This window comes from Acerihabitans arboris (assembly GCF_010131535.1).
Taxonomy (GTDB): domain Bacteria; phylum Pseudomonadota; class Gammaproteobacteria; order Enterobacterales; family Enterobacteriaceae; genus Acerihabitans; species Acerihabitans arboris.
The window spans coordinates 228,975-285,235 of the sequence record NZ_WUBS01000006.1 but is presented as its reverse complement, the minus strand read 5'-3'; the positions used below and the strand labels follow the sequence as shown (position 1 = coordinate 285,235).

At 60.9% G+C, this 56,261-nt stretch carries 55 protein-coding genes, 2 pseudogenes and 1 riboswitch (2 of these 58 cut by a window edge); of the genes and pseudogenes, 30 read left to right on the top strand and 27 right to left on the bottom strand.

Going from position 1 to position 56,261, the window contains the following annotated elements; genetic code table 11:
• From GRH90_RS10650 to pduA (GRH90_RS10580), 15 genes are all read right to left on the bottom strand, one after another.
• On the bottom strand, nt 1-201 hold the 5' end (the start) of the coding sequence (locus GRH90_RS10650) for a 1-propanol dehydrogenase PduQ (RefSeq protein WP_162365912.1). It extends 909 nt beyond the left edge of the window; the window shows 201 of its 1,110 coding nt (coding positions 1-201); it begins with the start codon at nt 199-201; its stop codon lies off the left edge, out of view.
• 28 nt (nt 202-229) lie between these two features.
• Nucleotides 230-1,618, bottom strand: coding sequence for an aldehyde dehydrogenase family protein (locus tag GRH90_RS10645; RefSeq protein ID WP_162365911.1), 1,389 nt, complete (start codon nt 1,616-1,618; stop codon nt 230-232).
• Nucleotides 1,615-2,703: a cob(I)yrinic acid a,c-diamide adenosyltransferase gene (locus tag GRH90_RS10640; protein WP_162365910.1), complete on the bottom strand. Its 1,089-nt coding sequence runs from the start codon at nt 2,701-2,703 to the stop codon at nt 1,615-1,617. The genes GRH90_RS10645 and GRH90_RS10640 overlap by 4 nt, the downstream gene beginning before the upstream one ends.
• Nucleotides 2,704-2,726: 23 nt before the next feature.
• Nucleotides 2,727-2,999, bottom strand: coding sequence for a EutN/CcmL family microcompartment protein (locus GRH90_RS10635; RefSeq protein ID WP_162365909.1), 273 nt, complete (start codon nt 2,997-2,999; stop codon nt 2,727-2,729).
• Between the two features lie 3 nt (nt 3,000-3,002).
• Nucleotides 3,003-3,509, bottom strand: coding sequence for a PduM family microcompartment protein (gene pduM, locus GRH90_RS10630; protein WP_162365908.1), 507 nt, complete (start codon nt 3,507-3,509; stop codon nt 3,003-3,005).
• Nucleotides 3,506-4,141 carry a phosphate propanoyltransferase gene (locus tag GRH90_RS10625; protein ID WP_162365907.1) on the bottom strand — a complete coding sequence of 212 codons (636 nt, stop codon included), beginning with the start codon at nt 4,139-4,141 and terminating at the stop codon, nt 3,506-3,508. The genes pduM and GRH90_RS10625 overlap by 4 nt, the downstream gene beginning before the upstream one ends.
• A 5-nt stretch (nt 4,142-4,146) precedes the next feature.
• A complete protein-coding gene (locus GRH90_RS26515; RefSeq protein WP_162365906.1) occupies nt 4,147-4,737 on the bottom strand; it encodes a BMC domain-containing protein in 591 nt (196 codons plus the stop codon).
• Between the two features lie 15 nt (nt 4,738-4,752).
• A complete protein-coding gene (pduA, locus tag GRH90_RS10615; RefSeq protein WP_162365905.1) occupies nt 4,753-5,043 on the bottom strand; it encodes a propanediol utilization microcompartment protein PduA in 291 nt (96 codons plus the stop codon).
• 47 nt (nt 5,044-5,090) lie between these two features.
• Nucleotides 5,091-5,447 (bottom strand): glycerol dehydratase reactivase beta/small subunit family protein, encoded by a 357-nt coding sequence (locus tag GRH90_RS10610; RefSeq protein ID WP_162365904.1) that lies wholly within the window; start codon nt 5,445-5,447, stop codon nt 5,091-5,093.
• Nucleotides 5,434-7,269, bottom strand: coding sequence for a diol dehydratase reactivase subunit alpha (locus GRH90_RS10605; RefSeq protein WP_162365903.1), 1,836 nt, complete (start codon nt 7,267-7,269; stop codon nt 5,434-5,436). Before GRH90_RS10605 ends, GRH90_RS10610 begins: the two co-directional genes overlap by 14 nt.
• Before the next feature lie 27 nt (nt 7,270-7,296).
• On the bottom strand, nt 7,297-7,818 hold the full coding sequence (gene pduE / locus GRH90_RS10600; RefSeq protein ID WP_162365902.1) for a propanediol dehydratase small subunit PduE: 522 nt from the start codon (nt 7,816-7,818) through the stop codon (nt 7,297-7,299).
• 69 nt (nt 7,819-7,887) lie between these two features.
• A complete protein-coding gene (locus GRH90_RS10595) occupies nt 7,888-8,568 on the bottom strand; it encodes a propanediol/glycerol family dehydratase medium subunit (protein ID WP_162365901.1) in 681 nt (226 codons plus the stop codon).
• A gap of 14 nt (nt 8,569-8,582) precedes the next feature.
• Nucleotides 8,583-10,247 carry a propanediol dehydratase large subunit PduC gene (pduC, locus tag GRH90_RS10590; protein ID WP_162365900.1) on the bottom strand — a complete coding sequence of 555 codons (1,665 nt, stop codon included), beginning with the start codon at nt 10,245-10,247 and terminating at the stop codon, nt 8,583-8,585.
• Nucleotides 10,248-10,265: 18 nt separating this feature from the next.
• On the bottom strand, nt 10,266-11,078 hold the full coding sequence (gene pduB / locus GRH90_RS10585) for a propanediol utilization microcompartment protein PduB (protein WP_162365899.1): 813 nt from the start codon (nt 11,076-11,078) through the stop codon (nt 10,266-10,268).
• On the bottom strand, nt 11,075-11,359 hold the full coding sequence (gene pduA / locus GRH90_RS10580; RefSeq protein ID WP_162365898.1) for a propanediol utilization microcompartment protein PduA: 285 nt from the start codon (nt 11,357-11,359) through the stop codon (nt 11,075-11,077). Before pduA (GRH90_RS10580) ends, pduB begins: the two co-directional genes overlap by 4 nt.
• Nucleotides 11,360-11,984: 625 nt before the next feature.
• Here pduA (GRH90_RS10580) and GRH90_RS10575 point away from each other — a divergent pair.
• From GRH90_RS10575 to GRH90_RS10455, 25 genes and pseudogenes are all read left to right on the top strand, one after another.
• Nucleotides 11,985-12,812, top strand: coding sequence for an MIP/aquaporin family protein (locus GRH90_RS10575; RefSeq protein WP_162365897.1), 828 nt, complete (start codon nt 11,985-11,987; stop codon nt 12,810-12,812).
• 300 nt (nt 12,813-13,112) lie between these two features.
• Nucleotides 13,113-14,048: a transcriptional regulator PocR gene (pocR, locus tag GRH90_RS10570; RefSeq protein ID WP_162365896.1), complete on the top strand. Its 936-nt coding sequence runs from the start codon at nt 13,113-13,115 to the stop codon at nt 14,046-14,048.
• A gap of 311 nt (nt 14,049-14,359) precedes the next feature.
• Nucleotides 14,360-14,542: riboswitch (cobalamin riboswitch) on the top strand.
• A 125-nt stretch (nt 14,543-14,667) separates the two neighbouring features.
• Entirely contained in the window at nt 14,668-16,032 is a 1,365-nt protein-coding gene (locus GRH90_RS10565; RefSeq protein WP_162365895.1) for a cobyrinic acid a,c-diamide synthase CobB, read from the top strand.
• Complete coding sequence (gene cbiB, locus GRH90_RS10560; RefSeq protein ID WP_162365894.1) at nt 16,029-16,985, top strand: adenosylcobinamide-phosphate synthase CbiB; 957 nt, start codon at nt 16,029-16,031, stop codon at nt 16,983-16,985. The genes GRH90_RS10565 and cbiB overlap by 4 nt, the downstream gene beginning before the upstream one ends.
• 55 nt (nt 16,986-17,040) lie before the next feature.
• Entirely contained in the window at nt 17,041-17,694 is a 654-nt protein-coding gene (locus GRH90_RS10555) for a cobalt-precorrin-8 methylmutase (RefSeq protein WP_162365893.1), read from the top strand.
• Nucleotides 17,694-18,815 (top strand): cobalt-precorrin-5B (C(1))-methyltransferase CbiD, encoded by a 1,122-nt coding sequence (gene cbiD / locus GRH90_RS10550; RefSeq protein ID WP_162365892.1) that lies wholly within the window; start codon nt 17,694-17,696, stop codon nt 18,813-18,815. The genes GRH90_RS10555 and cbiD overlap by 1 nt, the downstream gene beginning before the upstream one ends.
• A gap of 5 nt (nt 18,816-18,820) precedes the next feature.
• Nucleotides 18,821-19,465, top strand: coding sequence for a cobalt-precorrin-7 (C(5))-methyltransferase (locus tag GRH90_RS10545; protein ID WP_178113115.1), 645 nt, complete (start codon nt 18,821-18,823; stop codon nt 19,463-19,465).
• On the top strand, nt 19,455-20,030 hold the full coding sequence (locus GRH90_RS10540; RefSeq protein ID WP_162365891.1) for a decarboxylating cobalt-precorrin-6B (C(15))-methyltransferase: 576 nt from the start codon (nt 19,455-19,457) through the stop codon (nt 20,028-20,030). The genes GRH90_RS10545 and GRH90_RS10540 overlap by 11 nt, the downstream gene beginning before the upstream one ends.
• Nucleotides 20,014-20,787 (top strand): cobalt-precorrin-4 methyltransferase, encoded by a 774-nt coding sequence (locus tag GRH90_RS10535; protein ID WP_162365890.1) that lies wholly within the window; start codon nt 20,014-20,016, stop codon nt 20,785-20,787. The genes GRH90_RS10540 and GRH90_RS10535 overlap by 17 nt, the downstream gene beginning before the upstream one ends.
• Complete coding sequence (gene cbiG / locus GRH90_RS10530; RefSeq protein ID WP_162365889.1) at nt 20,768-21,841, top strand: cobalt-precorrin 5A hydrolase; 1,074 nt, start codon at nt 20,768-20,770, stop codon at nt 21,839-21,841. Before GRH90_RS10535 ends, cbiG begins: the two co-directional genes overlap by 20 nt.
• Nucleotides 21,841-22,584, top strand: a complete 744-nt coding sequence (locus tag GRH90_RS10525; protein WP_162365888.1) for a precorrin-3B C(17)-methyltransferase — start codon at nt 21,841-21,843, stop codon at nt 22,582-22,584. The genes cbiG and GRH90_RS10525 overlap by 1 nt, the downstream gene beginning before the upstream one ends.
• On the top strand, nt 22,581-23,390 hold the full coding sequence (gene cobK / locus GRH90_RS10520) for a precorrin-6A reductase (protein ID WP_162365887.1): 810 nt from the start codon (nt 22,581-22,583) through the stop codon (nt 23,388-23,390). The genes GRH90_RS10525 and cobK overlap by 4 nt, the downstream gene beginning before the upstream one ends.
• Nucleotides 23,391-23,393: 3 nt before the next feature.
• Nucleotides 23,394-24,182, top strand: coding sequence for a sirohydrochlorin cobaltochelatase (gene cbiK / locus GRH90_RS10515; RefSeq protein WP_162365886.1), 789 nt, complete (start codon nt 23,394-23,396; stop codon nt 24,180-24,182).
• Nucleotides 24,179-24,898 carry a cobalt-factor II C(20)-methyltransferase gene (locus tag GRH90_RS10510; RefSeq protein WP_162365885.1) on the top strand — a complete coding sequence of 240 codons (720 nt, stop codon included), beginning with the start codon at nt 24,179-24,181 and terminating at the stop codon, nt 24,896-24,898. The genes cbiK and GRH90_RS10510 overlap by 4 nt, the downstream gene beginning before the upstream one ends.
• 35 nt (nt 24,899-24,933) lie before the next feature.
• The gene (gene cbiM, locus GRH90_RS10505) at nt 24,934-25,668 is read left to right on the top strand and encodes a cobalt ECF transporter S component CbiM (RefSeq protein WP_162365884.1); all 735 of its coding nucleotides are present in this window, start codon (nt 24,934-24,936) and stop codon (nt 25,666-25,668) included.
• A 1-nt stretch (nt 25,669) separates the two neighbouring features.
• A pseudogene (locus GRH90_RS10500) lies at nt 25,670-25,948 on the top strand (energy-coupling factor ABC transporter substrate-binding protein); the annotation flags it as partial.
• Nucleotides 25,949-26,057: 109 nt separating this feature from the next.
• Entirely contained in the window at nt 26,058-26,735 is a 678-nt protein-coding gene (locus GRH90_RS10495; protein ID WP_162365940.1) for an energy-coupling factor ABC transporter transmembrane protein, read from the top strand.
• A gap of 9 nt (nt 26,736-26,744) precedes the next feature.
• Entirely contained in the window at nt 26,745-27,557 is an 813-nt protein-coding gene (locus GRH90_RS10490) for an energy-coupling factor ABC transporter ATP-binding protein, CbiO family (protein ID WP_162365939.1), read from the top strand.
• On the top strand, nt 27,557-29,098 hold the full coding sequence (locus GRH90_RS10485; protein ID WP_162365882.1) for a cobyric acid synthase: 1,542 nt from the start codon (nt 27,557-27,559) through the stop codon (nt 29,096-29,098). Before GRH90_RS10490 ends, GRH90_RS10485 begins: the two co-directional genes overlap by 1 nt.
• 19 nt (nt 29,099-29,117) lie before the next feature.
• On the top strand, nt 29,118-29,720 hold the full coding sequence (gene cobU / locus GRH90_RS10480; RefSeq protein WP_162365881.1) for a bifunctional adenosylcobinamide kinase/adenosylcobinamide-phosphate guanylyltransferase: 603 nt from the start codon (nt 29,118-29,120) through the stop codon (nt 29,718-29,720).
• On the top strand, nt 29,717-30,466 hold the full coding sequence (gene cobS, locus GRH90_RS10475) for an adenosylcobinamide-GDP ribazoletransferase (RefSeq protein ID WP_162365880.1): 750 nt from the start codon (nt 29,717-29,719) through the stop codon (nt 30,464-30,466). Before cobU ends, cobS begins: the two co-directional genes overlap by 4 nt.
• Nucleotides 30,463-31,071 carry a histidine phosphatase family protein gene (locus GRH90_RS10470; RefSeq protein WP_162365879.1) on the top strand — a complete coding sequence of 203 codons (609 nt, stop codon included), beginning with the start codon at nt 30,463-30,465 and terminating at the stop codon, nt 31,069-31,071. The genes cobS and GRH90_RS10470 overlap by 4 nt, the downstream gene beginning before the upstream one ends.
• Nucleotides 31,072-31,100: 29 nt before the next feature.
• Nucleotides 31,101-32,156, top strand: coding sequence for a nicotinate-nucleotide--dimethylbenzimidazole phosphoribosyltransferase (cobT, locus tag GRH90_RS10465; protein ID WP_162365878.1), 1,056 nt, complete (start codon nt 31,101-31,103; stop codon nt 32,154-32,156).
• Between the two features lie 403 nt (nt 32,157-32,559).
• Nucleotides 32,560-33,144, top strand: coding sequence for a TetR/AcrR family transcriptional regulator (locus GRH90_RS10460; RefSeq protein ID WP_162365877.1), 585 nt, complete (start codon nt 32,560-32,562; stop codon nt 33,142-33,144).
• Between the two features lie 424 nt (nt 33,145-33,568).
• Nucleotides 33,569-33,880: pseudogene (locus GRH90_RS10455) on the top strand (helix-turn-helix domain-containing protein); the annotation flags it as partial.
• A 175-nt stretch (nt 33,881-34,055) separates the two neighbouring features.
• On the opposite strand, the gene GRH90_RS10450 reads toward GRH90_RS10455, so the two are convergent.
• The 8 genes from GRH90_RS10450 to GRH90_RS10415 all read right to left on the bottom strand — a co-directional run bounded on the left by GRH90_RS10450 (nt 34,056) and on the right by GRH90_RS10415 (nt 45,721).
• On the bottom strand, nt 34,056-36,578 hold the full coding sequence (locus GRH90_RS10450; protein WP_312857179.1) for a virulence factor SrfC family protein: 2,523 nt from the start codon (nt 36,576-36,578) through the stop codon (nt 34,056-34,058).
• Between the two features lie 8 nt (nt 36,579-36,586).
• Complete coding sequence (locus tag GRH90_RS10445) at nt 36,587-39,571, bottom strand: virulence factor SrfB (RefSeq protein WP_162365875.1); 2,985 nt, start codon at nt 39,569-39,571, stop codon at nt 36,587-36,589.
• A complete protein-coding gene (locus tag GRH90_RS10440) occupies nt 39,572-41,107 on the bottom strand; it encodes an SrfA family protein (protein ID WP_162365874.1) in 1,536 nt (511 codons plus the stop codon).
• A gap of 172 nt (nt 41,108-41,279) precedes the next feature.
• Nucleotides 41,280-42,137 (bottom strand): transporter substrate-binding domain-containing protein, encoded by an 858-nt coding sequence (locus GRH90_RS10435; protein ID WP_162365873.1) that lies wholly within the window; start codon nt 42,135-42,137, stop codon nt 41,280-41,282.
• A 63-nt stretch (nt 42,138-42,200) separates the two neighbouring features.
• Entirely contained in the window at nt 42,201-42,926 is a 726-nt protein-coding gene (locus GRH90_RS10430; protein WP_162365872.1) for an ABC transporter permease, read from the bottom strand.
• Nucleotides 42,926-43,642, bottom strand: a complete 717-nt coding sequence (locus GRH90_RS10425; RefSeq protein ID WP_162365871.1) for an ABC transporter permease — start codon at nt 43,640-43,642, stop codon at nt 42,926-42,928. Before GRH90_RS10425 ends, GRH90_RS10430 begins: the two co-directional genes overlap by 1 nt.
• 49 nt (nt 43,643-43,691) lie before the next feature.
• The gene (locus tag GRH90_RS10420) at nt 43,692-45,152 is read right to left on the bottom strand and encodes a M20 family metallopeptidase (protein WP_162365870.1); all 1,461 of its coding nucleotides are present in this window, start codon (nt 45,150-45,152) and stop codon (nt 43,692-43,694) included.
• 239 nt (nt 45,153-45,391) lie between these two features.
• Nucleotides 45,392-45,721 (bottom strand): winged helix-turn-helix transcriptional regulator, encoded by a 330-nt coding sequence (locus tag GRH90_RS10415; protein ID WP_162365869.1) that lies wholly within the window; start codon nt 45,719-45,721, stop codon nt 45,392-45,394.
• A 155-nt stretch (nt 45,722-45,876) separates the two neighbouring features.
• Between GRH90_RS10415 and GRH90_RS10410 the strand changes: the two genes are divergently transcribed.
• The 3 genes from GRH90_RS10410 to GRH90_RS10400 all read left to right on the top strand — a co-directional run bounded on the left by GRH90_RS10410 (nt 45,877) and on the right by GRH90_RS10400 (nt 48,780).
• Nucleotides 45,877-46,653: an SDR family oxidoreductase gene (locus GRH90_RS10410; RefSeq protein ID WP_376766068.1), complete on the top strand. Its 777-nt coding sequence runs from the start codon at nt 45,877-45,879 to the stop codon at nt 46,651-46,653.
• Between the two features lie 190 nt (nt 46,654-46,843).
• Nucleotides 46,844-47,956 carry an endonuclease/exonuclease/phosphatase family protein gene (locus GRH90_RS10405; RefSeq protein ID WP_162365868.1) on the top strand — a complete coding sequence of 371 codons (1,113 nt, stop codon included), beginning with the start codon at nt 46,844-46,846 and terminating at the stop codon, nt 47,954-47,956.
• 50 nt (nt 47,957-48,006) lie between these two features.
• Nucleotides 48,007-48,780, top strand: a complete 774-nt coding sequence (locus GRH90_RS10400; protein WP_162365867.1) for a DUF3750 domain-containing protein — start codon at nt 48,007-48,009, stop codon at nt 48,778-48,780.
• Here GRH90_RS10400 and GRH90_RS10395 read toward each other — a convergent pair.
• Entirely contained in the window at nt 48,750-49,385 is a 636-nt protein-coding gene (locus GRH90_RS10395) for a YceI family protein (protein ID WP_162365866.1), read from the bottom strand. The two genes, GRH90_RS10400 and GRH90_RS10395, sit on opposite strands and share 31 nt — an antisense overlap.
• 322 nt (nt 49,386-49,707) lie before the next feature.
• Between GRH90_RS10395 and GRH90_RS10390 the strand changes: the two genes are divergently transcribed.
• Nucleotides 49,708-50,730, top strand: a complete 1,023-nt coding sequence (locus tag GRH90_RS10390; protein WP_162365865.1) for a sugar kinase — start codon at nt 49,708-49,710, stop codon at nt 50,728-50,730.
• Nucleotides 50,731-50,806: 76 nt separating this feature from the next.
• Here the strand turns inward: GRH90_RS10390 and gap are convergent, their stop codons facing one another.
• Complete coding sequence (gene gap, locus GRH90_RS10385; RefSeq protein WP_162365864.1) at nt 50,807-51,808, bottom strand: type I glyceraldehyde-3-phosphate dehydrogenase; 1,002 nt, start codon at nt 51,806-51,808, stop codon at nt 50,807-50,809.
• Nucleotides 51,809-52,567: 759 nt separating this feature from the next.
• Here gap and GRH90_RS10380 point away from each other — a divergent pair.
• Nucleotides 52,568-52,840: a YjbD family protein gene (locus GRH90_RS10380; protein WP_162365863.1), complete on the top strand. Its 273-nt coding sequence runs from the start codon at nt 52,568-52,570 to the stop codon at nt 52,838-52,840.
• A gap of 65 nt (nt 52,841-52,905) precedes the next feature.
• Here the strand turns inward: GRH90_RS10380 and dcp are convergent, their stop codons facing one another.
• Together dcp and GRH90_RS10370 are read right to left on the bottom strand one after the other, a co-directional pair.
• Nucleotides 52,906-54,966 carry a peptidyl-dipeptidase Dcp gene (gene dcp, locus GRH90_RS10375; protein WP_162365862.1) on the bottom strand — a complete coding sequence of 687 codons (2,061 nt, stop codon included), beginning with the start codon at nt 54,964-54,966 and terminating at the stop codon, nt 52,906-52,908.
• Nucleotides 54,967-55,269: 303 nt separating this feature from the next.
• Nucleotides 55,270-56,261, bottom strand: partial view of an NAD(P)-dependent alcohol dehydrogenase gene (locus GRH90_RS10370; RefSeq protein WP_162365861.1) — the 3' portion only. 49 nt of this gene lie beyond the right edge of the window; 992 of the gene's 1,041 nt are visible here — the last part of the coding sequence; its start codon lies beyond the right edge, outside the window; its stop codon occupies nt 55,270-55,272.

Sequence of the window (56,261 nt, the reverse complement as noted above, 5' to 3'; positions counted from 1 at the left end):
GGCGATGGGTGGATCCGGCATGATATCGCTGAACAGGGTGACCCGATCGGCATCCAGGTGTTCCAGCAGGCGCGCGATAGCGCCGCCCTTGGCCAGGAAACCGTCGCACACCACCCAGGTTTTTTTATCCCGGTAGCGCTCGAGTCGCCGCAGGCTGTCGGTGCCGCTGTAGACGCGGGTCGGGATGACAAAACGTTTCATCGTCTTTCCTCTATTCAACGAAACCGGCTCAACGGATGGAAAACGCGTTGGTCAACACGCAGCGGCGATGGCGGGCGAAGGTGCGCGCCGAGGTGGTGCCTTCACCGGTCGGGGTGGCGATGGTAAAGGTGGCAAACCCTTCGGCGCCCACGCCGATGCCGGCGTAGGACGGGCCGTTTTTGACAAAAATCGAGGTTTGCAGCAGCCTGGCCGCCTTATTGAGCCGCGAGACGTTTTGCGAATGCATGGTGGCGGTATGGTGCAGCCCGCCTTCCACCTTGAGCGCCAGACGCAGCCCGCTGTCGAAATCACGGACCCGCACCACCGGCAGGATCGGCATCAACTGCTCCACCGACACCAACAGATCATCGGCGTCCACCTCGACCAACAGCAGGCGCGGCGCTTTATCCGGCGCCGGCAGGCCGGCGGCTTTCAGCAGCTCCAGCGGGCTTTTGCCCACCAGCGCCTTATTGGCGTGGCCGTCGATAATGGCTATCTGGCGCAGCTTGGCGATATTGGCGTCTCCCGACACCATCAGCGCGCCGCATTTTTGCATTTCGGCCAGCAGGGCGTCCGCCACGCTTTCCACCACTATCAGGCTTTTTTCGGCGGTGCAGGGCAGGTTGTAGTCAAACGACGCCCCGCTGACGATATCCTGCGCCGCTTTATCCAGCACGGCGGTTTCATCCACCAGGCTCGGCGGGTTGCCGGCGCCGGCGCCGATGGTCTTTTTGCCGCTTTTCAGCGCCATATTGACGATGCCGGGACCGCCGGTAATCGCCAGCAGGGCTATCTGCGGGTGCTTCATCATCTGTTGGGTGGAATCGAAGCTCGGTTCGCGCAGGCAGGTCACCAGGTTATGGATGCCGCAGGCGGTGAAAATAATCGATTCGATTTGCTCAATCAGCCATAGCGATACATTTTTGGCGCCCGGATGCGGGCTGAAAAAGACGGCGTTGCCGGCGGCCAGCATGCTGATGCAGTTGTTGATAATGGTCTCGGTGGGGTTGGTGCTGGGCGCCACCGAGCCGATTACGCCGAACGGCGAGTACTCGAACAGCACCATGCCTTCGTCGCCGGTAATCGCCTCGGTAACCAGGTCTTCCACGCCGGGGGTTTTCTCCAGCGCCACGCGGTTTTTCAGCAGCTTATCCTCGACCTTGCCCATGCCGGTTTCCTCGGCGCCGCGCTCGGCCAGCGCCTGCAAATGCGGCACCAGCTCACGGCGGATGGCGGAAATCGTCGCGCTGCGCGTTTTCAGCGGGCACTGTTGATAGGCCAGGAACGCCTTATGGGCGGCGCCGACCGCCTGGTCGACATCGTCGAACAGGGCCGTGGTGGTATTCTCGCGGCGGGCCGGTTCGAGTTTTTCGCTAAGGATGGTGCGGATCAGCGTTTCCAGTTCGTTATTGTTCATGACTCTTTCCCTACATTACATTGTGTGATTGCCCATTGGGCGATGTGCCGGTCCTGGTCGACGGTGCCGCCGCTGATGCCCAGCCCGCCGATCAAAAGGCCTGCGCGGTAGAGCGGATACCCGCCGCCAAAGGTGACAATCCTGCCGCCCGACGAGGCTTCCAGTTGATAAAGGTCGGCGCCGGGCTGGACCGCCGGGCCAAGATTGTGCGTGGCGGTTTTCAGCGCCACGGCGGTAAACGCTTTTTTGGGCGCCAGATCGAGCGAGACCAGCAGCGCGCCGGCCATACGGTAGGTGATGACCGGATTGCCGTGGCGGTCGACCATGGCCATTACCACCGGCACCCCCAGCTCATCGGCCGCCGCCATCGCCGCCCGCAGCAGGCGATGGACCAGCATAAAATCCGGTTCATCCGGAGCCTGGGGGGACGCCGTGCCATTATCAACGACCTTGTGACCGCCGGCGCTTCGGTCCGCGTTGTCGCCGGCGCAAGCCCTGGTTTGGCCAGCGGCAGATCCTTCACTCGCCCGGTAGCGTCGTAATACCTCGCCGACGACGGCATCGGTTTCGGCACACCGATCCTCAACGCGGGCCAAGGCATATAGACAGTCCGACAGCCGGTTGAGGTAACGCAGCAGTTCCGCGCGCACGGGAATCTCATCCGCCAGTTGCACCAGCAGCCGCTCGGCGCGCCGCGCCACGGTGCGCGCCAGATGCAGCTGGCTGCCGGCGGCGCTGTCGCCGGGCAGGACAAAACCTGTCACCGGCGGCAGCGCCGCCATGCAGCGGTCGATGGCCCGCTCCAGCTGGGTTATCTGTACGTCGCCCAGGCGCTGGACGCTGTCGTCCCTTAGTTCGGGCCGGTCGTCCGCCAGTTCCGCACCGAGCCAGAACAGCTGATGCTGGATATCGAGCAGCAACTGGCGGTTATGCGCATCGCGCACCTGGTGGGTGGCTACCGCCAGGCAGGCGTTAAGCTCATCCACCGTGCCGTAGGCGGCGACGCGCGGATGGTATTTTTTGATGCGTTGCCCGCCGATAAGCGACGTGGTGCCCTTATCGCCGGTTTTGGTATAGATGCCCATGCGCGCTCCTTACCCGTCCGCCGTTAGGGAACAATAGTGTCGACGATGCCGACGATCGCCAGGTCGATGGCCTGGTTGGGCTCGGCGAACACCCAGCGCGCCGACGCGCCCCGCGCCAGCAGCACTATCTCGCCCTCGCCGGCGCCGACCGAATCCACCGCCACTTCCTGCTGCGTGAATCCGTTGGAGGGAGAGCCGTCGATATTGACCGGTTCGACCACCATCAATTTTTTACCCAGCAGCGAGGGCGCCTTCTGCGTCGACACCACCGAACCGATTACGCGAGCCAGTTGCATGTTCTAGTCCTGCCTGTAAAGTTGAAGACGACGTTTAGCGATTTCATCGCGGGCCAGCGCGGTCAGCAGCACGTGGCGCGCCACCACCAGATAGCCGGCCGGCAGCGGACGGATATCGGCGTAGCCGGCCACCGCGCGCGCCAGCAGGTGAACCGGGCTGTTGTCCGGGGTGCATAAGCGCAGCGGCAGCCGAAGCAGGCCGGCCACCGGCAGCAGGCCGAAGCAGCCGCGATCGATTTCAAGCCGTACCCGCATACCGTCGCGCCAGGCCTGCCGGATCGCGTTAAGCGCCGCATCCTCCTGCCGGCCGTCGGCCAACCGGCGCAAAAAAGCCGACGTGGTGTCCGTCACCCGAAGGCGGGCGTGGCGCAGGGCGGCGTCCGCCGGCCAGCCGCTGGTTAACTGCGGCAGCGACAACACCAGTTCGGCCTGCTGACGCTGTTGCAACCGCAGCAATACCTGCTCTACACATTGCGTTATCCATTGTTCCCGCAACCGCCCCTGACTCATGCCCAGCGCCCCATTAATACCGCGGTGGCGCCTTTGTCGCCGGCGTCCGCCGCATTGGCCTCGTCGGTATCAATATGCATTTCCAGGCGCATATGCTCGCCCACCCGTATCACCACATCGTCGAAGATAAGCCTGCGGCCGGTGCCGTTGAGGGCAACGCGCACCAAATCGCCCTGTTTCACGCCGAACAGCAGCGCGTCCAGCGGCGACATATGGATATGCCGCTGCGCCACGATCACGCCGTGGGGCAATTCCAGCTCGCCGTTGTTGCTGACCAGCCGGACGCCGGGGGTGTCGTCCAGGTTGCCGGACAGGCGCAGCGGCGCGTTGATGCCAAGCAGCCGGGCGTCGGTGCGGGAGATTTCCACCTGCGACTGTCCGCGCAGCGGGCCGAGTATGCGCACGTTTTTCAGGACGCCTTTCGGACCGACCAGGTTGACCACCTGTTCGGAGGCGAACTGTCCCGGCTGATACAGATCTTTTTTGAAGATCAGCGGCCGGCCTGGAAACAGATGTTCATAATCCTCGAGGGACAGGTGCAAATGCCGGTTCGATATGCCAAGCGGCACGGGCCGCCGCCGCATATCGAGCAGTACGTTTTCCACCAGGGACTTCAACGCCAAAGTTTCCATCTGACTTAGCCTCTTTCTCCGTCATGAATGCATGTCGCGCGTGGTTCGCCTTTACGGCGCGGACAGGCCGGGTCGTGGCATAAATTACACTCGCCCGGCACCGGCCCGGGCAGGTCCGGCAATGTTGCCGGTTCGCCGCTTATCCCGGTCGGGGGCATATCCCCAGGCTGGTCCACGCTTTCCTTCGCCAGCGCAGACTTTGCCTCCCCCACCGGTTCAACGGCGGAAACCGAGGCCTGCGTCGGTTTTAGCGACGTCGTCGCTTCAGGCGCGGATGCCGCCGACAGCGCCGTCCTATCAGGCGCCGCCGGCAGGACCGGCTTATCGACGCCCGGCCAGCCGTCCAGTCCATCGGCGGGGCGGGCGATTACCCGCTCGGCCACCCAGCCGTTTTCCAGGCGCGCCAGCGTCGCGCCGTTGGCTATGGCTGAATTAACCGCCGCCACGTCGCCGGTAATGGTTATCAGCATCCAGCCGGAACCGTTGGTTTTTTCAATGCCGGTGATGGCAACGCTCGCCGCCTTGGCCATGGTGTCCGCCGCCTTGACGGCTAGCGCCAGACCGGCGACTTCAAGTAAACCCAGTGAGGTTTTCACACGGCCGCCCTCGGGTTATTCACCCAGTACCGGGGTTGATTTAGGCAAAAAGCCCTCGACGTCCGAGTGCGGACGAGGAATAACGTGGGTGGACACCACGTTGCCGACGCCCTGGGCCGCCGCCGCGCCGGCGTCGACCGCGGCCTTGACCGCGCCCACGTCGCCGCGCACCATCACCGTCACCAGCCCGGAGCCAATCTTTTCATAGCCCACCAGTTGGACATTGGCCGATTTGACCATGGCGTCCGCCGCGATAATGGCGCCCACCAATCCTTTGGTTTCGATTAATCCCAATGCGTTGTTCATTCTTTCTCTCCTGTTGAGGGCGACTTAAAATAGTTGATTGCCCGGCATTATTTAAAAGGTAACCCTTTGACCAGCCTTGCCGCGTTGCAGCCCAGCCGGCGGATTTCTTGCGCCGGCAGCCGCGCGTAGTCCCGTAGGACAAACAGCGGCCGATCGACGGGTAAATGGGGATCGTGCACCACCAGGTCCCGCGCGCCGACCGCCACGCCCACCGCCAGCGGCGAGGCGTTGGCGGCCTGGTGCGCCAGGGTGGCCGGCGAGGCGTCATCATCGCCGGCGTCGTACAGGTGAAACGGAATGCCTTCTTCTTCCATGCCCAGCAGCAGCTGTCGCCAGCCGTCGCGTCCGGCGCGCCCGCATAGCGTGACGATGATGGCCGGATGGCTGATATCAGGCAGGCCCATGTTCGGCCTCCAGCGACCATGACAGCACCAATCCGGTGGCGACGGCGTTGCGCGGGCCTTCACGGCCGCGCACGTTACCCTGGCCGGCCACCAGGCGGTAGTGGGCCAGCGCGTCGGTCACCAACTGCGGGATCTCGAAGTCCAGCGCGGAGCCGCCCACCAGCACCACGAAGGGAATATCGCGAATGCTGCCGGTAGGGCTGACCTGGGCCAGCGCGCGCAGGGCATTGGTCACGAACACCCGCTGCTTGGCGCTGCGCCGCACCACGCGCACTTTCTCCAGGGCCAGGGAGCCGGGCAGCGGCACCAGGCCGTCCTCCTTTACCACCACCACCCGGGCAAACACTTCGGCCGGCAGGGGCTTTTCGAAGAACTGCACGCTACCGTCCTCATGGCGGACATGGAACAGGCTTTCCACCTTGGCCAGGGGATATTTTTTGATGTCTTCCGCCAACTGGCGCTGCTCCAGCCCCAGTTCCGAATTGATCAGCAGCGTCACCATATCGCCGGCGCCGGCCAGGTGGGTGGCGACGATCCTGCCGTTGCCGCCGATGATCGAGGCGTCGGTGGAGCCGGCGCCCAAGTCCAGGATCGCCAGCGGCCGGCGGGTGCCCGGCGTGGTCAGCGCGCCGAGGATGGCCGCCTCCGCCTCCGCGCCGCCGATGGTGACCCTGACGCCGGTCTGCTGTTGCAGCGCGTCGGCAATGTCCATCATCTGCAGGCGATCGGATTTCACCATCGCGGCGATGCCCACCGCCTGCTCCATAAAGAATTCGCCGGCCAGGCCGCCCTTGACGTTCACCGGCACGAAGGTATCCACCGCCAGCAGATCCTGGATGGCGATGGCGGCCGGATCCTTGCCGGTCAGTTCCGCCATGGTCTGGCGCACCTGCTCCAGCATGCCGCCGATGTGGGTGCCAGACTCTCCGCCGGCGTTGTCGAGCCTGCCGAGCGCGGTGACCGCCGCCATGATCTTGTCCGCCCCCTGGTGCACGTCGATGCGCGTTACCCGGTTGCCGGCATACAGCTCCAGATGCCCGGCCGGGATGGTGCGCGCCTTGACATCTCCCTTGGGGGTTTTTACCACCACGGCGGAGCGGGTGCCGATCAGCGAACGCGCCACCGGCACGATGGCGCGGGTTTCATCGGCGTTAAGCTTGAAGACGGTGGCGATGCCATAAGGATTGGACAGTTGGGTAATCACCTTGCCCGGCGCGGCCACTTCAACCGCGGCGGGCATGCCGAGCGGGATGCGCTCGATATGGCGCACCTCGTCGACAATGGGAATGGGTTGGTCCAGCCGGTTGCCGACCAGCACGCCGTCGTCGCGCTGCAAAATAGCCGCCGTAATGCGAAAGCCGGCCTTGACCGCCGCATTGATCATCGCGGCGATATCGGCAAAATCCAGTGCGGCGGGGGCAATCACGATATAGGGCTGGTCCGCCGAGCGCGTCAGCAACTCGTCGAAACCGATGGTAATGCCGGCGCCCAGCCCCAGCCCGCCCGGCGTTTTCGGGTTATGGCCGATCATGGTGGATTCGGTAATCACCGTTTCGGTGATGGTTTCCATCGCCACGTCGCCAATCACCGGCGTCGCCTCGTTGAGCCGGATAAGCGTCAGATCGGCAAGACGGATGCCGGCTTGCGCCACCGCCGCGTTTAGCGCCTGCATAATGCCGAACAGGTTGCGTTTGGTGCCCTTGATGCCGGTGGTTTCCGCCAGCGCGCTGGCGACAAACGTCAATGCCCCGCTGGAGGAGACCTGCGCCAGCGCCGCCTCGGTGGAGGAATTGCCGATATCCACCCCTACGATATAACCCATGTGCCGCTCCCGCCGCGATCCTGATGATTAGTCGTCGCCCTTGAGCTTCTTGCGCTGCACGTAATAACCGGCGGCCTCGCGCACAAAACCGGCGCAGAGGATCGCCTGGTAACGCGACTCCAGCTCCTCGGCGATGGCCAGCAGCTCTTCCCTGCTCGAGCGGAACGGGCGCAGGGCGTTATAGATTTCCAGTACCCGTTCATCCGGCACCGCGGTCAGCTCGGCGGCGCGCTCGAAGTTCATCGCCAGCAAATCGCGGCCGGCGGCGCGGGCGATATCCGCCTGGATACGCAGGATTTCCGGGGTAATACGCACGTCCTGGGCGGTGACGCTGCCGTTGAGCACGTTGGCCAGCGTCAGGTCGTCAAGGGTCTTGCCGGTGGCGGTCTTGACCCAGTCCGGATGTTTATTGGTCAGCGGGTAATCCGCCACGCCGGCCTTGACGGTTTTGGCCGCGCCTGGCGCGGGGGGAACCGCCCTGGGCGCGTCCGGGTTGTTCATGCGCGCCAGCACGTCGCGCACCATGGTTTCAATTGCTTCAGCATTCATCGTCGTTACCTTAATTCGCGCGTCGCCAAGAGCGCCCGCGCAGAGACAGTCAGGTTGAAGTCGTTGCGTTCAGAGCGCCACGCTCAGTTCCTGCGGCAGCTTACCGGTCACCACGTACTTGGTTTCCTTGATATGCAGCACCGCGGACTTGGCCTGGTATTTTGGCCGGGCCATCTGATCGTTGAGCGTCGGCACCGGATCCGGCGACTCGCCCTTGGCGTAGCGGGCCGCGTTTTTACCGATATGCCGGTAGGTTTCCAGCGTCAGCAGCGGCGCCTGGGGGAACAGCTCCAGGTTCGACAGCGGCGGCAGGCCACGCTGATGGATAACCGTCGTGCCTTTGGACTGGATGCCTATCGAGATGCCCGAACCGCTGAGCCGGTTGCCTTCCACCGCCACAAACGCCACGTCGGAGGATTTAAAACAGCGGATCACCCGCGCGCGCACGCCTTCCTCCTCGATGCCGGCAATCAGCTCGCGCAGGATCTGCTTATGGGGCAGGCCGATAATATTGACGGTCTGCGACAGGCCGAACGCCGGGCCGACCGCGATAATCACCTCATCCTTATGGGAACCCGGCCGGGCGTCGCCCAGCACCTTGAGGAAATCGCAGGTCTTGCCGTCACCGGCCTGGCCCGCGGCCGGGGAGGGCGCCGCCGCCGGGGCAAAGGAAATCGGGTTATCCCGGGGCTGCATCCGGCTTATCACGTCGCCGATAATTTGCCGTAATAAAGTTTCGTTAATTTCCATCATGGCCGCCTTGGTTAACCCAGCTCGCTGGGATCGAGCGCGTTGGGAATATTTTTAATTTCTTCCCAGCGAGCGCCCTGCAAGCGGTATCCGGTGGCCGGACCCGCGTAATCGTTGACGTCGTTCACCGCCGACAGTACCTGGCCGTTGCCGACGATAATCGCCGAGGTATGCAGATAGTCGCCGGCGATCTTGGCTTTCTGGATATCCAGCACGCTTTGCGCCACGTCGGTGAAACCGCCTTCGGCCAGCGCCTTGACCACTTCCAGCCCGGTACGGTTTTTCTCGATGATCTCCTGGGCGAACTTCATGTCCTCCACCTTGTTGCGCGCCGGCATGTCCTTTGAGCCGTGGGCATAGGTGGCGGCGGCGACTTCCTCGTCGGCGATGGGCGGCAGTCCCATGCCGGCAAAGGCGGCCTGCAGCGCGCGCGCCGCTTTATTACGGATGGCCACCACGTCTTCCTCGCGCACCGGACGCAAACCGCCGTCCACTTTCAGGTCGCGCTGCAGGATGTTGTAGTCGTCGAAATCCTCGGCGTCCTCATTGGAACCGGCGAACATATTGTCGTAGTTCGGCACCGCTGAATAACCGGAGGAGATAAAGTCGGTGCCGGGCAGGAACTGCATCAGCAATCGCGCGGTGCGGCGCATATCGGAGTGGGTAAAGGTCTGGTCGTTGCTGGAGGCGCATTCCAGATCCAGCGACGAGCAGATCAGGTTTTCCGCCAGCACCGCGCGAATGCCCGACGGCACCGCCGACGGGATGCCGATACAGCTTACCGAGCCGTTTTGCAGGCCCTGTACTCCGGCGGCGCGGGTGATAAAGATGCAGCGCGCTTCCAGGTACAGCATGGATTTACCTTCGGCGTAGCCCATCTGCACTTCCGAGCCGGAGCCGGAGGTGAATCGCATCTTCAGGCCGCGCGAGGCATAGGAGGAGGCGAGGAATCCCTTTGACCAGGGGGTATCGTCACCGTCGGTAAACACCGGTTCGGTGCCGTAGACCGAGATGGTTTCGGCGTAGCAGGTATGGCCCAGCATGCCCAGCTTCAGCTCGGTGGCTTCCTCCAGCGAGCATTGCGTCAGGACGCCGGGACGACCGACCTGCGAGCCGATGAGCAACGCGATGGCGTTAAACGGCGCATAGCGCGCCACCGCCACGGTGGTTTCCTGCTCGTCAAAGCCGCGATAGGCGCCTTCGGCGGCGTCGGCGGCAATCTGCACCGGGTTATCCTGGATATTGGTGACGTGCGCCTGCTGGGAAGGCGTGCGACGGGCGCGCATCTTCTGCATCGACATCATCATTTCCACCACGTTCATCTGCGACATCACCTCGACGATCTTCGCCGGCGTCATGGCGGTGGTCAGTGGGATAATCTCGGCGCGCGATACGTTGGGATCGCAGAGCATTTTTGCCAGTTTCACCGAGTCCATCGCCATGACTTCGTCGGAACGCGACAGATTGATGCCGTAGTTGGCGATAAAGTGGTCGATTAGATCGAAATCGGCGCGTGCCTTGCCGTCAAGCTCGGTGACCTTGCCGTCGACTATCTTGATCGACGGTTTGGGGTCGTTGGGACTTTCCATGGCTATAAAGCCTTCCTCGACCCACTCTTTGACGAAGCCGTCCTGGTTAACCGGCCGTTTCGCCAGCGCTTCAAATCGCTTGGATTTCATGCCATCCCCCACAAGGAGTTAGATATAAGACGGACGATCGTTATGCGGCGCCGCGCCAAGCGTACCGAGCAGCGTCTTGCCGATTTCACGGGCGGACGTCACCGCCTGGCGCACCGCGCCGGAGTCGCCGGAGACCACCAGGATCACTTCGTTGCTGAAGCTGGTGCCGTTGGCCGGGGAGCTGTAGGCCACCACGTCGACGTTGGCGGATTTCACCGCGGTATCGGCCATCACCACGCCGATGGCGGCGGGGGCGCCGACAATCACGCCGCAGGCCTTGCCGATGGGCGCGCCGAAGGCTTTTTCCAGCGCGTAGCTGGCGCGGGCGCTGTACTGCAGTTCAATATGACCGGCCTCGTTGCTGTAGACGTCGCCAAACGTCCGGTCCAGTTCCTTCAGCGCCACTTCAACCGCGCGTTTCACGTCGGATACGTCTTCGCCGCCGAAAATGATTAACGAGCCATGGCCCGCGCCGCCTTTGGTGTCGCGGGGTAGTTCAATGCTGACCACTTCGGTATTGGTCGCCTTGACCGCCTCGTCGGCCGCCATAATGTGCGGGCCGGCGCCGATGCGGGTGCCGAGAATACCGATGGAGCGGTAGCGTTTTTCCAGTTTCATCGCCGTCAGCACCGCGCTGTCGACGTTGGCGATCACCAAACCGATGGTGTCGCCCATGGCCGTGCCGACGAATTCCGTTAGGTTACAGGTGTTTTCCGACATATCCGGACCTCGTTCCAATGGGGTGAGAGAAGGGGACGCCCCGGGGGCGCCGTCACCGATTTTCGCCATCACCTGGGCCAGGATCGCCTCGATGACCTTATCGGTGTTCATTCGCGAATTCCTTTAGGTAAAAACTTCTCCACATCCGCGTGGGGACGTGGGATGACATGAGTGGCGACCACTTCGCCGACGTTGGCCGCCGCCATGGCGCCGGCATCGGTGGCGGCCTTGACCGCGCCGACGTCGCCGCGCACAATCACCGTGACCAGACCGGAACCGATTTTTTCATAACCGACCAATAACACATTGGCCGATTTCACCATGGTATCGGCCGCTTCAATCGCGGCGGTCAGACCTTTGGTTTCCACCATGCCCAGGGCTTCTTGTTGCATTTTTATTACCTCGACCAATCATTGATATTCGTGTTGTCCGTCAGGAAATATACCTGTAAGCGATAAAAATTAATGGTCACGCTGATATAAGAATGTAAGAAATGATTGGCGATGGCATGACAAAAAATTGTCATAATAAATTTAAAACCCCACGTCCCGCTTGGGTTCAAACGGATTTATCGATAGCACATATTAATTTTTGGCGTTCCATAATAATAAAATTAATCTTGATGTCGGCATTAATTTGTGATTTACCCACCCGCTGGGCGAGGCAAAAAAAAGACAGGATAGCAATAATGTATTATGGCCAAAAAATAACAACCCCTTTGGTGACAAGGCTTGCAGGTCGGCATTGGTGCAAAAAACACCTGGCGTGCCGATTATTTATTATTATCTGTAGCTAAATTTTATGCGGTGATTTTTGTTACGTAAAAATATAATTGCAAGCGAGATCTCATTTGATTGATAAATAGCTTTGTCAAATTACAACGGCGCATATAGCTTATTGACCAACAAGACTCCCACGCTATAAAACGTCCGTTAAATATAGACACAATGTCTGTCGGGAGAAAATGCGTTTCACGTTAATAATTATTTCATATCGACCTCATACAGGAAAACTACGATGAGCGACACTCTACGATCGGTAAAAGGGCAATGTGTTGCCGAACTGCTTGGCACCGGGCTGTTTATATTCTTCGGCACCAGCGTGCTGTGCGCGGCCAAGCTCGCCGGCGCCAGCTTCGGCCTGTGGGAAATTTGCGTGGTATGGGGGCTGGGCATAGCGTTGGCGGTATACCTGACCGCGGGTATTTCCGGCGCGCATCTCAACCCGGCGGTAACGGTTGCCCTGTGGCTGCTGGCCAGTTTCGACGGCAAAAAGGTGCTGCCCTACATCCTGGCCCAGGTGGCGGGCGCCTTCGGCGGCGCGGCGCTGACCTACCTGCTGTACCATAATATGTTCGACATGTACGAGCAGGCCCACCAGATGGTGCGCGGCAGCCAGGAGAGCCTGTTCCTGGCCAGCATTTTTTCCACCTATCCGGCCGGCGCCATCAGCGTCGGGCTGGCGGCGCTGGTGGAAATCGTCATCACGTCAATCCTGATGGGGCTTATCATGGCGCTGACCGACGACGGCAACGGCGTGCCCAAAGGCCCTTTGGCGCCGCTGCTGATAGGTATCCTGGTGGCGGTGATCGGCGCCGCGACCGCGCCGCTGACCGGTTTCGCCATGAATCCGGCGCGTGATTTCGGCCCCAAGCTGTTCACCTTTTTTGCCGGCTGGGGCGACGTGGCGATGACCGGGGGCAGGGACATCCCATACTTTATCGTGCCGATCGCGGCGCCCCTCGTCGGCGCCATCATGGGCGCGGCGGTATACCGCTTCCTGATTGCGCGCCACCTGCCCGGCAACCTGAAGCAGGACGCAGCGCAACCGCCGGTTCGGCCTTAGGCCGCTGGTCAACGTTTGCTGATAAAACCGTGCTCAGGCTCATGGGCAGGCTTGACTCGCCACGACCGGGGATGACCCCGGCTTGCCATATTGTGACCGCCGGCTTGCCGGGTCCGGCACGATCGAATAATTGTGTGGCAGAGCACGGTTTTTATTAAGGTAAAAATGATTAAATCCAACATGGCTTTAAGATATTTAGTCGTAATCGCTGCATCTTCCTTTGGAACATGACAACCAGGCGAAATATATATTTTTTGTTACTGGTTTATTAAAAATAAGTAAAGCGCGAGAGGGCCTAATATGAATTCCGGCAGTTTTATGGATTCAGAACTGATAAATAAAATCGCGCAGGATTTCGCTAATGCCACCAATCTCGCGGTTGTGGTGGTGAATATTCATGGTGAGGAGGTTTCGGATTTATATCATTTCACCCCGTTCTGCCAATTGATGCGCCAGGATCCGGAAATGGGCCGCCGATGTCGCATGAGCGATCGCTGCGGCGGACTGGAAGCGTCCAAATCCAACCAGCCCTGTATTTACCGCTGCCACGCCGGATTGACCGATTTTTCCATCCCGCTGGTGATTGGCGGCCATCTGGTCGGATTCGTGTTGTGCGGACAGGTACGGCTCAATGATGCCGTCAAGCTGCCTGAAGTGCAGGAATGCAGTTCTTTCGTCTGGCAGCAAAACTTCCAGCTGGCCGAGAATTTCGAAAAAATCCCGGTGATCGATTATGATCGGCTGCTGTCCTCCGCCGACCTGCTGAAAATCATCGTCGATAACTATCTGAAACAACAGCTGGATTTTGTGGTTATCAAGGAGCACGCGCCGGCAAGCAATGAGCGCCGGGCGGCGATCCCCAGCCAGCACGACAGCAAAATGAAAAAAGTCCTGCGTTATATCGACAGCCACTATTCCGAGGATCTGCGGCTTGAGGACGTGGCGGCCATGGTGTATTTAAGTCCCTATTATTTCAGCAAATTATTCAAGAAATACCAGGGCATCGGTTTTAACGCCTATGTTAACCAGCAGCGTATGCACAGCGCGCGCCAAATGCTGGAGCAAAGCGACTGGTCCATTTCGGTCATCGCGCGCAATCTCGGCTTTTCCCAGGCCAGCTATTTTTGCAAAGTGTTTCGCCAGGCGTATCGTATTACTCCCCAGGCCTATCGTGAACAGCGCCTCACCTCGCCGAATAGCGGCCCGGCCAACAATATCGCCTTGCCGCATAATTAACCTTTTTTCCTTTTGCCGATGCATTTACCGTGAAGCTATTAAGTCACGGCGATCGGGTTCTCATTTTTTTAATTTTCATAACGCTATTTAATGCCATCGGCATCGTCGGTGAAAATGGCCTTCAGGGACGCCGGGCAACGGCGCCGCTAATTATCGATAGCTAAAAAGTGTTATCGCCTGGCAATAAATTTCAATTAAATAGCCATAGGTGGACATTTTTTTTGATCCAATACGGGGTATATTTCCCCTAGATACTTTAGATTAGTAATAACAGGGTAGCCGCTGGTTGATTTTTCCATAGCCGGGCGGCGTAAATGCCATAGTTATCAGGTTAAACGCGCCGCAAGGCCGTCAGGGAAGGAGGTGAAAATCCTCCGCAGCCCCCGCTGCTGTAATGCCGACAAATCCGGCGTCACCACTGATCGAAAACGATTGGGAAGGGCCGGAAAAGGATGACGCAAAGCCAGAAGACCTGCCTGATGACAAGAGCCAAACAGGCTCGGCAACAACTCCTTCGGTGGGAAGCGGGTTGTCTGAACAATGTCGCCGGGGCAGATCCAGCCCGCCGCCGTTGCTTATGACAATCCCGTTCGGCCCACCCTGGCATAACGGGATGCGGATGAAAGCGATATTGGTTGGCGGCGCGCAAAGCGGGACAGGCAAGACATTGCTGACGCTTGGCCTGCTGCGGGCGCTGGCGCTGCGCGGCATGCGGGTTCAGCCGTTTAAATGCGGGCCGGATTATATCGATACCGGCTGGCACCGGGCGGTCAGCGGCATAGCCTCGCATAACCTGGATGCCTATATGTTGGGGCCGGATACGCTGAGCGGCCTGTTTACCCGGCATATGCGCGCTGCCGACGTTGGCGTTATCGAAGGCGTCATGGGGCTGTATGACGGCCTGGGCAGCGACGGCGGAGAATGCAGCAGCGCTTCGCTTGCCAAACAGCTGGGCGTGCCGGTGGTGCTCATCATCGACGGTAAGGCGGTGTCCACCTCCGCCGCCGCTACCGTGCTGGGTTTTCAGCTATTCGACCCCGCGGTCAATATCGTCGCCATCATCATCAACCGGGTCTCCTCCGAAAATCATTTCAGCCTGATCAAAACCGCCATTACCCGTTACTGCGATGTGCCGGTACTGGGCTATCTTCCACCGCTTAAGGACTGGGAACTGCCTGCTCGGCACCTGGGCCTGGTGCCGGCCCGGGAAAACCGGCGCCTGGAGACGCAGTGGGACCAGTTGGCCGCCTGCGTTGAACAGCATATCGATATCGACCGCCTGCTCCAGCTTGCCGATTGCCTGCCCATGCCGGGCCGCCTGCCCGCGCCGCCCGCCGCCCCCCGCTACCATAATCTGACCCTGGCGCTGGCCGAAGACGAGGCCTTCCATTTCTATTATCCGGATAACCTGCAGCTGCTGCGGGATGTCGGCGTGCGTATCGTACCCTTCAGCCCATTGCGCGACAGCGAGCTGCCGGCGTGCCAGATGGTCTACCTCGGCGGCGGTTTCCCGGAAATCTTCGCCGACCGGCTGGCGGCCAACCAGGCGATGCGCGCGGCGCTGCTGGACGCCGGGCGCCGGGGGGCGGCGATCTACGCCGAATGCGGCGGCCTGATGTACCTGGGCACGTCCCTGGAGGATCGGGATGGCCAATCCTTCCCGATGGTCGGCCTGCTGCGCGGCGTCAGCCGCATGAGCGAGGGACTTAAGCGCTTTGGCTACTGCGAGGGACTGGCGCTGACCGATAACCTGCTGACCGCCAGGGGTGAGACGTTACGCGGTCACGAATTTCACCATTCTGAATTTTTCACCGACGAGCAGCCGTTGTTTACCCTGTCCAAGACCACCGCCGGCGGCGGGGTAAAACGCTGGCCGGGCGGTTATGGCGCGGACAATATCCTGGCCAGCTATCTGCACGTGCATTTTTACCAGCGGCCGGCCTTGCTGCGGCGCTGGCTGGACAAAGGGTGCGCGTTGTTATGAGCCTTAGCGCGTTTATCGTCGGCTACCTGCTGGATCTCTGGCTGGGGGATCCGCCGCACTGGCCGCATCCGGTGCGCTGGATAGGCCGCGCCGTCTCCGGGACGCAGCGGGTGATTCGCCGCCGCTGCCGGAGCCGCCGGTCGCTGTATATCGGCGGCGGAGCGCTGTGGCTGGTGGTGGTGGGCGGAACCTGGGGATTGACCTGGACGCTGCTGCGGGCGCTGTCGTTTTATCCCGCCCTGCAGTGGCTGGCCACCGCCTGGCTGGCGTATACGCTGCTGGCGACCCGGTGCCTGCGGGACGCCGCCATGGCGGTTTACGATGCGCTGCGGGCGGATAACCTGGCGGAATCCCGCCGGCAGCTGTCCCATATCGTCGGCCGCGATACCCAGAACCTGACGCGGCCGCAAATTATGCGCGCGGTGGTGGAAACCGTGGCGGAGAACAGCGTCGACGGCGTGATTGCGCCGCTGTTCTGGCTGTTTATCGGCGGCGTGCCGCTGGCCATGGCCTACAAGGCGGTGAATACCCTGGACTCGATGGTGGGATACCGCACGCCGAAATACGAGGCCATCGGCTGCGTGTCGGCGCGCATGGACGACGCGGCCAACTGGCTGCCGGCGCGTCTGGGCTGGATGCTGCTGGCGCTGTCGGCCGGGCTGTTGCGCCTGGATGGGCGCGGCGCCTGGCGGATTGGCTGGCGCGATCGCCATCAGCATAAAAGCCCGAACTGCGCCTGGTCGGAGGCGACGGTGGCGGGCGCGCTGGGGGTGAGGCTGGGCGGACCCAATGATTATTTTAACGCCCGGGTGGAAAAACCCTGGATTGGCGAAGCGCGGCGCGAGATTGCCCTCGGCGACATCACCGCCGCGATCCGTTTAATGTACGTCGCCTCCGGGCTGACGCTGGCGATGATGTGCCTGCTGTGCGCAGCGGCCGCAAGAATAGGGTAGCCGTATTGCCCGGCAGGGCTGTTTAACGGGGCGAATGCCCGGAGCTGTAGCGCGAATGAGTTATATCAAACAACCGCAAGAAATCGAACGCACCAGTTTTGACATTATCCGGGAGATCATTGCCCGGGAACGCCCCGATTTCCGCTTCCAGGATATCTGGCAGGAAAAAATCATCCTGCGCGCCATCCATACCAGCGCAGACTTCGACTGGCTGGACATCCTGCATTTCTCGGCTGGGGCGACCGGGCGCATTGCCGACGCCCTGAGCCGCGGCTGCACCCTGTATACCGATACCACCATGGCGCTGTCCGGCATCAACAAGACCGAGCTGGCGCGGATCGGCGGCACAATCGCCTGTTATATCGGCGACGCCGGGGTGGCGGAGCTGGCGCGCGCGCAGGGCATTACCCGCTCGATGGCGGCGGTGGATTACGTTGTGGATCTCGCGGGGCGGCAGCCGGACAACAGCCTGTTCGTGTTCGGCAACGCGCCCACCGCGTTGTTTCGTCTGCTGGAGCACTGCGCGGGTTCGGGTTACCGGCCGCAGGGGGTGATCGGCGTGCCGGTGGGGTTTGTCGGCGCCAGCGAGTCCAAGCAGGCGCTGGCCGACAGCCCGCTGCCCTGCATCGCCGCGCTGGGCCGCAAAGGGGGCAGTAATATCGCCGCGGCGATTGTGAACGCCATCCTTTACCAGCTGCGGGAGGCCTGATGGACGACGTGGTCTGGCATAACGGCAAGGCGCTGCGCAAAGGGTACACCACGGGGTCGTGCGCCACCGCGGCGGCCAAGGTCGCCGCCCTGATGCTGCTGCGCCAGCAGGTTATCGACAATGTTTCCATCGTCACGCCGTCCGGCGTCACGCTGAACCTGAACGTAGAACTGCCGCTGATAAGCCCCGGCGAGGCCACCGCCGCCATTCGCAAGGACGGCGGCGACGATGTGGACGCCACCGACGGTATGCTGATTTTTGCCCGGGTGCGATTGCGCTCCGATCCCGCCATCTGCATTGACGGCGGCGACGGCGTGGGCCGCGTCACCCGCAACGGCCTCGGACTGGATATCGGCCAGGCGGCGATTAACAAAACCCCCCGTCATACCATCGAGACGGCGGTGCGCGAGGCCATCGGACCGGGACGCGGCGCGGATGTGGAAATTTTCGCCCCGGAAGGGGAAGCACGGGCGCGCAACACCTATAACGCGCGCCTGGGCATCCTCGGCGGGATCTCCATTATCGGCACCAGCGGCATCGTGACGCCGATGTCGGAGGAGAGCTGGAAAAAATCCCTTTCACTTGAGCTGGGCATGAAGCGCGCCGATGGCATGGATCGGGTGATCCTGGTGCCGGGCAACCACGGCGAACGCTTTGTCGCCGAGCAATTACAGATCGATGCCAGTTACGTTGTCACTATGAGCAATTTTGTCGGTTATATGCTTAAAGAGGCTGAACGCCTGGGCTTCCGGCAGATCCTGATGGTCGGCCATTTCGGCAAGTTGGTGAAGGTGGCGGCGGGGATTTTCCATACCCATAGCCATATCGCCGACGGGCGCCTGGAAACGCTGATTGCCTGGCTGGCGTTATGCGACGCTCCCCACGCGCTGATGCACCAGGTGGCGGACTGCGTGTCCACCGAGGAGGCGATGGCGTTGATTGACGCCGCCGGCTGGCAGCGGGTCTATCCGGCCATCGCCGCGCGCGTCGCCGAACGCATGGCGGAACTGCTGCGTTTTTCATCCCGACCGCCCCGCTGCGATGCGCTGCTGTTCTCATTCGACCAGCAGGTGCTGGGCAGCAGCCGCCCGGTGGCGGCGTTGACGGAGGCGTTCCGGTGAGCGCGTTGCAGGCGGTAGATAGCGACAGCGTCAATCACGACGCGCCCGGGGTTAGCGTGGTCGGCCTCGGCCCGGGAGACAGCGATTACCTGACGCCCGCCGCCCGCGGGCTGATCGATCGCTGCGCGGTGCTGATCGGCAGCCCGCGCCAGCTGGCCTGTTTCCCGGATTTCCCCGGTGAAAAGCGCCCGCTCGGCCCGTCGCTGGCCGGCCTGGTCGACTGGCTCGGCGCCAATCAGCAGGTGGTCACGGTGGTGCTGGCCTCGGGGGATCCTATGCTCTATGGCATCGGCGATTACCTGAGCCGGCGGCTCGGCCCGGAAAACCTGCGCATCGTGCCGGGCATCAGCGCGGTGCAGTACCTGTTTTCCCGGGTGGCGCTGTCGATGAACGATGCGTATCTCACCAGCAGCCATGGCCGCGCGCCGGATTTTGATTTCCTGCTCGCGCATCCCAAGGTGGCGATGGTCACCGACGGGCGCATCGGTCCCTATGAGATTGCCCGGGAGATCCTGGCGCGCGACCGGCGCCGGGTGATGATTATCGGCGAGAACCTGTCCTATCCCGACGAACGTATCCATCGGCTGCCGCCCGAGCGGGTGGCCCTGCATTATGCAATGAACGTGGTGGTGATCCTCGATGAAAGATGAAGATTTTATCCGCGGCCCGGTGCCGATGACCAAACGCGAAGTGCGGCTGGTGGCGCTGGACCGGCTGGAGCTGGCCGACGCACGGCTGCTGGTTGACGTGGGCGCGGGCACCGGCAGCGTGGGCATCGAGGCCGCCCGCCGCTATCCGGGGCTGAAGGTGGTGGCGGTGGAACGCCACCCCGACGCGCTGGCGCTGATTCGCCAAAATTGCGACAGGTTTGCCCTGGACCGGGTGGAGATTATTGCCGGCCACGCGCCCCTGCCGCTGGCGGTACGGGCCGACGCGATCTTTATCGGCGGCAGCGGCGGCAACCTGGAGGCGATTATCGGCTGGGCCGCGGACCTGCTGGTGCCGGGCGGACGCCTGGTGATTAACCTGATTTTGCAGGAGAACCTCGGCGAGGCGCTGAGATGCCTGGACCCGGCACGGTTTGGCCGGGTGGGCTGTATCCAGATGCAGGTGTCGGCCCTGACCGAACTCGGCGGCGGACACTTTTTCAAACCGAACAATCCCGCTTTTATTATTTCCTGTCTCAAGGAGAACACCCATGACAGAGCCCTTTGACCGCCGGCTGATCTGGTTCGTTGGCGCAGGACCGGGCGACCGGGAATTGATCACCCTCAAAGGCTACCGGCTATTATGCCAGGCGGACGTGGTGATCTACGCCGGATCGCTGATTAATCCCGCCCTGCTGGACTATTGCCGGCCGGGGGCGGCCCGTTACGACAGCGCCGGCCTCAACCTGCGGCAGATTATCGACCAGATGGCCGAGGGCGTCGCGGGCGGCAAGCTGGTGGTGCGCCTGCAAACCGGTGATTTGTCCCTGTACGGCTCCATCCGCGAGCAAATCGAGGAACTGGCGATGCTTAATATCGGTTTCAGCACCGTGCCGGGCGTCAGCGCGTTTCTCGGCGCCGCGGCGCGGCTGGGCGTGGAGTACACGGTGCCGGAGGTCTCGCAAAGCCTGATTATCACCCGTATAGAAGGCCGCACGCCGACGCCGGCACTGGAGTCGCTGGAGGCGTTTGCCGCGCACCGCGCCTCGATGGCTATTTTCCTGTCGGTACAGGCGATCGAGCGCGTGTCGGCGCGTCTGATCGACGGCGGTTATCCCGCCGATACGCCGGCGGCGGTGATCTTCAAGGCCACCTGGCCGGAAGAAAAAACCGTGCGCGGCACGCTGGCGGATATCGCCGGCAAGGTGCGCGCGGCGGGCATCGGCAAGACGGCGCTGATCATGGTGGGCGCCTTCCTGGGCGATGAATATCACTACTCCAAACTGTATCACGCGGAATTCACCCATGAATATCGTCAAGCCTGAGTCGGTCGCCCTGTTTTGCCTGACACCCGGCGGCGTCCAGCTGGCCAAACGGCTGGCGGCGCTTATCCCGATGACCTGTTTTACCAGCCAGACCCTGGCGGAGCCGGGGTTAGAGCCGTTTCGCGGCACCCTGGCGCGCACCGTGGCCGAGGTGTTTAACGATTATTCGGCGCTGATCTTCATTTGCGCCACCGGCCTGACGGTGCGGGTGATCGCGCCGCTGATTAAGGATAAGTTCAGCGATCCGGCGGTGGTGGTGATTGACGATCGGGGACATCACGCCATCAGCCTGCTTTCCGGCCATATGGGCGGCGCCAACGCGCTGACCGGCTATATTGCCGGTCTTATCGGCGCCACGCCCGTGATCACCACCGCCACCGATGTCAACCAACTGGCGGCGGTGGATATCCTGGCCCAGCAGTTGAACGCCACCATGACGAATTTTCGCCGGACGGTGAAAAAACTCAACCAACTGCTGGTCTGCGGCGGCAGGATCGGCCTGTACTGGGACCAGACGTCGCTGGCGACGATAAAAATGCGCTGGCCGCAAGAGTATTGCGACACCCGCGGCCTGCTGCTGGTAACCGATCTGGACGATTTGCCCGAGCTGGACGCGCTGCTGTACGTCAGTTTGCACGACAGCGTGCCGGACGTGCCGGTGCCGGTGTATAAACTGGTGCCGCGCTGCGTGGTGGCGGGCATCGGCTGCAAGCGCGACACGCCGCCGTCCAGGGTATCGCATCTGCTGGCGCGGCAGTTGGCGCACCTGCATATCGATCCGCTGGCGCTGCGCGCCATCGGCAGCGTGTCGATTAAAAGCGACGAGCCGGCGCTGCGTTATCTGGCCAATCAATGCTGCGTGCCGTTCGAAACCTTCTCCGTCGAGGTCCTCAAACCGGTGGCCGCCCGTTTCCCCGGCTCGGATTTCGTTAAGCGCGTCGTGGGCATCGGCAGCGTTTCCCAACCCGTCGCCTGGCTGATGAGCAACGGTCGCCTGGTGGGCGATACGCTGCGCACCCAGGGCGTGACCATTACCTTAGGAGTTTCCTGCTGATGCTGTATGTGATCGGTATCGGCCCGGGCAGCCAGGCCGCAATGACCCTCGAGGCGCTTGACGCCATTCGCGACGCCGACATTATCGTCGGTTACAAAACCTATACCCATCTGGTCAAGCACCTGACCGGCGACAAGCAGGTGATCAAGACCGGCATGTGCAAGGAGATTGAGCGCTGCCAGGCGGCGCTGGATCTGGCGGTGACCGGCCGTAAGGTGGCGCTGATCAGCAGCGGCGACGCCGGCATCTACGGCATGGCCGGCCTGATCCTGGAGCTGGTGACGGCGCAGGGGCTTGACGTGCAGCTAAAGCTGATTCCCGGCGTCACCTCCAGCACCGCCGCCGCCTCGCTGCTGGGCGCGCCGCTGATGCATGATTTTTGCCATATCAGCCTGAGTGATTTGATGACGCCGTGGCCGGTGATTGAAAAGCGCATCCTGTGCGCGGCGCAGGCGGATTTCGTGATCTGCTTTTATAACCCGCGCAGCCACGGCCGGCCGGATCACCTGGCCAACGCCTTTGCCCTGATGCGTCGCTATAAATCGGCGGATACGCCGGTGGGCGTGGTGCGCGCCGCCGGCCGCAAGAAACAGGAAAAATGGCTGACCACCCTGGGGGACATGGATTTCGCGCCGGTGGACATGACCTGCCTGGTGATCGTCGGCAACCGGGCAACCTACTGCCGGGATGGGCTGATGATTACGCCGCGCGGCTATCAAATCCAGGCGGAAACGGGCGTATGAACCGGAAACCCCCGCTTGAAAACGCCCGCGTGCGTATCCTCGGCGGCACGTCGGACGCGCTGGCGCTGTGCCGCGTTATGTCCCGTCGCGGGGTGTCCTACAGCCTGTCGGTGGCCACTGCCACCGGCGAGGCGCTGGCGGCGGGCGTGGGGGGGGCCCGGCAGGTGGGGCGCATGGACGCCGATGAGATGGCCGGCTGGCTCCTGGGGGCGCGCTGGGTTATCGACGCGTCCCATCCCTATGCCGAACTGGCGTCGCGTAACCTGGCCGCGGCATGCCGGGCGCTGCGCCTGCCGTTGACGCGCTATGAACGTCCCAGCGATATCGACTCCATCGCCCATCGCCGGCTGTTGCCGGTGGCGTCGCTGGAACAGGCCTGCCGGAAGGCGGCGGGGCTGGGGCAACGCATCCTGCTGACCACCGGCAGCAAGCAGTTGGCCGATTACGTCAGGCTGTTGCCGGGCAAGACCCTGATTGCCCGCGTGCTGCCCACCGCCGCCATCCTGGACCAGTGCGCGCAACTGGGCCTCGGCGTCAACCAGGTTATCGCCATGACCGGACCGTTCAGCCGCGAGCTGAACCTGGCCCTGTACCGGCATTACCGCCCGGATGTGATGATCACCAAGGAATCCGGCCGGGAAGGGGGCTACGCCGAAAAAGTGCTGCCTTGCCTGGAATTGAACATCCCCTGCGTGGTGATTCGCCGCCCGGTGATGTACTGGGACGACGTGATCTCCACGCCGGAAGATTTTGACCGCCGGCTCGACCTGTGGCTTAGGGCCGCCGACGCGGCAATGAAGGAATAACCCATGAAAAAAGCGCTGTTAACCATCAGTTTCGGCACCTCCCATACCGAGGCGCGCGAGCGCAATATCGATGCGTGCGAGCGGCGGCTTTCCGCCGCGTTCGCCGATCGCGCCCCGTTTCGCGCCTTCACTTCCGGCATGATCCTGCGCAAGCTGGCGCAGCGGGACGGCCTGTTGATCGATTCGCCGCCGCAGGCGTTGGAAAAGCTTTGGCGGCAGGGCTATCGGGATGTGGCGATCCAATCGCTGCATATCATCAACGGCGATGAATATGAAAAAATCATCCACCACGCGGCGGCGTGGCGCGGGCGTTTCGACCGGCTGCATATCGGCGCGCCGCTGCTGAACGACGAGCGCGACTACGGGCGGCTGATTATCGCGCTGCAGGCGCAGATGCCCGCCTTGGCCTCCGACGAGCGGGTGGTCTTTATGGGACACGGCACCAGCCATCATGCGTTTGCCGCCTACGCCTGCCTGGATCATATGCTGGGGGCGCGCGGCATTCCGGCGCTGATTGGCGCGGTGGAGAGTTATCCCGATTTGCCACTGGCGATAGCCAGGCTGAAGACACAGCGGATCCGCAAGGTGCACCTGATGCCGCTGATGCTGGTGGCCGGCGATCACGCCGTCAATGATATGGCCTCCGATGAGCCGGACTCGTGGAAAAGCCAACTGCAGCGCGCTGGATACGAGTGCCAGTGCTGGATACGGGGATTAGGCGAAAATCCCCTGGTCCAGCAGCTGTTTGTCGATCATCTCCTCGATCGCGTCGCCGAGGAGGTGACCCTGTGAACGGCAGGCTTTATGCCATCGGCACCGGGCCCGGCGCAACCGATTTAATCACGGTGCGCGGCGCGCGGACGCTCGGCCGGCTGGGCGTGCTGTATGCGCCGGCGGGGCGCAAGGGCGGCGATAGCCTGGCGCTGAGTATCGTGCGTGAATATCTTTCCGACAGCGTCACTATCCGGACGCGCCATTTTCCCATGAGCCTGGACAGCGGGGAAAAAGACGCCGTGTGGGATGCGGTGGCGGCGGAAATGGCCGCCGACGTGGAGCAGGGGTTGCGGGTGGGATTTATCACCCTGGGCGACGCCATGCTTTACAGCACCTGGGTGTTTTTGCTGGCGCGCCTGCAAGGGCGCATCCCGATTGAAATCGTTCCCGGCGTGACCTCGTTCGCCTGCATCGCCGCCCGGGCGCAGCTGCCGCTGGCCATGGAAAGCCAGTCGCTGGCGGTGATGGCCTGCACCGATGATGAAAGCGCGCTGGAACAGGCATTGTTAACCCATGACTGCGTGGTGTTGATGAAGGTCTATGGCCGTTTTGCCCGCATCCAGGCGCTGCTGCGGCGCCTGGGGCTGCTGGATAACGCCCTGCTGATGGCCGACGCCTCGCTGCCGCAGGAGCAGTGTTTCCGCGCGCTGGGCGAACTGGAGCCGGATCGCGCGCTACCCTATTTTTCCACGGTGGTGGTCAACAAAAGCTGGCCGGCCGCCGCCGCAAAATAATAAATGCATTTGATGGATAACCGAGGATTTAACCGATGAACCTACAGATTGGACAGGGGTTTTCCGCCTTCGGCGCCGGCATGGCGCTGCTGTTGATAGTGGTGCCGCAGGATGCGTACGCCATGCATATCATGGAGGGGTTCCTGCCGCCGATGTGGGCGCTGGCCTGGTGGCTGCTGTTTTTGCCCTGCCTGGCCGTCGGCCTGACGCGCATGAGGCAAATTGTGGCCGAGGACAGCAACCGCAAGGTGCTGCTGGCGCTGTGCGGCGCGTTTATCTTTGTGCTGTCGGCGCTGAAAATCCCGTCGGTGACCGGCAGTTGTTCCCATCCCACCGGCGTGGGCCTGGCGGTGATTATGTTCGGTCCGTGGGTGCTGTCGGTGCTGGGGGCGGTGGTGCTGCTTTTCCAGGCGCTGCTGCTGGCCCACGGCGGCCTGACCACACTTGGCGCCAATGCCATTTCGATGGCGGTGGTGGGTCCGCTGGCGGGCTACATGGTCTGGCGGCTGTCGCTGCGCATGGGACTGCGGCGTGATGTGGCGGTGTTTTTGTGCGCGATGCTTGCCGATCTCTCCACGTATATGGTGACCTCGCTGCAGCTGGGCCTGGCGTTTCCCGATCCCGTTTTCGGCTTCACCGGTTCGGCGCTGAAATTTATGGGCGTGTTCTGCCTGACGCAAATTCCCATTGCGATTGCGGAAGGGTTACTAACGGTGATGATTTACGACCAGTTAACCAAACGGCAGCTGATTAGCGTGGGGAGTCATTAAGATGAAAAAAATGCTGATATTGCTTTCCCTGGTGGTGGCGCTGATGGTGATGCCGTTTTTTATCAATCACGGCGGCAGCTACGGCGGGTCGGATAACGAGGCGGAAGGGCTGATCGGCACGTTGGCGCCTGATTACAAACCCTGGTTTTCGTCGCTCTATGAACCCGCCAGCAGCGAAATCGAGAGCCTGCTGTTTACCTTGCAGGGCTCAATCGGCACCGGGGTGGTGTTTTATATCCTGGGTTTTTACCGGGGCAGGGAAGTCCGTGGCAAGGAAAGCCACGCTCAAGACAGTCGCGCCGGGAAAGCGCCGGGCAATGAGCGTAGCGGCGGGCAAAACCGCGTTAACGACGGCCGCGCCGAAGACCAAGACGACCGGGGCGGACGTCATGCTTGAAATCGATCGCCTGTCCTGGCAAAACCGCTGGCAGGCCCGGGATCCGATGCGCAAGTTCGTGCTCTATATGACGTTGCTGGGCATCGCGCTGCTGACCTCGCCGCTGTACCAGTGCGCGACCTTGCTGCTGCTGATCCCGCTGACCTGCTATCTGGCGCACGTAGGCTTGACGCGTTATCTGCGCTGGCTCAGCGTGCCGCTGGGATTCCTGGCGGTCAGCCTGTTGAGCATCGCGGTCTCGTTCGCCTGGTCCGCCGACGGTATGCTGTACAGCGTCAGGCTGGGGAGCGTGTTTCTCGGCCTGGATAAACACGGACTGGTATTGGCCAACCAGGCCATGTGGCGCAGCATGACCGCCCTGGCGGCCACCTACCTGTTCGTGCTGACCACGCCCTTTACCCAGATTATCCAGATCCTGAAGCGCTGCCACCTGCCGCGGCTGCTGATTGAGCATACGTTGCTAAGCTATCGCTTTATTTTTATCTTTCTTGACGAGGCCGTGGCCATTCGCCAGGCGCAGTCGCTGCGCTTCGGTTACCGCTCGCTGCGCACCGGTTATCATTCGCTGGCGATGCTGGTGGGCATGCTGATGTTGCGGGTGATGACCCGTTATCGGGAAATGTCCATCGCGCTGGAGGTGAAATTGTACCAGGGCGAATTCCATTTATAAGGACCTATGATGTTAGCGACCGAAGCACTCTGTTTTTCCTGGCAACAGGATCAGCCGGCGCTGTGCGATTTGACGCTGGATTTCAGCCGCGGCCGGGTCACCGGCCTGATTGGCGCCAACGGCTGCGGCAAATCGACGCTGTTTATGAACCTGCTGGGTTTGCAGAAGCCGCAAAGCGGCCGGGTCCTGTGGCGGGGAAAACCGCTGGAATACGACAAACGCAGCCTGCTGGCGCTGCGCCAGCAACTGGTGATGGTGTTCCAGGAGCCGGATCACCAGCTGTTTTACACCGATATCGACAGCGATATCGCCTTCGCGTTGCGTAATCTCGGCGTGGACGAAGCGGTCATCCAGGCACGGCTTGACCAGGCGCTGGCGCTGGTGGGGGGCAACGGATTTCGCCACCGGCCGATCCAGTATCTTAGCCACGGCCAGAAAAAACGCGTGGCCATCGCCGGGGCGCTGGTGATGCAGTCGGACTACCTGCTGCTGGACGAACCCACCGCCGGGCTGGACCCGCAGGGCCGCGAGGCGATGATCGGCATTATCCAGCGTATCGCGGCCCAGGGCCGGCACGTGGTTATCGCCAGCCATGATATCGACCTGATTTATCATATCTGCGATTACATCTATGTGATGGCGCAAGGGCGGCTGCTGGCACAGGGCAGCGAGCGGGAGGTGTTTCTGCAAACGTCGATGCTGGCGCGGGCGGGACTGAGCCAACCCTGGCTGGTCAAGGCCCATACCCGGCTGGGCATGCCGCTGGTCAAGACCGAACGGGAACTGTTCGCTTATTCCGAACAATCGCGGGAGACGGTGTAATGACCTTATCGATTATGGTGCAGGGCACCGCGTCCGACGTGGGTAAAAGCGTCCTGGTGGCCGGACTGTGCCGTATCTTCGCCCAGGACGGGCACCGTACCGCGCCGTTTAAAGCGCAAAACATGGCGCTGAATTCCTGGATCACCCGCGCCGGGGCGGAAATGGGCCGGGCGCAGGTGTTCCAGGCCGAGGCGGCGGGCATCGAGCCGGACGTGCGCATGAATCCGGTATTGCTTAAGCCGACCAGCGATCGCAAGTCGCAGGTGATCGTGATGGGCCAGGCGCTGTGCCATATGGACGCCATGGATTACCACCTTTACAAGCCGCAGCTGCGCGAGCGGGTCGGCGAGGTATACCGCAGCCTGGCGGCCGACCATGACATTATCGTGATCGAGGGCGCGGGCAGTCCGGCGGAGATCAACCTGCGCGATCGCGATATCGTCAATATGGGCATGGCGGAACAGGCCAACGCCCCGGTGCTGCTGGTGGCCGATATCGACAAGGGCGGCGTGTTCGCCGCCATCTACGGCACGCTGGCGCTGCTGCGCCCGGGCGAAAAGGATCGGGTCAAGGGCGTGATCATCAATAAGTTTCGCGGCGATCTGGCGTTGCTCAGGCCGGGCATCGAGCAAATCGAAGCGCTGACCGACGTGCCGGTGGTGGGCGTGATGCCATGGTTTGACGAGCCGCTGGAGGATGAGGACGGCGTGGCCTTGCAAGGGGACAAGTACCGCCGGGGGGGCGGCCGCGAACTGGATATTGCGGTGATCCAGCTGCCGCATATCGCTAATTTTTCTGATTTCAACGCGCTGGCGGTGCAGCCGGACGTCAGGCTGCGTTATGTTAAACGCGGCGAGTCGCTGGGGGTGCCGGATTTGCTGATTATTCCCGGCAGTAAAAATACCCTTGGCGATCTGGCGTATCTGCGGGATAACGGCATTGACGCCGATATCCACCGCGCCCATGGGCAGAGCGTGCCGATACTGGGTATCTGCGGCGGGTTCCAGATGCTGGGGAGGCGGGTTGCCGACGGCATCGAATCGGGCATTGCCGAGACCGGGGGGCTGGGCTTGCTTGACTGCGATACCCGCTTCGAACCGCGCAAAATCACCACCCAGGTGGAGGCGGGAGCGCGGGCCCTGCCGGCGGGCGTATTTGCCGCCGGTGGCGGGATGGCGTTAACCGGCTATGAAATACATATGGGCCAGACCACGCTTGGCGCCGGCGCGCGTCCTTTTGCCACCCTGACCAGCCAAAACGGCCGCGCCTGCCGGCAGGATGACGGCGCGGTTAACGCCGCCGGCGACGTGGCCGGCAGCTACATCCACGGACTGTTCGACAGCCCGTTGTTTACCCGGGCGCTGCTTGATGCGCTGCGCGAACGGCGCGGCCTGGGCAAGCTCGACACGCCGGTGGCCGGCTGGCGCGAACGCAAGGAGCTGTCGTTTGATGCGCTGGCCAGCCAGATGCGCGCCCATATCGATATTCCATTGCTGTACCGTATTATGCGTCGGCACGCGGCGAAGGGGGAACAGGCATGATCGGGTGGGGGAATATAACATGATGCTGGTGACCGGCGGCGCGCGCAGCGGTAAAAGCCGCCTGGCCGAAACCCTGGCCGCGCGCGGCGGCGGCGCGGTGCTGTACATTGCCACATCGCTGGTGACCGATGACGAGATGGCCCGGCGGGTGGAGCAGCACCGCCGCGATCGTCCCGCGCACTGGCTGACATGGGAAGGCCATTGCGATCTCGACCGGGTGATCCGCGATCATGCGGATCGGGTGGACGCGGTGCTGCTGGAGTGCGTCACCACGCTGATTACCAATCTGCTGTTCGATCGGGCGGGCGATGCGCCGCCCGAAGCGATGGATTTCGTCGCCATCGAGCGCCATATCACCGGGCAAATCGACGCGCTGATAGCCGCCTGCGCCGGCGCGCGTTGCCCGGTGGTGCTGGTGACCAACGAGCTCGGCATGGGGATCGTGCCGGAAAACCTGCTGGCCAGGCGGTTCCGCGATATCGCGGGCCGGGTCAACCAGCGGCTGGCCGCCGCCGCCACCGACGTGTGGCTGGTGGTATCCGGCATTCCGGTGCCGATCAAGGGCAACGCCGGTCATCCCCTTAATCAAGACGATAATCACCACGCCGGAGCACCGCGATGAAATCCTTTTTGGCTACCCTGCAATTCATGACCCGTCTGCCGGTGCCCGCGCGCTGGACGCAGGATTTGCCGCTGGACGCCTATGCGCGCGGGGTGATCTGGATGCCGGCGGTGGGACTGGTGACGGGGCTACTCTGCGCGCTGGCGTTTGCCCTGGCGCAGCCGGTGTTCGGCACGCCGTTGGCGGCCCTGCTCACCGTGCTGGCCAATGCCATGGTTACCGGCGCCTTCCACCTCGACGGGCTGGCGGATACCTGTGACGGCATATTTTCGGCGCGCAAGCGGGAACACATGCTGGAAATCATGCGCGACAGCCGCATCGGCACCAACGGCGCGCTGGCGATGGTGTTCGCCATCGGCCTGCGGCTGGCGGCAATGGTGGCGTTAAGCGAACATCGCGGCGGCGCGCTGCCTTATATCATCACCGCCCCGGTCATCAGCCGCGCGCTGATAAGCATCCTGATGTACCGCCAGCGCTATGCCCGCGAAACGGGCCTCGGCAATGTCTATATCGGCAAGATCGACGGCCATCATTTCGCCGTCACGCTGCTGGCCGGGCTGTTGCTGACACTGGCGATTGCCGGTCTGCGCGGCGGCGCGGCGGCGCTTATCGTACTGGTGCTCGCCTATGGCTACCGTGCCCGGATCAATGCGGTGCTGGGCGGACAAACCGGCGATACCCTGGGCTGCGGCGTGGAGGTGTTCGAATGGCTGTTTTTACTCGCGGCGCTGGGCGTGCCGTTATGAATCTCTACCTGGCGCGCCATGGTGAAACCCGGGCCAACCGCGACGGCGTCTACTGCGGCGTCAGCGATCTGCCCCTGACGCAACAGGGCCGCTGGCAGGCGCACCGGGTGGCCTGGCAGTTGGCGGATATTCCCTTCGGGCGGGTGCTGACATCCCGGCTGCGGCGCAGCCGGGAGACGGCCGCGATCCTCTGCCCGGGGACGGCGCCCGAAGCCTGGCCGGAGTGGGACGAAATGAATTTCGGCGAGTGGGAACTGCGGCATCATCGGGACCTGCGTGCGCAGGACCCGGTACGCTATGCGGCCTGGTGCGACGACTGGCAGCACGCGCCGCCGCCGGGCGGGGAAGGGTTCCAGGAATTTGCGCGGCGGGTGGAGCGGGCAAGCGCGCGCCTGCGTGGACAGGCGGACGACGGCAATATCCTGCTGGTTGCCCATCAGGGCGTGCTCGGCGTGCTGCTGGCCACCCTGCTGGGATTGCCGCCCACCGCCATGTGGCATTTCCCCTTCCGCCAGGACGCCTTTACCCAGGTGCGGCTGGACCACGGATTTTGTGTACTGAACCGATTGAACGACGGCGGCCGGGCCACGATGCCCGCACGCTGAAACCGCAACCCATATTGTCGGGAGAAATGATGAAAACACTGCAACAGGTTATCGACGCCATCCGGCCCCTGGACGAACAGGCGATGGCGCGGGCGGAACAACGGCTGGACGGCTTGCTCAAGCCGCCGGGCAGCCTGGGCCGGCTGGAGACCCTGGCGGTCCAGCTGGCGGGTATTATGGGCGATCGGCCGCTGGCGTTTGCCGGTAAACAGATGATGGTGATGGTGGCCGATCACGGGGTTTACGAGGAAGGGGTGGCGGTATCGCCGCGTATCGTTACCGCGATCCAGGCGGCTAATATGGTAAAAGGCACCACCGGGGTATGCGTGCTGGCGGCCAACGCCGGGGCGGGGGTTACCGTGGTGGATATGGGGATTGACTGCGAACAGCCCCTGCCCGGGCTGCTGGACCGGCGCATGGGCCGCGGCTGCGGCAATATCGCCGCCGGCCCGGCCATGACCACCGGCCAGGCGCGCGTCGTGCTGGAAACCGGCGCGGCGCTGGTCGCCGAAGCGGTTGCCCGGGGCACTACCTTATTTGGCGTCGGCGAACTGGGCATGGCGAATACCACGCCCGCCGCCGCGCTGGTGAGCGTACTGACCGGTATGCCGGCGGCCGATGTGGTGGGGCGCGGCGCCAATCTGCCGCTTTCCATGCTGGCGCATAAAATCGAGGTGGTGGAGCGCGCCATCGCCGTCAATCAGCCGGACGCGCGGGATGGCGTCGACGTACTGGCGAAAGTAGGCGGTTATGATCTCGGCGGCATGGCCGGCGTGATGCTGGGCGCCGCCGCCGAGGGCGTGCCGGTGATACTGGACGGTTTTCTATCTTATGCCGCCGCGCTGGTCGCCTGCCGCGTCGCCCCGCAGGCGCGGCCTTATTTGATTCCCTCGCATCTGTCCGCCGAGAAAGGAGCGAAAATTGCCCTGGCGCATCTGGACCTGCGTCCGTATTTTGATCTGGAAATGCGACTGGGCGAAGGCAGCGGGGCGGCGCTGGCCATGAACCTGGTGGACGCCGCCTGCGCCGTGTATAACGATATGGGCACCCTGGCGGCCAGCGATATCGTCCTGCCCAGCCACTAAGCGTCGTCGATAGGGCAACCGCATGCCGCGCGGTTGCCCTATTGTCCTATCGCAGCGCTGAGCGGCCCGTATCCACCCAATGATGGCAATCAGCGCTTAGGATGCCATTTCGCCCGGTGCCGCAACCACCCCGTCATCCGCCGCATCACCGGCGGCGCGCTCAGCCGCAGGCCGGAGGAGGAGGGGGCGGCGCCCCGGATCGGCGCACCAACGGGCAAAGACGCCCGACGGGGCCGGCTAGGCTTAGATAACCGCTTTTCCGCCTTCGGAAAGGCGGCAGTTAAGCGCCGGGAGTCCCGGTGGGCTGGGGATGGACGGCTGATGAGCGGTGCTGTCCGCTTGCAAAATACGACCGGTCATCTATATAATCGTTTCGTATTCATTATCTGGAGGCTCTGTTTTTATGGCAAAACCAAGCGTACGCGATAAAATCGTCGACGCCGCGCTGGAACGTTTTCACACCCTTGGCTTCAGCGGGTGCAGCGTACAGGATATCGTGGATACCGCCGGGGTGCCAAAAGGGTCTTTTTATAATTACTTTAAAGCCAAAGAACTGCTGGCGCTGGAAGTCCTCTCCATCTATGGGCAGGATTCCAACCGGGAAATCCTCGAGGACCAGAGCCTGCCGCCCATCGACCGACTGCGCGCGCATTTTGAATATATGGCCGCTTATTATGCCGATTTCGGTTACGAAAAGGGCTGCCTTATCGGCAACCTGGCCGCGGAAATGACCGATAACACCCCGTTGCTGCGCCAGGCTATCGGGCAATCGCTGGAAAAGTGGACCGCCGCCGTGACCGCCACCCTGCGCGAAGGGCAAAAGGACGGCAGCATTATCGCCAGCCTTGATGCCGAAAAAGTCGCCCGCTTTGTCATCAACAGCTGGGAAGGCGCGGTGGTGCGCATGAAAATAGCCCGTTGCCGGCAGCCGCTGGACGACTTTTTCGCCGTGGCCTTTCCGTTGTTAAACCGTCCGACGGCGGAGTGACTTCCGCGCCTGATTTTTGCCGATAGCGAGCCATACCATGACCGGAAGGACCTTGACCCTTGGACGGCGGGCCAGTTGTTGGGTCGCCGCCGCCGTTGTCGGCCATACTATCTGGACCAGCGCCGCGCCCGCCATGACTTATGCCGTTTTTATGACCGTGCCCAAGGCGTCCCGTCTCGCCGTGCGTTGCGCAGAAAAAAAATACGTGACAATGTCACAATTATGTCGACCCCGCTAGCATACCCGCCCTTTAACCCGCCCGTGTTGCGTCCGGCGATTGCGGGGCTGGCAGGCATGTCTGCCTCGCGCCCGGTGTCGGCGGCCCTCTAGGATAAAATTATCGTTCGTTAATAAAAAGAGGTTGACTAAAAAGACGACCGGTCATATTGTAACTGCAAGGTTAACTTTTACGGGGAATGTCTATATGAATCAGAAGGTCATTATTCAGGATTTGAAGGAATGGTTGGAAAACAATCTGGATAAGTCATTATCTCTGGATCACGTAGCCGCCAAGTCCGGATATTCCAAATGGCATTTGCAACGGATGTTCCGCAATGTAACCGGCGATGCGCTGGGGACCTATATTCGTACCCGCAGGCTGTCACGCGCCGCGTCGGAACTGTGTCTTAAAGACCATAGCATCCTGGATATCGCCTTGCAAAGCGGCTTTGATTCGCAGCAATCGTTCAGCCGCGCCTTCAAGCGCCAGTTCAGCCAAACGCCAGGCGCCTATCGTTCGCAAAAAACCTATCCTTATCAAGCGGAAGGAGCCAGGGATGAGAAGTATATCCCGGCCAAGCGCGCGGCCCATGAGGCGCAGCCGGTATTTTAGTAAGCAGATATAACGTTGATAAACGCTAGCGCCGGCGGCGTCGGTATCCGCCGGCGCCGGGATGATTAAATCGACGTGGTTAGTTCGATGCCGGATTAATCAGCCGTATGATGGCGCCCAGGCGCTCACGCTGCGCCGGGCCGATTTCCGACCCGCCCGCATAGCCCGCATTTTGCCGGATGAGGGTATTCAGCCCCACCAGCCAGTCATAAACGTAGAAGGCGGTATTGTTCACCGGCACCGCGTCCAGCCGGGCCAGCCGGTTTGCCGCGCCCCAGTTGTCCGACGACGGCGTCAAACGCGCAAAAATCTTATGGCCGGGATTGATGCGGCTATCGGGACGCTGCGCTTCGCTTACCTGCGTAAAACCCAGCCAGGCGACAAAATCCCCCAGTACGGCCAGCACCCGCGCCGCCTGCCGATCGGCTTTGCCGTCGGCCGGCAGGCCCGGCGGCCCGCTATCCACCAGGATGTTGTCAAGCGATCCCGCGATATCCAGCCGGATGGCGGCGGTAATCAACTCCGTCATTAAAATTTCCATCGTCGGCCGGGATATGCCCAGCAATGCCAGCAGCGGACCGTTGTCCGGCAGGCCGCGCAAATGGTTAATCCAATAACGCCGCGCCTTACGCGCATAATTCGTTTCATGCCCCGCGCCGGCGATGCCCGCCGCGGATAGGCCTTGCCCGCCGCCCGTCGGCGGATCGCTTAACAAATCAAGGGTGACGCCCAGGCCAAACGGTTCCATCCCGCCGTCAGGCCCGGGATGGCCGGGTTCAGCCGCACCGGCGCGGTCCGGCTGCGTTTGCAGATACAGACGGCGCAGTTCTTCGCGCGCGGGCAGCAGGTGGCCGAGCAGTTCGCCGTGCATGCCGGCGCGGGCCTGCAGCGCCTTGAGCAGGGTGTTGGCGATAGGTTGTTTTTGCAACGGATCTTCATTCGCCGCCTGATGCCATCCGCCGAGCAGGTTCTCCGCCAGCTCCCGCTGCAGCTCATGGGTCTGCTCGTTCAGCCGCCGCAGCTTGGCGTCGCGCGTAGCCTCGGCCGCCAGGTAGGCGACCACGCTATTGATCCCCCTTGGGTCCATTGCCAGCAGGGTGCCCCAGGTATCGCCCGGATTGCCGATATAACGCTGTACGGCCTCGTCGTGGTTGCGGCCCTGGACCACGCGCTGATCAAAACGCGTAAGGGCCCAGATCAGGCCCGGCTTGCGCCGGCCGCCTAGCCGGGTATTTTCTACCTGGGTACTCCTGACCCAATAATCCAATAACTTGCCGGCGGCGGCGACCTCCGGGCGTTGCGTCGCCGCGGTGCATACCATCAGTAGATTAACGTCCTGGCGGTCGGCATAGCGTTCGGGCAGGTAAGCGCGGCGCGCGCGCAGCAGGGCGGGCGCCAGCGGGTAGGCGACGCCGATGGCGTTTTCCTGTGGTATGGCGGGTGTCGTTACGCGCTCGAGGCTGCCGCCGATGCCGGCAAAATCAATTAAATCCACCGGCTCACCGAGACTCGCGCGCGCCGGGGCGTCCAGCGGGATCAGCAGCTCGACGGCCAGCATCGCCAGTTCGGCCATCGATAGTTCGACCGGCGTTGCGGCCCCGCCGTTCAGTATGGGCGCCACCTGGATAAGCGGGTCGGCGGCGGTGTATAGGCGCGCGAGCATCGCGTTGTCCAGGATGCCGTCGGCGCGCAGCGCGTTATCGTCCACCAGCACCCCAAGCGGCGCCATCACGTATGACGCGCCGTCCAGATGTTGCAGGATCGCGGCAAAATGACGGTAAGCGACGGTGAGATCCGCTCGCTGTTGCCATAACACCGAGAAAAGCTCGGCGCGATCCTCGACGCTGAGATAGGGCGCCAGCTCCACCGCCAACGGCCAGAAGCGGATCTCAAGCTGTTTTTGCCGCCGGCGGTCATGGCGCGAGACATAATCCCACAACTCCACCACCCGATCGCCGCTCATGCCGGCGACCGGCTCCGCCTGGCGATGGGTCAGCAAGCGGTCCAGGCAATCGTCCAGGGCCTGGTCGCCCAGATCGCGCCCGGCGGTGTCCGGTCCGGTCCCGTCCATGAAAATATTGACCATAATCATGCCGAGATCGGCTTCACCGAGCAGCTTGAGCTGTACCGGATAGGCGGAATTTTCCGCCGGCCGCCGTCGGCTGAACCGCAGCGCCAGACCCGTGGTCCGGCTTTGCGGCTCGATCAGGGACAGCACATCAAGGCGTTTGCCGCCTAGTTCGGTTGTTAGCGCGCCGTCCTGTCCCGCCGCCAGCGCGGCGATCAGATGAAGTTTGCCGCGCGCCGACTGGCCGTAGAACCCGATGGCCGTTTCGCCGTGCGACGCATTGTACAGATAGCGGGCCTGGGTGCGGCAACGGCGCAGCCGTATGCCCAACCTGCCGGCTTCCATATCCAGGCGCGGCGCGTGACGGCGCGTGGCGGCGATCCAGTCGATCGCCCGATCGATACCCTCTAAGACCCCATGCAGCCGGTTATGCAACTGATTCTGCAATGGGTTCGGTAACTGATTTTGCATTTGACGCCGCGACGGCTCAGGGTCCAGGCCCGGCTGGAGTTGTCCCGGCAACGGCGTAGACATGAATTGGCTCATTTTTTCACTATGCTCCCGCTATCGATCCAATAATCGGTCGCACCCGAGCCGCTATCGGCCAGGGTATTTAATGCCAACCGCAAATGATGCCGCGGCACGGGGGTACCGTCCTCCAGCACCGCTTCCGCAATGTCAAACCGCTCCGGACCGGACGAGGCGTCGCCCCGTATCGCCGCCAGGCGGATACGCAGTTCGCTTTCGCCGGCCACGCGCCGGGCCAACTGCTGGTCGACTATCGACAGCGTATACAGCGCTGAAGCCGGCCAGCGTTCATTATCCAATTGCCGGAATCCCAGGCACAGCGCGCCGCGCATACGAAAGCCGGCCCTGGCGTCCAGCGCGAAGTCCGCCGCGTCGAGATCGATATTGTCGTAATAGACGTTCTCGGCGGCCAGGGTATGGTTGCCGTCCAGCATGCCGAGATAGCGCAGGGTCGAGTAGGGCTGGAAATCACCGGCTTTAAAATAGAACCCCGGCAGCCGCAGGCTCAGCGCCAGCAGACACAGCATCGCCCCCACGGCGGCGGTGGATTTGGGGTTCTCGATACGGCCGCGCTGGTGAAACGGGTACCATTCGTTGGTATGGTACCCGTCCAGCGACAGGATACGGTTATTGGGCAACGGCTGCAGATGGCGGAACAGCGCCTGGATGCCGGGAAACCGCGCCGGCCGGCCGGTGAGCAGCAATACATCGCAGTCATAAAGCGCCACCACTTCGGATAACGAGCGCAGGTGCCGGGTAATCGTCATGCGATTCGCCAAAAACTCGTCGTGCAGTTTGCCAAGCCTGACCTGGAGGGGCACTTGCAGGATATCGAACGGCCCGGCGTCCGCCGGCAGGCCGCGCTGCACTTCGCCCTGGATATGCGCCAGCACGTTGAGCGCGGGCGTTTGGGCAATCAGTTCACCGAAGGTGGCATCGATTTCCGTCTGGGTTTCCAGCGGGTCGAAATGTTCATAGGCGGCCAGGATCGCGCGGCCGAGGGGAATAAACAGCTGCAGGGTCGCCTGTTGGCGCAGCGCGCTTTGTCCGCCCATGCGGCCATCGTTGCCGAACAGCCGGGCCAGCAGCGCGCCGGGATTGTCCAGCCCGGCGTTGGCCAGCGCCGTCTGTAAGGCGGGCAAGACATAAAGCTGGATCACATCAAGCAGGATATCGTCGCCCGCCACCTTAAATCCCTCGCGAAACAGCAGGCGCGGGGTGATTTTGACGTCCTTGCCGCCGCCGTCGAGGCCGTAGTGCGTGACGGCCAGATCGGTGGTGCCGCCGCCGATATCAATCGACGCGATGCGCAGGCTTTTGCCGGCGGCCTCACCGGCGGCCGGCGTTCTGTCCGGCCTGGCCATGGCGGCGAAAAACGCATCGGTATGGCCGGCGAAATTAACCTGGGTTTCGTTGTACAGGTAGACCATCTGCCCGCAGGTGGCCTCGTCCCATTCCATCTGCACCTCGGGCACCGGCACCCGGCTTTTGCCCCGATCCCCGGGGGTGGCGAACGCGTCATCGGCGTTATGCCAGCCCATCGCCTTCCAGACCAGGCCGATGGCCTCGTTCATCCGGCGCAGGAAAATCTCCCGCTCCGGTTTCGGCATCGCCGACGGCAGGGTGAGCACGATGGTGCGCAACCGGCGCGGCGCCGCGTCGTGGTTCATCTTCATACGCTGCGCCACGCTGTTGATTTGCGTCAACGCCTGGGCCAGCAGTTCGGACAGCATCAGGGTCATCAGCGAGCTGCGGCTGTAGTGCGGTGAAAATACCGGCAGGCGATCGTCGGCCGGCAGCAGGTAGAGCGGGCGTCCCTCGTCATTGATCAGGTGGGTAAACGGCGCCGCCACCGCCGGCGGTTCATTTGCCGGCCGGCCCGGCCCCTGGCTGAACCGCCATCCGGCGGCATAACTCTCCTCATCCCATAAATACCGGCGCGGACTGGAGATCCCGCTGGACCCCTCGGTGCCCCGGCGCGTTAACGCCAGGCGTCCGGCCTCGCGGCCGACGCGGATAATGGCGGGCCAGATAAAGGCGTCATCGCGTCCGCTTTCCAGGGAAAAATTCGATTTGCCGAACCGGGCCTGCGCAAACTCGACGCGGCTTTCAAACAGCTCGTTATATAAGAACTGCGGCGCGCTTAGATCGCGGATCTGCAGTTCATAGGTTTGCTTCAGGCCATTCGGCTCATCGGCATGGTCCTCCACCAGCACGCCGCAGGTATGCGAGTTGCCGACGTCGAGGATGAGATCCACGTTGACCACCGGTTCCCGCAGCGTGCCGGCGCTGATTTTTATCTCCGGCATACGCAGCTGTTCACCGAGCATCGCCAGTATATTCAGGTAATGGGCCTGATATTCAAATGAGCGGAACGCGACTTCCATCTCGCGGGCGCTGCGATCTTCCCGGCGGCTGGCCTGCTGGGTAAAGACTTCGCGCAGCCAGCCGTCGACCCAGGTCAGATCCAGGAACTCGCCCAGTTCGTCGCTGCGGTGCGCCAGGATGAAGCCGATGCCGTTCTGGATATCGGTTTCGTTCGGGGCAATCGAAGGATCGGCGTGGTCGGCCGGATAAACCCGGGTATCGAAGGCGACGCCGACCCGGTGGGTAAAACCATGCCGATCCGGCGCGTCCAGCGCGCAAATACGCACCCGCGCCCAGTTATCCGGGCCGCCCAGGAAGGCGCGCGGGGGTGTAAAACGGAATACGGGCAGCGGCAGCCACAGGCTATCCAGCAACGCCAGCGATTGCGCCAGGGGGAAACTGAATTCGGGTTTTACCACCTCCGGCGGCGCGCCTGCCGGCACCGGCACGCTATATTTGCCGGTCTGCTGATTATAATCCAGGCGCAGCAGCGGGCCGTTGGCGGTCTGGCGGACAAACTTGCCGGGCAGGTCGTCGCTTAACGCGGGCGTCAGGGCAAAATCCAGAAACTGAATGCCGCTGTCGCCAATCAGCCGGATGTGTTGTTGGTAGTCCGTAATCGTCGCCAGCATTTATTGTCCACTCTCGCGCTTCATCGTTATCGGAAAGGTTGTATTGGCGTCATAGCGTCCTTTGCACTCCGCCACGCCTTTTGCGCCCTGCCGGCAGGCGACTTCCGGTATTTGATAGCGGGTACCGTCGCTGCACCGGGCCTTGGCGCGGCTATTGATCACCAGATTGCCGGATTTCATCAGCCCGGCGTCGACCGCCGTCCGGCAGGTCACGCCGTCGCCATGGGTTATCTTGACCGTGCCCTTGCCATGGTTAAGCTGATATTTGAGACTCGGCGGTTTGCCGGTCAGCGGCGTCTTGATATCGACCGTGGCGCGCCAGTTGCCGTTAAGGAAATCCGTCGAGCCGATTTTTATCGCCTCCGGCGACAGCGTCAGCGCGTTCTTGCTGATGGAGGCCGGCTCAGGGGCGGCCGCAGCGGCCACCGGCTTATCGGCCGGCGGGGGGGGCGCCTGGAGGGCGGGGACGGTTGGGCCTACGGCTACGGGCGTCGGGTCCTCCCGTGGCTTATCCCCGGCGGCGGGCGCGCCGTTTGGCACGGATGCGGGATGCGCCGCGTCGTTCGGCGTTGCCTGGGCGCCCCGACCGTCCGCGCCGCCGGGATTTACCAGGGTGGTCCCTCCGGCCGGGTATGTCGTGGCGCTCACGCCGGCAGGATGAACCGCGGCGGCGCCACCGGTAAGCGGCGCCAGGGGTGTACGGCTCGGGAACGCGGGTTCAGGCGCATGACCGGAGGCGGGTAAAATCCGTTTTTCGGCGCTAACTTCGGATAACGCCGGCGCCGGGGAAAGCAGGACGCCGGATACGCCGCCGCGGATTTGCGACGCCAGCGTTGCCAGCACCGCCAGCGCGGGCAGCAGCCACCAAACACGCCACCGGCGCCGGCGCTGGTTGTCAGCCGGACGAGATTTTTCCCCGGCGGGGAACGTCTGCGATGGCGGGCTTGACGCTGTCGCCGCCGGCTCGTCAACGCCGATGGGTCGTGCGGTCGGTTCGACATCCTGCGCCAGCGCGGTAAATGATACCTCCATGGTTTTATCAGGAGCCTGATCCACGGCTGGGCGCAGGCTCTCGAACGGGTCGGCGCTGGTTTTTTTATCCAGGCTGACAAAACCCCAGAACGTCAGCACCGGCTTACCGCCCACCAGATAGACATTCTGCTTATCGGGAAACCGCAGGGCTTTTGACAATAACGCGCCAAACAGCCGTTGGGCGGCCTTTTCCGCCATCCCGGCGCGCCGGCAAAGTTCGGCGGCGACGGCCTGGCAGCTTTCCAGCTCCCTAAGCGCGGACGCGCGTTCAGCATCGCTGGCCCCGGCCCATGAGGACACCTTACCCGCGCGCGGCGAATACCAGTCGATACGATCGCCATCCTCGTTAGGCTGGGGAATCGCCAGGCAGTCGGCGATGCGCTGCTGTTGGCGCAGGCGCAGGGTTTCGCGTATCTGCAACGCCGACGCATGCACCGGCCGGCCCTGTTCGCCCAGCGCATAAATATCCAGCAGACCGCCACTTCGTAAAAATGATTTTGCCACGCAAAAGGAACCTTAGAAAAAGAGACGCCCGACGGGGAATAAAAATTTTTCTGTTACCGCCGATACTGTAAATCCGGCGCAGGCAAATCAAACGCCCGAATAGGCGGCAAAAGTGGCAAATATTCGGGGTATCGAAGGAGGGGGAACCCGACCCGCAGGCCGGGGAAACGCATTATTGCGGAGTGGTATCCATGCCGAACCATTTCATGGTCAGGGTTTTCAGCGTGCCTTCCCGTTTGGTTTCGGCAATAGCGTCATCAAACATTTTTTTCAGCTCCGGATCGGTCTTGCGAACGCCGACCGCCGAACCGCTGCCCAGGATCCCGCCGATAAACTGCGGCCCGGCCAGGGCGATAGCCTCGTTGCCCGGCTTGGCCTTGGCGCCGTTAAGGTAGGTCGCCGAGGCGAAAATCAGATCGACGCGCCCGGATTTCAGGTCGAGATCGTGCTCTTCGGTGGTTTTATATTCCCGAATGGTCACCACTCCTTTGAGATATTTGTCCAGGAACTGCTGGCCGATGGACGATCCCTGTACGCCGATAACCTTGCCTTTCAGCAGCGGGGTGAGCTTTTCAATTTCGGCCTTGGCGCCCGCTTCGTCGGTGTTAAGGGAAAATCGGGTGCCCAGGTCGGGCATGGCGGCCAGCGGACTGCTTTTCAGCACGGCGAAACCCTGCCCGGCATTACTGTATGAGGCGGAAAAATCGATGATTTTTCTACGCGCCTCGGTGGCGGACAATCCGTCCATGATAGCGTCGAATTTACCGGCATTCAGCGCCGGGATGACGCCGGCGAAGGGTTGCACCGTAATCTGGCACTCCACCTTCATCTTCGCGCACAGCACTTTGTACAAATCAATTTCAAACCCATCCAGGGTACCGTCGGGTTTGGTAAAGTTGTAGGGGCGAAACGCCCCTTCGGTGGCAATTTTTACCACCGTCCATTTTTTTCCCTCTTCAGCATGGCCGCTGAAGCTGGCCACCAGGGTAGTGGTAATGCACAATATGCGTACCAGGCTTGCCAATTTCATTCTATAACTCCTGTATAAATAAAGGGATAATTCGCCTTGCGGCGCAAAAACGGTCGTTTTGGATCAGTGCGCGCTTCCCAGCGTTTTTTTATCGATTGAGGTCGCGCGCGCGCGCAGATGCGGCGTCAGCCGGTATTCCAGCCACATCACCAGCCGGGTAATCAGCAGGTTGATCAGCAGGTAAATCAGGCCCGCCACCAGGAAAACCTCAAGCGCCCGATACGTATTGGAGATGATTTGCGCGGCGATGCCGGTAATGTCCATCAGGGTGATAATCGAGGCCAGGGAAGTGGACTGCACCATCGAAATCAGCTCGTTGCCGTAGGCGGGCAAGGCCTGGCGGATCGCCATCGGGAACAGGATGCGCCGCACCACCAGCAGGCGGGTCATGCCGCAGGCGCGCGCGGCTTCCACCGCGCCATGGGGAACGGATAGCAGGCCGCCGCGCAGGATTTCGCTGCCATAGGCGGCGGTACACAGCGAAAGCGACAGCAGCGCGCAGCCATAGGGTTCGCGCAGTATCGGCCACAGCACGCTGTTGCGTACCGCTTCAAACTGGCTCATGCCGTAATAAATCAGGAACAGCTGCACCAGCAGCGGCGTCCCCCGCAGGCAGAACACATAACACCGCGCCGGCGCGCGCAGCCAGATATACGGCGAGAGCCGGGCCAGCGCCAGCAGGAAGGCGAGGCAAAAGCCCATGGCCACGGAATAAAAGGCCAACTTCAGCGTCAACGGGATGCCGGGTATCAACTGCAAAAAGGTTTCCCAGAGGAATTCAAGGTCCATTAGCGTTTTACCCCGCGCGAATAGTGCGTTTCGGCTTTATTCAGCGACCAGCCCGAACAGGCGGAAATCAACAGGTACAGCACCGCCGCGGCGCAGTAAAAATCGAAAGGTTTGCCGGTGGAGCCGGCACCGGTCTGCGCTTTGTTCATCAGCTCGGCCAGGCCGGTAACCGACACCAGCGCGGCGGCCTTCAGCACCAGTTGCCAAACGTTGCCCATGCCCGGCAGGGCATGGCGCAGCAGCAGCGGGATAATAATGCGGCGCATGCGCACGGGGACGCTCATGCCGAAGGCCTTAGCCGCCTCCAGCTCGCCCGGCGCGATGGCATAAAAGGCGCCGCGAAACACCTCCGTCTGCTGCGCGCCCGCGGCGATGCCCACCGCCAGCATGCCCGCCAGGAAACCGGGAAAACTGATAAATTGCCCCTCGCCGAACAGCTTGCCCAGCGAGGTCAGCGCCTGGCTGCCGCCAAAATACAACAGGTAGATAATCAGCAGATCCGGAATACCGCGAACCACCGTGGTATAGACGTCGGCGATATAGCGTACCGGGCGGTTGCCGCAAATCTTTGCCCAGGAAAACAGCGCGCCGATAACGCCCGCCAGCAAAAAGCCCGACATCGACAGGGCGATCGTCATCAGCGCGCCGGAGAGCAACATCGGCCCCCATCCCTCCGGCCCAAAGCTCAGGGCCTGGAAAAAACCAAGGTCTGCCATGCTTATCTCCTTGCATCCTGCAATCGAAACTCTGAATCAACGGCCGTCATCAATGCGTGCCGGGAAAGGGGGGTAACACATCGTCGGGAATCGGATTGATAAACGGCGTACCCTTCAGTTGACGCTTATGCTCCTGCTTGGCCGCCTCGATAAGCGACGGCTGCTTCATCAGGTCGATGGCCGTGCTGGCCATGACTTTCGCCGCGTGGGCCAGCCCTTTATGGGCCAGCGAGGATTTACCCTGCGCCACCAACTGCCACGAGTGGCCGGGCGTGCCGATGGTATAAGTGGCGCTTTGCGCCTGGACGGTTGGGACCACCCAGCTTACCGAACCCACGTCGGTGGAGCCGATCATGGTGCTGGCCGGTCGGTCGAGCGGCAGGACATAATCACACAGCGTTTCACCCGACTCCATGGTCTTGCCGGTGCGGTGAAACGCGCTGCTGATTTCCTCTTTTGACATCGTCTGCTGGAATCGCGCCGCATAGGCGTAATCGGCCTCATCGAATCCCGGCCCGCCGAGCGCTTCAAGGTGAGACTGCATCAGCTCTTCCAGCACGCGGTTGGCCACCAGGTTGGCGTCGCCGCTGAGGATATTGCGTTTCATGGTGGTTTCGGTCATCAGCGCCGCGCCCTCGGCCACTTTATCCACCCGCGCCAGCAGTTCCAGCAGCTCAGGCAGGGTGCGGGTGCGCACCAGGTAACGCACGGTCGCCTTCGCCTGCACCACGTTCGGGGAAAAACCGCCTGAATCGGTGATGGCGTAATGGATACGCGCGCTGTTCGGCATATGTTCGCGCAGGTAATTGACGCCCACGTTCATCAGCTCCACCGCGTCAAGCGCGCTACGGCCCAGGTGCGGCGTGGCCGAGGCGTGGGAAGCTCGCCCGTGGAAATGGTAGTTGATTTCATTACAGGCCAGGGAATTCGGTTCCTTGACGCAGTTAAACGCCCCCGGATGCCAGCAGATGGCGATATCGACATCGTCAAATAAACCGGCCCGCACCATAAACCCCTTGCCCGCGCCGCCTTCCTCCGCCGGGCAGCCATAAAAACGCACGCGGCCTGGCAGACCCTCTGACGCCAGGTAATCCTTCACCGCCGTGGCGGCCAGCAGCGCGGCGGAGCCCAGCATATTATGGCCGCAGCCGTGGCCGTTGCCGCCTTCCTCCAGCGCGATGGGCCGCGCCACATCCGCCTGCTGGCTCAGGCCGGGCAACGCATCATACTCGCCGAGGATGGCGATCACCGGACCGCCTGAACCCGCTTCGCCCATCATGGCGGTCGGCAGGCCGGCAACGCCTTCGGTAACGCGAAACCCCTGCGCTTTAAGGATGTCGAGATGCGCCCGCGAGGATTTTACCTCGGTGTAGTTCACTTCGGGCGTCGCCCATATCCGATCGCTCAGATCGCAAAACGTATTCTTTTTTTCATCAATTAACGACCAGATATGATGCAACAACGCGTTGTCGACGGTCCCTTTTTCTTCATTAACATTACGCAACGGCATGACAGCGATCCTTAAACGGCAGTGAATGAGCTTATCTATACATGTACAACTACCAAGCAAGAAAGAGGCCAGTTCTGTTTGCCCTATAACTGACGGCGATTGGGCGGCGGCTGCCCATAAGCGGGGGAAGGCGGCAACCCACGGGCGGCCGATGTACTAAAATGAGGCGCAGGGGGACCGCGGTGATCAATTTTGGTGCAATAAGGGCAATGCCCCGTGATTTATGAATAGCCCGTGATTTACGAGTCCCGCAGTTCCGCCCAGGTCAACAGGGCATCAAGCGCGGGACATAGCGCCTGCCCCCATTCCGACAGGCGGTATTCCACCTTGGGAGGAACCTGGGGATAGACCTTGCGCAGCACGATGCCGTCGCCTTCCAGCTGGCGCAGTTGCTGGGCCAGCATCTTCTGGGAAATCTCCGGTATCAGTTTCTCAAGATCGGAATAGCGGCGGACCCGTCCGCCAAACAGATGAAACAAGATCACCAGTTTCCAGCGGCCCTCCAGCAGCCGCAGCGCGTTTTCCACCCCAACGGCGGCGGTCACCGGGGTATAGGCATTTTTTACCATTTGGTTAGTGACTTACTTTTTCGTGCGTTCTTGTCGTAACGAAAGTATATGGTGATACTCATGGCACAGCAACGCGCCGTCGCTTCTTCAGTGCGAAGGCGCTAAATTGCCTGCCGCTTTCATACCGCGGCACGCTTAACCCCGTGGAGACACTGATGATGGATCTTGACCTGAAAGACCGGCGCGTGCTGGTCACCGCCGGCACCAAAGGTATCGGCGCGGCGGTGGTAGCGCTGTTCCGCCAGAATGGCGCAAACGTGATTACCACCGCCCGTTCCCGTCCGGACGCCATGCCGGAACAGATGTTCGTCGCCGCGGATGTGGCCACGGTTGACGGCTGCGCCGCCGTCGTCGATGCCGTTAATGACCGTCTGGGCGGGGTGGATATTATTGTCCACGTTCTTGGCGGTTCGTCGGCGCCGGCGGGCGGCTTCGCCGCGCTGGGAGAGGATGAATGGCATAACGAGCTGTATCTTAATCTTTTCCCGGCGGTACGGCTCGATCGCGCCTTGCTTCCCGGCATGCTGGCCCGTGGAACGGGCGTTATCATCCACGTCACGTCAATCCAGCGTCATCTGCCGCTGCCAGAGTCGACCACCGCCTACGCGGCGGCGAAGGCGGCGCTGTCGACTTACAGCAAGAGCCTGTCCAAGGAAGTCACGCCCCAAGGGGTGCGCGTGCTGCGGGTTTCCCCCGGTTGGGTCGAGACCGAGGCCTCGGTTGCCCTGGCGGAGCGGCTCGCCGCAGGGGCCGGAACCGATTACGCCGGCGGCAAGGAGATTATCATGAAGTCTTTGGGCGGTATCCCGTTGGGCCGGCCGTCGAAACCGGTTGAAGTGGCCAATCTTATCGCTTTCCTCGCTTCCCCGAGGGCGGCGACCATTACCGGCACTGAATACGTTATCGATGGCGGTACCATCCCGACCGCCTGATATAAATCACCGCTGCTTTTTCGCGTCCCAAGCGGTATCGACGCGATTATGGACGCCAGGATGTCTCTATAAGGGAATCTTTATACCGGGTTCACTCTTTGATGTCAGTTGCATTTACTTATTTGGATTTGCATTAATACAATGTAAACCTCCCGGATACAGCCCGACCGGGGTCACTAAGGAGAAAATGATGCGACTAGCCGTTTATAATGTCGAAAATCTATTCGACCGCGCCAAGGCGATGAACCTTGAGACCTGGGCGGAGGGGCGTCCGGTGCTGGAAAGCTTCGCGGCGCTTAACAGCCTGCTTGGCCAGGTGAACTATGGTGACGACGCTAAAAAGAACATGGCCGGGCTTATCATAAAGCTTGGCCTGGAAAAATCGGACACCGGCCCTTTTGTCATCCTGCGACGCAACCGCGGCGGCCTGCTGAAGCGGCCAAAAACGGGCGGCATAGAAATTACCGCCGCCGGCCGCGCCGACTGGGTGGGCTCGCTGGAACTGCGGGACGCGCCGATTAACGAGTTTGCCATGCGCAATACGGCACGGGTGATGAATGACCTCGGGGCGGATGTCCTCGGCGTGGTGGAGGCTGAGAGCCGTCCGGTATTGTCGGCCTTTAACCTGGAAATTGTACCGGCCGTCGGTGGCGCGCCGTTTCGCCATGTAATGGTCATCGACGGCAATGACGAGCGCGGCATCGATGTCGGCCTGATGAGCCGGGACGGCTATCCGATTGGCGCCATGCGCAGCCATGTCGACGATCGTTTGCCAAACGGCGAAGCCGTCTTCTCGCGCGACTGTCCGGAGTTCGAAATCACCACCGCCGGGGGCGCCCGGCTGCTGGTACTGGTCAATCACCTGAAAAGCAAAGGCTATGGCGGCAAGGCGGCATCGGACGCCAAACGCCGGGCGCAGGCGGAACGTATAGCCGTGATTTACGCGGGTCTTCTCCAGGCCGGCGCCGAATATATCGCCGTGATCGGCGATTTCAACGACACCCCCGATAGCGCGCCGTTAACGCCGCTGATCGCCGGGACATCGCTCAAGGATATCTTCCTGCATCCCGCCTTCGATAACGGCGGTTATCCCGGCACCTTCGGCGCATGCGCCGCCGCCAACAAGATAGATTATATGCTGTTATCCCCCGCGCTCTATGCCAGGGTTCAGGCCGGGGGCGTTTTTCGCAAAGGCATGTGGCCCGGCGTGCGGCCCAGGAAATGGGATACCTACGACGAACTTACCCGTCCCGCGGAAGCCGGCTCGGACCACGGCGCGCTCTGGGTCGACATTGATCTCTAGCGCCCCTCCCAGGGGCCGTCCTTCATGTAAAGCCTGCGTAGGAAGGGTATATGATTGTCTTTAAAGCGTTAAGTATTGGTTTTATTTGCGTACTGCTGCTGTCGTTCGGGCAAAGTTTGGCCAAGGCGACGCAGAGCGGGGAGATATTCGCCAGTCAAAGCTGGACGACGGCCCGCCGTGATTCCGCCGGGATTGCGCCGGATCCGGTACGATTCGCCCATATCGCGATAGTGCAAATCTATGCCGCGCCCACCTATGGCTGGCGGGGCCTGGTGGCAGTCCATCCCTGGATTATTTTCAAGCAGGCGGGATCAACCCGCTACAGCCGATACGAGGTCATAGGCTGGGGCGGCGATAATGTTGTTCGCCGTAACTACCAGATCTCCGATGGCTACTGGTTTGGCTCAAGGCCACGGCTATTGGCGGATCACCGCGGCGCGCATGCCGAGGCCATGATCCCGCGCATCGAGGCCGCGATAGGGGATTACCCCTATGGGCATACCTACCGCAGTTGGCCCGGCCCCAACAGCAATACCTTTCTGGCCCATATCGGCAGGGAAGTGCCTGAACTCAGGCTGGATCTGCCGGCCAACGCCATCGGCAAGGATTTCCGGTCATTAACGCATCCGATTGGCTTACCCCCGTCAGGCTCTGGCTTGCAGCTATCGTTACTCGGGTTGCTCGGTTTAACCCTGGGCGTGGAAGAGGGCGTCGAGATTAATATTTTAGGGTTGAATATGGGCGTGGATTTTAAATCTCCGGCGCTGCGTTTACCTTTTATCGGCCGGCTGGGCTATGACAAAGTGGAGAAGGATGACGGCTGAGAACGGTTGGCCGATGATGACCGCTTTTCTGGCGCGGCCGAATGTTGCGGCAGGGTCATCATGATATGAATATTGATCCGATCGCTGACCATCGGGATATAACGTGTCATATCATATGCCGATCGCTCAATGGCGGTGTCGGCGTAAAAGGTAAGATGGCGCTCACCGGTCCACGGATCCTCAAGGGAGATCACTTTTGCCTCAAGGATTATCGGGTGGCTGATGGCCTTGACATGTAGCGAGCCGAACACGTGGTAGCGGTCTTGGCCATCAGAGACAACCCGCGTGCTGGTGAATGTCACATAAGGATAGCGTTCCTGATCGAAAAATACCGGGCTTTTAAGCTCATCGGTCAATATCCTGTTATGGGCATCGATATTGCGAACCGGAATGCTGACCTGGATGCGGTCATTTATGTCCTGCTGGGGATAGAGATCTAACCGCCCGGTTATGCCTGAAACATCGGCATGTGAATTGCCCATGCCAAGTACTTTCCATGATAATACGGCGGAAGTCGCCGCCGCATTGAGGTCGTAATGCGCCGGCGCGGCCCTGGCGCCCAGACTCAGCAACAGTGATGTCAGTAGCGACATAAAGCGCAACATAAAGAAATCCTCAAAGGGGTGACGTTGAGTAGTGAACACCCCGGAAGACGATTTTATTCATTTTCCCAGCGGATCACCCTCCAGCGGGACCGCCGCCAGCGTGTTTACCCTATCGTGGCGACCGCGTTGCCGCCTGACTTTCTGGTTAATTTGCAGACAACTGCCGCCGTTTTGCATCTTTTTTCCTGCCAATGCTTGATTTTTATCTCCATGGTGTCAGTGTGGTTTTAGGTCGGGCAAACGCGCCATACGGGCCCGGCCTGTCCAGGTAGCGCTCATGGTGGACGGCAGGGTGAATTTGGCCGCAGATACGGAGTAAAAAATGAAGGTATTGACGTTTGGGGAAATGATGCTGCGATTGAAGCCGGCCGGCAACAACCGCATCATGCAGTCAGATATATTTGAAGCAACCTATGGCGGCGCCGAAGCTAACGTAGCCGTATCGCTGGCACTGCTTGGCAATGAGGTTGCTTATTTGACCAAGTTACCGGCCAATCTGCTCGGTGAGACGGCGCTGGCTACTTTACGTAAATACGGCGTAGACACCACCAGGGTATTGCGTGGCGGCAACCGTCTGGGGATCTATTTCCTTGAGAAAGGGGCCAGCGTACGGTCAACTAATGTAATGTATGACCGGGCCGGCAGTGCTTTGGCTGAGGTAAAACAAGCAGAATTCAATTGGGATGACGTATTCAGCGGTATTGATTATTTTTATTTTTCCGGTATCACCCCGGCAATTTCAACCGAATTAGCGCAGATTGTGACCGCCGCCTGTGGATATTGCCAGGCGCATGCCATCCCGGTTATCTGCGATATGAATTACCGTGGCAAGATGTGGTCGCCCGAAAAGGCCCGGCAGGTCATGTCGACATTGATGCCGTATGTCCAGATTTGCATCGCCAATGACGAAGATTTTGCCGCGACGCTCGGCATCAACGCCTTTGACGGCGATATGTCGCGCGGTATTGACCAAAAAGAGTCTTTCAAACAAGGCATGCTGGCGGTAACGCAAAAATATCCAGGGTGTAAAGTGGTGGCCAGCGTCTTGCGTAATATCTACTCCGTGGAAGACAGTCAATGGATGGGCCTGCTGCTGAAAGATGGCGAGTTCTACGAATCCACCGCCTATAAGATGCACGTGATGGAAGGCGTCGCCGCGGGCGATGCGTTTGGCGCAGGCTTGATGCACAGCCTACTGCATAACTTTGCCGCCCAGGAATGGATTGATTTTGCCATTGCCGCCAGCGTATTGAAACTCACCGTCAGCGGCGATTTAAACCTGGTGCAGGAATCTGAAATTCGTTCGGTGATGAAAAAAGGCGGCGGGGCAAGTCTCAATCGCTGATTTACATTTGAGGTGATATCCCTCTCCTTGATCCCTCCTGAAGGAGACGGCCGGGGAGAGGGGAGAGGGCGAAAACTCAGTACGCCGCCACTTTATCCAGTACCCGCACTAACTGGGTGACAAAACCATACTCGTTATCGTACCAGGAGACGGTTTTTACCAGTTGCACATCGCCCGCTTCGCTGATTTCCGTTTGGGTCGCGTCAAAGACCGAGCCAAACTGCGTGCCGACAATATCGGAAGAAACGATTTCTTCCTCGGTATAACCAAATGATCCATTACCTTCGGCCGCTTTTTTCATCGCGTCATTGATTTGCTCGACGGTAACTTTTTTCTCCAGAACCGAGACCAGCTCCGTTACCGAACCGGTTAGCGTCGGCACGCGCTGGGCATGGCCTTTCAGCTTGCCCTTCAGTTCCGGGATTACCAGGCCAATCGCCTTTGCCGCCCCGGTGGTATGGGGTATAATATTCGCCGCCGCCGCGCGCGAGGCGCGCAGGTCTTTGCCGCGCGGTCCGTCAACCAATGACTGGGTGCCGGTGTAGGCGTGGATGGTGGTCATGGTGCCCACCTTAACGCCAAAACTGTCAGACAGCACTTTTGCCATCGGCGCCAGGCAGTTGGTGGTGCAGGACGCGACGGAAAGAATCTGGTCTTCCGCCGTGATGGTGTCGCAGTTGACATTAAAAACAATGGTTTTCATATCCCCGGCCGGTGCGGAAATCAGCACTTTTTTCGCCCCCGCGTCCAGATGGGCCTGCGCTTTTTCGCCGGAGGCATAAAACCCGGTAGACTCAACCACAATTTCCACGCCAAGCGTGCCCCATGGGATATTTTTGGCGTCTTTTTCGGCATAGACGATGATTTTTTTATCGTTAACGATAATTGCATCGTCGGTGTAATCCACCGTGCCGGCAAAATTACGATAGCTGGAATCATGCTTTAACAAATAGGCCAGTACCTTAGGCGAGGTGAGGTCGTTGATGGCGACAATCTCAACATCGCTGTGGGTTTCCAGAATGCGGCGTAACACCAGACGTCCAATGCGGCCAAAGCCATTAATACCAATCTTTTTCATAACGTCATCCTCAAATAAATACGGCGGTTAATTGCATATGCATTTCTTCAGCAGGCAAATGATCAAAATTGGCATCTGCCCGCTATGGAGTCAAGATGGTTAAACTCTGAAAGGCACTCATATCTTACAGGAGGGGTAGCGCGGGCTGTTCGATGAAGATATCGAGGCCGATGCCACCGGTATCGAACCAGGAGAAAGGGCTTGATGAAGTAACGGTACGCCGGATGTCATTTAACATAATATACATTATACGCACCTAGGTTAGCCTAGGCGGAATCTGTCTATTGACGAGTAATCATGGCGCTGAGCCTGATTTTGCGGGATTCACCACTGCGCATGTGCCGGCAGATTGTCTTCATACGCTTTACCCATGATTGCATACGTGTATCAGTTTACCGGGCTGTGCTGTCATGCCGAACCGTCCGCTGGCGCAGTTTCTTTTCTAACACCTGCATGTCGTGCACAAATGCCGTTACGTCATTCAGAATCACTCTCTCTTTTTGATCGCGCTACGTGAAATCTGGGTCATTGCGGCCGCTAGGCTCCATCCGATTTCAAGCTGAACAAGATGAAAAATTTAAAGGCTGTCCCGTCTAGCTGGTCCCTGACATCAGCATGAGCGTAGGCCAAACTTGGATACCATCATATGATTATTAAGTGTTCACTGAAGGAAGATTGAACATTAATGTGAGGTTTTTACTGAGACGTGGCCCACTTTCCTTTACAATGATAGTCCTTTCCATTTTCAGGCCGACATTTATGCTCATTCCCAAGCTGACGCAGCAAGACATGACGGAAAGCGAACAACGCCAACTTAAGACACTGCTCGACCAGGCAAAAAAGGCAAAAGGACTGCCGCTTTCCAATTCGGAAACCAACCACATCAAAGATGATTATATCGCCCAGCTCATGGCCGAGCGAGAAATCATCGCGAAACAGATCAGGGTCGTCAAAAGACAGAAAAAACTCAAGCCGGATATTTCAGCAACCTATGAATGGACCGCGAACATGCATTCGCGAGGAAAACGATAATATATTGTTTTAAAACATTTTTTAATCAATCAGGGCGAGGATCTCCCCCGCTCCTGGTGAGATATTTATTCTTGCAAACCGCGATTGACCAGCATCGGCTCTATCTCGGGTTCCTTCCCACGCCAATCCCTGTACACCTTGGATAAATCCTGGCTGTTGCCTTTGGATAACACCGCGTCGCGAAAACGCTGCCCGTTCCGCGCCGTTAGGCCGCCCTGCTCCTTAAAGCCTTCATATGCGTCGTCCGCCAACATCTGTGTCCATAGATAGGCATAATAACCGGCCGCATAACCTCCGCCCCAAATATGCTGGAAATAACTGGAGCGATAGCGCGGCGGGACGTAAGGCAAATTAATCTTGAATTCAGCCAGCGCGGCGGCTTCGAATGCGTCCACCTTTTGCTCCGGCTGGCCGGCGCCCAAGGTATGCCAGCGCATATCCATCAGCGCCGCCGCCAGCAGTTCAGTCATTTCATACCCTTTATTAAAGCGTGAGGCATTTTCAATTTTGGTTAATAAATCCGCGGGCATGGGATAGCCGGTTTGATAATGCCTGGCATAATTGGCGAATACGCGCGGTTCGTCAGCCCAATGCTCATTAAACTGGGACGGGAATTCGACAAAATCCCGGGGTGTAGACGTACCGGAGAGGCTGGGATATTCCTGGGCGGCAAACAGCCCATGCAAGGTATGGCCAAATTCATGGAACAGCGTGACGACCTCATCCCAAGACAATAACGCGGGCTGGCCCGCCGCTGGTTTGGCAAAATTGGCGACATTATAGATAACGGGCCGGGTGTCCAGCAGCAGGGATTGATCGACAAAATTGCCCATCCACGCCCCGCCGCCTTTGTTATCGCGCTGGAAATAATCGGTATAAAACAGCGCCATGGGAACGCCGTCTTTATCAAATACTTCATAGACGCTCACGTCCGGGTGGTAAACCGGGATATCGGTACGGGGTTTCAGTTTAATGCCGTAGAGTAGCCCCGCCGCATAAAATACCCCCTGTTCCAGTACCCGGTCCAGCGCAAAATAGGGCCTGATCTGCGCGTCATCAAGATCGTATTTCATCTTGCGCACCCGATCGGCATAAAATTGCCAATCCCAGGCGGCCAGGATAAAGGGTTCCTGCCCGCTGTCTATCAGGGCCTGGATATCGGCGGCTTCCCGCCCGGCCCGCGCGGTGGCTGCCGGCACAATCCGGGTCATGAAATCCAGCGCCGCCGCCGGGGTCTTAGCCATCTGATCCTGTAGCGTCCAGGTGGCATAATCGGCAAAGCCCAGTAGGCTGGCCTGTTCGGCGCGTACCTGGGCAAGCCTGATGATGAGATCACGGGTGTCGTTTTCATCGCCCTTCTCCGCCCGCGACGTCGAGGCGCCAAACAGGGCCTGGCGCGTATCGCGGCGTTCCAGCGTCTGCAACTGCGGCTGCTGGGTGGTGTTCTGCAGCACCAGCAGCCACCGGTCGTCAAGATTGCGCTCGCCCGCCGCCAGTCGCGCCGCCAGGATTTCTTCCGCTGACAATCCGTCCAGCTGCGCCACATCCGTTACCTGCAGCGCGCCCCGTTTGGTGGCATCCAGCAGGCGATGGGAAAACTGCGTGCTTAACCTGGCCGCTTCCTGGTTCAGCGCCGAGAGCCGTTTTTTTTGTGGTTCGGATAACCGCGCGCCGGCCAGGACAAAACGCTGGTAGGTTACCTCGATAAGCCGACGGGATTCGGCGGAAATACCGAGCGTTTCCCGCTGGTTGTATACCCTTTGCAGACGGTGGAATAATCGGCCGTTGAATTTAACGGCATCATCCATGGCGGCCAGTTTCGGTGATTGTTCCTCATCGATGCGCTGCAGCGTATCGCTGGTATTGGCGGAGGTCATGGCGCCAAATACGCTGGTTACCCGCTTCAATAATGCGCCGGAACGTTCCAGCGCAACATAGGTATTCTCGAAGGTAGGCTCGTCGTCCCGCCTGGCGATATGATCAACCTCGGCGAGATATAAACGAATACCCTCATCGATAGCGGGTGAATAATCGCTTTCCTGGATACGGTCAAATTGCGGCGCCTGAAAGGGCAATGGACTGGGCTGATAAAAAGGATTTTTCTGCTGGAGATGATTATTACGCATGGTCTGCTCCTGCCGGATACCGCATAAAAATGAAACAACGTTTTTACAAATGCCATGATGTCTTATTACGTCAGGCGCGGTCGGTAAATCTATATTACATGCTAGCACGCCAGAGATGAAAAAACAGTCTTGCTTGAGCCTTGCCGGAATTAATCAGGCGCGCGGTAAAAACCTGATTATTCATGCGGGTAAATGAACGGCGATTTTGCAGCCAAGCTAGGCCAGCCACACAAAAAAATGCGCCGAAGCGCATTTGAATTTACTGAATATATCTGATGGATAGCGTTTAGCTATTTTTTGCGATTACAAGGAGGCCATATCAATGACGAACCGATATCGCACATCGCTTTTAACCACACGCTCGTAAGCGTCGTTAATCTGCTCGATGTTGATTTTTTCGATATCAGACACAATATTATGTTCACCGCAAAAATCAAGCATCTCCTGGGTTTCCTTGATGGAGCCGATGCCCGATCCAGCCAGGCGGCGACGTCCGCCGATCAGGGCCGCGGCATGCAGCGGCACCTTGTTTTCCGGCAGGCCGACCAGCACCATGGTACCGTCGATTTTTAATAACGACAGATAGGCGCCCCAGTCAATTTCCGTCCCGACGGTGCAGATGATCAGATCAAAGGTGCTTTTCAGTTGCTCGAAGGTAGCCGGATCCCGGGTGGCGTAATAATGCTCCGCCCCCAGGCGCAGTCCGTCTTCTTTCTTTGACAGTGTCTGGCTCAGGACGGTCATTTCCGCCCCCATGGCCTTACCCAGCTTAACGCCCATATGTCCCAAGCCGCCAAGGCCGATAATAGCCACTTTTTTGCCGGGGCCGGCCTGCCAGTGACGCAATGGCGAATACAGGGTGATGCCGGCGCAGAGCAGCGGCGCGGCGGCATCCAGCGGCAGATTGTCCGGAACCGACAGCACATAGCCCTGCTTGACCACGATATGGTCCGAATAGCCGCCCATGGTCGGCGTCTTGCCGTCACGCTCCACGCTGTTATAGGTCAGCACCAGGCCTTCTTTATATTGTTCCAGGTCCACATCGCGCTCGGCGCAATGGACGCAGGAATCCACAAAACAGCCGACGCCGACCCGATCGCCCACGTTGAATTGCGTCACGCCGTCACCCTTGGCCACCACTTCACCGACGATTTCATGACCCGGCACCATGGGGAACATGGCGCCGCCCCACTCGTCCCTGGCCTGGTGGATATCCGAGTGGCATACGCCGCAGTAGGCGATTTTGATCACCACATCATCCTGGCCTGGAGCGCGTCGCTCGAAAGAATAAGGCG

What these genes read in the sequence shown, in the direction of transcription:
- GRH90_RS10430 (WP_162365872.1), bottom strand. Translation starts at nt 42,926, where the DNA reads ATGGACCTTGAATTCCTCTGGGAAACCTTTTTGCAGTTGATACCCGGC.
- cbiB (WP_162365894.1), top strand. Translation starts at nt 16,029, where the DNA reads ATGAGCCTTAGCGCGTTTATCGTCGGCTACCTGCTGGATCTCTGGCTG.
- GRH90_RS10625 (WP_162365907.1), bottom strand. Translation starts at nt 4,141, where the DNA reads ATGGAAACTTTGGCGTTGAAGTCCCTGGTGGAAAACGTACTGCTCGAT.
- GRH90_RS10605 (WP_162365903.1), bottom strand. Translation starts at nt 7,269, where the DNA reads ATGGGTTATATCGTAGGGGTGGATATCGGCAATTCCTCCACCGAGGCG.
- GRH90_RS10425 (WP_162365871.1), bottom strand. Translation starts at nt 43,642, where the DNA reads ATGGCAGACCTTGGTTTTTTCCAGGCCCTGAGCTTTGGGCCGGAGGGA.
- GRH90_RS10400 (WP_162365867.1), top strand. Translation starts at nt 48,007, where the DNA reads ATGATTGTCTTTAAAGCGTTAAGTATTGGTTTTATTTGCGTACTGCTG.
- GRH90_RS10470 (WP_162365879.1), top strand. Translation starts at nt 30,463, where the DNA reads ATGAATCTCTACCTGGCGCGCCATGGTGAAACCCGGGCCAACCGCGAC.
- GRH90_RS10490 (WP_162365939.1), top strand. Translation starts at nt 26,745, where the DNA reads ATGTTAGCGACCGAAGCACTCTGTTTTTCCTGGCAACAGGATCAGCCG.
- GRH90_RS10410 (WP_376766068.1), top strand. Translation starts at nt 45,877, where the DNA reads ATGATGGATCTTGACCTGAAAGACCGGCGCGTGCTGGTCACCGCCGGC.
- GRH90_RS10405 (WP_162365868.1), top strand. Translation starts at nt 46,844, where the DNA reads ATGCGACTAGCCGTTTATAATGTCGAAAATCTATTCGACCGCGCCAAG.
- GRH90_RS10525 (WP_162365888.1), top strand. Translation starts at nt 21,841, where the DNA reads ATGCTGTATGTGATCGGTATCGGCCCGGGCAGCCAGGCCGCAATGACC.
- GRH90_RS10635 (WP_162365909.1), bottom strand. Translation starts at nt 2,999, where the DNA reads ATGCAACTGGCTCGCGTAATCGGTTCGGTGGTGTCGACGCAGAAGGCG.
- GRH90_RS10390 (WP_162365865.1), top strand. Translation starts at nt 49,708, where the DNA reads ATGAAGGTATTGACGTTTGGGGAAATGATGCTGCGATTGAAGCCGGCC.
- GRH90_RS10575 (WP_162365897.1), top strand. Translation starts at nt 11,985, where the DNA reads ATGAGCGACACTCTACGATCGGTAAAAGGGCAATGTGTTGCCGAACTG.
- GRH90_RS10595 (WP_162365901.1), bottom strand. Translation starts at nt 8,568, where the DNA reads ATGGAAATTAACGAAACTTTATTACGGCAAATTATCGGCGACGTGATA.
- GRH90_RS10395 (WP_162365866.1), bottom strand. Translation starts at nt 49,385, where the DNA reads ATGTTGCGCTTTATGTCGCTACTGACATCACTGTTGCTGAGTCTGGGC.
- cobK (WP_162365887.1), top strand. Translation starts at nt 22,581, where the DNA reads ATGAACCGGAAACCCCCGCTTGAAAACGCCCGCGTGCGTATCCTCGGC.
- pduM (WP_162365908.1), bottom strand. Translation starts at nt 3,509, where the DNA reads ATGAGTCAGGGGCGGTTGCGGGAACAATGGATAACGCAATGTGTAGAG.
- GRH90_RS10495 (WP_162365940.1), top strand. Translation starts at nt 26,058, where the DNA reads ATGCTTGAAATCGATCGCCTGTCCTGGCAAAACCGCTGGCAGGCCCGG.
- cobS (WP_162365880.1), top strand. Translation starts at nt 29,717, where the DNA reads ATGAAATCCTTTTTGGCTACCCTGCAATTCATGACCCGTCTGCCGGTG.
- cbiD (WP_162365892.1), top strand. Translation starts at nt 17,694, where the DNA reads ATGGACGACGTGGTCTGGCATAACGGCAAGGCGCTGCGCAAAGGGTAC.
- dcp (WP_162365862.1), bottom strand. Translation starts at nt 54,966, where the DNA reads ATGCGTAATAATCATCTCCAGCAGAAAAATCCTTTTTATCAGCCCAGT.
- GRH90_RS10535 (WP_162365890.1), top strand. Translation starts at nt 20,014, where the DNA reads ATGACAGAGCCCTTTGACCGCCGGCTGATCTGGTTCGTTGGCGCAGGA.
- cbiK (WP_162365886.1), top strand. Translation starts at nt 23,394, where the DNA reads ATGAAAAAAGCGCTGTTAACCATCAGTTTCGGCACCTCCCATACCGAG.
- GRH90_RS10640 (WP_162365910.1), bottom strand. Translation starts at nt 2,703, where the DNA reads ATGGGCATCTATACCAAAACCGGCGATAAGGGCACCACGTCGCTTATC.
- GRH90_RS10565 (WP_162365895.1), top strand. Translation starts at nt 14,668, where the DNA reads ATGAAAGCGATATTGGTTGGCGGCGCGCAAAGCGGGACAGGCAAGACA.
- GRH90_RS10445 (WP_162365875.1), bottom strand. Translation starts at nt 39,571, where the DNA reads ATGCTGGCGACGATTACGGACTACCAACAACACATCCGGCTGATTGGC.
- GRH90_RS10450 (WP_312857179.1), bottom strand. Translation starts at nt 36,578, where the DNA reads ATGTCTACGCCGTTGCCGGGACAACTCCAGCCGGGCCTGGACCCTGAG.
- GRH90_RS10645 (WP_162365911.1), bottom strand. Translation starts at nt 1,618, where the DNA reads ATGAACAATAACGAACTGGAAACGCTGATCCGCACCATCCTTAGCGAA.
- pduB (WP_162365899.1), bottom strand. Translation starts at nt 11,078, where the DNA reads ATGAACACCGATAAGGTCATCGAGGCGATCCTGGCCCAGGTGATGGCG.
- GRH90_RS10415 (WP_162365869.1), bottom strand. Translation starts at nt 45,721, where the DNA reads ATGGTAAAAAATGCCTATACCCCGGTGACCGCCGCCGTTGGGGTGGAA.
- GRH90_RS10460 (WP_162365877.1), top strand. Translation starts at nt 32,560, where the DNA reads ATGGCAAAACCAAGCGTACGCGATAAAATCGTCGACGCCGCGCTGGAA.
- pocR (WP_162365896.1), top strand. Translation starts at nt 13,113, where the DNA reads ATGAATTCCGGCAGTTTTATGGATTCAGAACTGATAAATAAAATCGCG.
- GRH90_RS10435 (WP_162365873.1), bottom strand. Translation starts at nt 42,137, where the DNA reads ATGAAATTGGCAAGCCTGGTACGCATATTGTGCATTACCACTACCCTG.
- GRH90_RS10555 (WP_162365893.1), top strand. Translation starts at nt 17,041, where the DNA reads ATGAGTTATATCAAACAACCGCAAGAAATCGAACGCACCAGTTTTGAC.
- pduC (WP_162365900.1), bottom strand. Translation starts at nt 10,247, where the DNA reads ATGAAATCCAAGCGATTTGAAGCGCTGGCGAAACGGCCGGTTAACCAG.
- GRH90_RS10540 (WP_162365891.1), top strand. Translation starts at nt 19,455, where the DNA reads ATGAAAGATGAAGATTTTATCCGCGGCCCGGTGCCGATGACCAAACGC.
- cobU (WP_162365881.1), top strand. Translation starts at nt 29,118, where the DNA reads ATGATGCTGGTGACCGGCGGCGCGCGCAGCGGTAAAAGCCGCCTGGCC.
- pduA (WP_162365898.1), bottom strand. Translation starts at nt 11,359, where the DNA reads ATGCAACAAGAAGCCCTGGGCATGGTGGAAACCAAAGGTCTGACCGCC.
- GRH90_RS10380 (WP_162365863.1), top strand. Translation starts at nt 52,568, where the DNA reads ATGCTCATTCCCAAGCTGACGCAGCAAGACATGACGGAAAGCGAACAA.
- pduE (WP_162365902.1), bottom strand. Translation starts at nt 7,818, where the DNA reads ATGAATGCTGAAGCAATTGAAACCATGGTGCGCGACGTGCTGGCGCGC.
- cbiM (WP_162365884.1), top strand. Translation starts at nt 24,934, where the DNA reads ATGAACCTACAGATTGGACAGGGGTTTTCCGCCTTCGGCGCCGGCATG.
- GRH90_RS10420 (WP_162365870.1), bottom strand. Translation starts at nt 45,152, where the DNA reads ATGCCGTTGCGTAATGTTAATGAAGAAAAAGGGACCGTCGACAACGCG.
- GRH90_RS10610 (WP_162365904.1), bottom strand. Translation starts at nt 5,447, where the DNA reads ATGGGCCTGCCTGATATCAGCCATCCGGCCATCATCGTCACGCTATGC.
- cbiG (WP_162365889.1), top strand. Translation starts at nt 20,768, where the DNA reads ATGAATATCGTCAAGCCTGAGTCGGTCGCCCTGTTTTGCCTGACACCC.
- pduA (WP_162365905.1), bottom strand. Translation starts at nt 5,043, where the DNA reads ATGAACAACGCATTGGGATTAATCGAAACCAAAGGATTGGTGGGCGCC.
- gap (WP_162365864.1), bottom strand. Translation starts at nt 51,808, where the DNA reads ATGAAAAAGATTGGTATTAATGGCTTTGGCCGCATTGGACGTCTGGTG.
- cobT (WP_162365878.1), top strand. Translation starts at nt 31,101, where the DNA reads ATGAAAACACTGCAACAGGTTATCGACGCCATCCGGCCCCTGGACGAA.
- GRH90_RS10485 (WP_162365882.1), top strand. Translation starts at nt 27,557, where the DNA reads ATGACCTTATCGATTATGGTGCAGGGCACCGCGTCCGACGTGGGTAAA.